The 54399-nt window shown below is 72.5% G+C and carries 55 protein-coding genes and 3 pseudogenes (1 of these 58 cut by a window edge); 29 read left to right on the top strand and 29 right to left on the bottom strand.

All coding sequences use genetic code 11. From position 1 onward, the window contains the following. From ACZ5DS_RS37020 to ACZ5DS_RS37010, 3 genes and pseudogenes are all read right to left on the bottom strand, one after another. Positions 1-951 (bottom strand): annotated as a pseudogene (locus ACZ5DS_RS37020) (IS200/IS605 family accessory protein TnpB-related protein); it reaches 679 nt to the left of the window's first position. Positions 952-1178: 227 nt separating this feature from the next. Then, positions 1179-2096, bottom strand: a complete 918-nt coding sequence (locus ACZ5DS_RS37015; protein WP_468247444.1) for a Crp/Fnr family transcriptional regulator — start codon at positions 2094-2096, stop codon at positions 1179-1181. Next, positions 2093-2578, bottom strand: a complete 486-nt coding sequence (locus ACZ5DS_RS37010) for a hypothetical protein (protein WP_468247441.1) — start codon at positions 2576-2578, stop codon at positions 2093-2095. Before ACZ5DS_RS37010 ends, ACZ5DS_RS37015 begins: the two co-directional genes overlap by 4 nt. 232 nt (positions 2579-2810) lie before the next feature. Between ACZ5DS_RS37010 and ACZ5DS_RS37005 the strand changes: the two genes are divergently transcribed. The 4 genes from ACZ5DS_RS37005 to ACZ5DS_RS36990 are packed head-to-tail and all read left to right on the top strand — an operon-like array spanning position 2811 to position 6138. Then, on the top strand, positions 2811-3299 hold the full coding sequence (locus ACZ5DS_RS37005; protein ID WP_468247438.1) for a hypothetical protein: 489 nt from the start codon (positions 2811-2813) through the stop codon (positions 3297-3299). Continuing rightward, the gene (locus ACZ5DS_RS37000; protein ID WP_468247436.1) at positions 3292-3642 is read left to right on the top strand and encodes a hypothetical protein; all 351 of its coding nucleotides are present in this window, start codon (positions 3292-3294) and stop codon (positions 3640-3642) included. The genes ACZ5DS_RS37005 and ACZ5DS_RS37000 overlap by 8 nt, the downstream gene beginning before the upstream one ends. Beyond that, on the top strand, positions 3632-4579 hold the full coding sequence (locus ACZ5DS_RS36995; RefSeq protein ID WP_468247434.1) for an FAD:protein FMN transferase: 948 nt from the start codon (positions 3632-3634) through the stop codon (positions 4577-4579). Before ACZ5DS_RS37000 ends, ACZ5DS_RS36995 begins: the two co-directional genes overlap by 11 nt. Beyond that, positions 4534-6138: a 2Fe-2S iron-sulfur cluster-binding protein gene (locus tag ACZ5DS_RS36990; protein ID WP_468247432.1), complete on the top strand. Its 1605-nt coding sequence runs from the start codon at positions 4534-4536 to the stop codon at positions 6136-6138. Before ACZ5DS_RS36995 ends, ACZ5DS_RS36990 begins: the two co-directional genes overlap by 46 nt. A gap of 56 nt (positions 6139-6194) precedes the next feature. Here the strand turns inward: ACZ5DS_RS36990 and ACZ5DS_RS36985 are convergent, their stop codons facing one another. From ACZ5DS_RS36985 to ACZ5DS_RS36965, 5 genes are all read right to left on the bottom strand, one after another. Beyond that, positions 6195-7394 (bottom strand): NAD(P)/FAD-dependent oxidoreductase, encoded by a 1200-nt coding sequence (locus tag ACZ5DS_RS36985; protein ID WP_468247430.1) that lies wholly within the window; start codon positions 7392-7394, stop codon positions 6195-6197. A 92-nt stretch (positions 7395-7486) separates the two neighbouring features. Next, positions 7487-8431, bottom strand: coding sequence for an RNA polymerase sigma factor SigJ (sigJ, locus tag ACZ5DS_RS36980; RefSeq protein WP_468247427.1), 945 nt, complete (start codon positions 8429-8431; stop codon positions 7487-7489). A 285-nt stretch (positions 8432-8716) separates the two neighbouring features. Further along, a complete protein-coding gene (locus ACZ5DS_RS36975) occupies positions 8717-8968 on the bottom strand; it encodes a hypothetical protein (RefSeq protein ID WP_468247425.1) in 252 nt (83 codons plus the stop codon). 113 nt (positions 8969-9081) lie between these two features. Beyond that, a complete protein-coding gene (locus tag ACZ5DS_RS36970) occupies positions 9082-10794 on the bottom strand; it encodes a CHAT domain-containing protein (RefSeq protein ID WP_468247422.1) in 1713 nt (570 codons plus the stop codon). Next, positions 10773-13502: a hypothetical protein gene (locus tag ACZ5DS_RS36965; RefSeq protein ID WP_468247419.1), complete on the bottom strand. Its 2730-nt coding sequence runs from the start codon at positions 13500-13502 to the stop codon at positions 10773-10775. The genes ACZ5DS_RS36970 and ACZ5DS_RS36965 overlap by 22 nt, the downstream gene beginning before the upstream one ends. A 67-nt stretch (positions 13503-13569) precedes the next feature. Between ACZ5DS_RS36965 and ACZ5DS_RS36960 the strand changes: the two genes are divergently transcribed. Continuing rightward, positions 13570-13956, top strand: coding sequence for a hypothetical protein (locus ACZ5DS_RS36960; protein WP_468247417.1), 387 nt, complete (start codon positions 13570-13572; stop codon positions 13954-13956). 5 nt (positions 13957-13961) lie between these two features. Then, the gene (locus ACZ5DS_RS36955; protein ID WP_468247414.1) at positions 13962-14768 is read left to right on the top strand and encodes a hypothetical protein; all 807 of its coding nucleotides are present in this window, start codon (positions 13962-13964) and stop codon (positions 14766-14768) included. Positions 14769-14813: 45 nt separating this feature from the next. On the opposite strand, the gene ACZ5DS_RS36950 is transcribed toward ACZ5DS_RS36955, so the two are convergent. Then, positions 14814-15464, bottom strand: coding sequence for an FMN-dependent NADH-azoreductase (locus ACZ5DS_RS36950; RefSeq protein WP_468247412.1), 651 nt, complete (start codon positions 15462-15464; stop codon positions 14814-14816). Between the two features lie 118 nt (positions 15465-15582). Between ACZ5DS_RS36950 and ACZ5DS_RS36945 the strand changes: the two genes are divergently transcribed. The 3 genes from ACZ5DS_RS36945 (at position 15583) to ACZ5DS_RS36935 (ending at position 18011) form a co-directional block, all read left to right on the top strand. Beyond that, the gene (locus tag ACZ5DS_RS36945) at positions 15583-15951 is read left to right on the top strand and encodes a winged helix-turn-helix transcriptional regulator (RefSeq protein ID WP_468247410.1); all 369 of its coding nucleotides are present in this window, start codon (positions 15583-15585) and stop codon (positions 15949-15951) included. Between the two features lie 157 nt (positions 15952-16108). After that, positions 16109-16882, top strand: a complete 774-nt coding sequence (locus ACZ5DS_RS36940; RefSeq protein ID WP_468247407.1) for a VOC family protein — start codon at positions 16109-16111, stop codon at positions 16880-16882. 139 nt (positions 16883-17021) lie between these two features. Beyond that, the gene (locus ACZ5DS_RS36935) at positions 17022-18011 is read left to right on the top strand and encodes an NAD-dependent epimerase/dehydratase family protein (RefSeq protein WP_468247405.1); all 990 of its coding nucleotides are present in this window, start codon (positions 17022-17024) and stop codon (positions 18009-18011) included. A gap of 309 nt (positions 18012-18320) precedes the next feature. Here the strand turns inward: ACZ5DS_RS36935 and ACZ5DS_RS36930 are convergent, their stop codons facing one another. Then, positions 18321-18443: a hypothetical protein gene (locus ACZ5DS_RS36930; RefSeq protein WP_468247403.1), complete on the bottom strand. Its 123-nt coding sequence runs from the start codon at positions 18441-18443 to the stop codon at positions 18321-18323. Positions 18444-18861: 418 nt separating this feature from the next. On the opposite strand from ACZ5DS_RS36930, the gene ACZ5DS_RS36925 reads away from it, so the two are divergent. From ACZ5DS_RS36925 to ACZ5DS_RS36915, 3 genes are all read left to right on the top strand, one after another. Further along, positions 18862-20316, top strand: coding sequence for a hypothetical protein (locus ACZ5DS_RS36925; RefSeq protein ID WP_468247602.1), 1455 nt, complete (start codon positions 18862-18864; stop codon positions 20314-20316). Between the two features lie 9 nt (positions 20317-20325). Beyond that, a complete protein-coding gene (locus tag ACZ5DS_RS36920; protein WP_468247401.1) occupies positions 20326-20811 on the top strand; it encodes a hypothetical protein in 486 nt (161 codons plus the stop codon). A gap of 118 nt (positions 20812-20929) precedes the next feature. Continuing rightward, complete coding sequence (locus tag ACZ5DS_RS36915) at positions 20930-21229, top strand: hypothetical protein (protein ID WP_468247398.1); 300 nt, start codon at positions 20930-20932, stop codon at positions 21227-21229. Positions 21230-21233: 4 nt separating this feature from the next. Here ACZ5DS_RS36915 and ACZ5DS_RS36910 read toward each other — a convergent pair whose 3' ends face one another. Beyond that, on the bottom strand, positions 21234-22346 hold the full coding sequence (locus ACZ5DS_RS36910; protein ID WP_468247396.1) for a sensor histidine kinase: 1113 nt from the start codon (positions 22344-22346) through the stop codon (positions 21234-21236). A gap of 1 nt (position 22347) precedes the next feature. Next, entirely contained in the window at positions 22348-23085 is a 738-nt protein-coding gene (locus tag ACZ5DS_RS36905) for a response regulator transcription factor (RefSeq protein WP_468247394.1), read from the bottom strand. A gap of 105 nt (positions 23086-23190) precedes the next feature. Here ACZ5DS_RS36905 and ACZ5DS_RS36900 point away from each other — a divergent pair, with 105 nt between their 5' ends. From ACZ5DS_RS36900 to ACZ5DS_RS36890, 3 genes are all read left to right on the top strand, one after another. Further along, on the top strand, positions 23191-23949 hold the full coding sequence (locus ACZ5DS_RS36900) for a glycosyltransferase family 2 protein (RefSeq protein WP_468247391.1): 759 nt from the start codon (positions 23191-23193) through the stop codon (positions 23947-23949). Between the two features lie 79 nt (positions 23950-24028). Beyond that, a complete protein-coding gene (locus tag ACZ5DS_RS36895) occupies positions 24029-24640 on the top strand; it encodes a TIGR04282 family arsenosugar biosynthesis glycosyltransferase (protein WP_468247390.1) in 612 nt (203 codons plus the stop codon). Between the two features lie 8 nt (positions 24641-24648). After that, positions 24649-25386 carry a methyltransferase domain-containing protein gene (locus ACZ5DS_RS36890; RefSeq protein ID WP_468247388.1) on the top strand — a complete coding sequence of 246 codons (738 nt, stop codon included), beginning with the start codon at positions 24649-24651 and terminating at the stop codon, positions 25384-25386. On the opposite strand, the gene ACZ5DS_RS36885 is transcribed toward ACZ5DS_RS36890, so the two are convergent. Together ACZ5DS_RS36885 and ACZ5DS_RS36880 are read right to left on the bottom strand one after the other, a co-directional pair. Further along, positions 25275-25733 carry a hypothetical protein gene (locus ACZ5DS_RS36885; RefSeq protein WP_468247385.1) on the bottom strand — a complete coding sequence of 153 codons (459 nt, stop codon included), beginning with the start codon at positions 25731-25733 and terminating at the stop codon, positions 25275-25277. The two genes, ACZ5DS_RS36890 and ACZ5DS_RS36885, sit on opposite strands and share 112 nt — an antisense overlap. Then, the gene (locus ACZ5DS_RS36880) at positions 25733-26968 is read right to left on the bottom strand and encodes a molybdopterin-dependent oxidoreductase (protein ID WP_468247383.1); all 1236 of its coding nucleotides are present in this window, start codon (positions 26966-26968) and stop codon (positions 25733-25735) included. Before ACZ5DS_RS36880 ends, ACZ5DS_RS36885 begins: the two co-directional genes overlap by 1 nt. A 113-nt stretch (positions 26969-27081) precedes the next feature. On the opposite strand from ACZ5DS_RS36880, the gene ACZ5DS_RS36875 reads away from it, so the two are divergent. The 3 genes from ACZ5DS_RS36875 to ACZ5DS_RS36865 all read left to right on the top strand — a co-directional run bounded on the left by ACZ5DS_RS36875 (position 27082) and on the right by ACZ5DS_RS36865 (position 29396). Further along, positions 27082-28407, top strand: coding sequence for a hypothetical protein (locus ACZ5DS_RS36875; RefSeq protein ID WP_468247381.1), 1326 nt, complete (start codon positions 27082-27084; stop codon positions 28405-28407). Positions 28408-28530: 123 nt separating this feature from the next. Then, on the top strand, positions 28531-28995 hold the full coding sequence (locus tag ACZ5DS_RS36870; RefSeq protein ID WP_468247378.1) for a hypothetical protein: 465 nt from the start codon (positions 28531-28533) through the stop codon (positions 28993-28995). Continuing rightward, on the top strand, positions 28992-29396 hold the full coding sequence (locus ACZ5DS_RS36865; protein WP_468247377.1) for a transcriptional regulator: 405 nt from the start codon (positions 28992-28994) through the stop codon (positions 29394-29396). Before ACZ5DS_RS36870 ends, ACZ5DS_RS36865 begins: the two co-directional genes overlap by 4 nt. On the opposite strand, the gene ACZ5DS_RS36860 is transcribed toward ACZ5DS_RS36865, so the two are convergent. The 6 genes from ACZ5DS_RS36860 to ACZ5DS_RS36835 form a co-directional block, all read right to left on the bottom strand. Continuing rightward, complete coding sequence (locus tag ACZ5DS_RS36860; protein ID WP_468247375.1) at positions 29393-30349, bottom strand: MIP/aquaporin family protein; 957 nt, start codon at positions 30347-30349, stop codon at positions 29393-29395. The genes ACZ5DS_RS36865 and ACZ5DS_RS36860 overlap by 4 nt on opposite strands. 94 nt (positions 30350-30443) lie before the next feature. Then, a complete protein-coding gene (locus ACZ5DS_RS36855; RefSeq protein ID WP_468247373.1) occupies positions 30444-31109 on the bottom strand; it encodes an SDR family NAD(P)-dependent oxidoreductase in 666 nt (221 codons plus the stop codon). A gap of 66 nt (positions 31110-31175) precedes the next feature. Then, positions 31176-31895, bottom strand: coding sequence for a DUF4328 domain-containing protein (locus ACZ5DS_RS36850; protein WP_468247370.1), 720 nt, complete (start codon positions 31893-31895; stop codon positions 31176-31178). A gap of 84 nt (positions 31896-31979) precedes the next feature. Further along, the gene (locus ACZ5DS_RS36845; RefSeq protein ID WP_468247368.1) at positions 31980-32450 is read right to left on the bottom strand and encodes a hypothetical protein; all 471 of its coding nucleotides are present in this window, start codon (positions 32448-32450) and stop codon (positions 31980-31982) included. A 213-nt stretch (positions 32451-32663) separates the two neighbouring features. Next, positions 32664-33560, bottom strand: coding sequence for an RNA polymerase sigma-70 factor (locus ACZ5DS_RS36840; RefSeq protein ID WP_468247366.1), 897 nt, complete (start codon positions 33558-33560; stop codon positions 32664-32666). Between the two features lie 44 nt (positions 33561-33604). Next, positions 33605-34291: a DUF6445 family protein gene (locus tag ACZ5DS_RS36835; protein WP_468247363.1), complete on the bottom strand. Its 687-nt coding sequence runs from the start codon at positions 34289-34291 to the stop codon at positions 33605-33607. Between the two features lie 233 nt (positions 34292-34524). Here ACZ5DS_RS36835 and ACZ5DS_RS36830 point away from each other — a divergent pair, with 233 nt between their 5' ends. Next, the gene (locus ACZ5DS_RS36830; RefSeq protein ID WP_468247600.1) at positions 34525-35277 is read left to right on the top strand and encodes a DUF4142 domain-containing protein; all 753 of its coding nucleotides are present in this window, start codon (positions 34525-34527) and stop codon (positions 35275-35277) included. Here ACZ5DS_RS36830 and ACZ5DS_RS36825 read toward each other — a convergent pair. After that, on the bottom strand, positions 35274-36920 hold the full coding sequence (locus tag ACZ5DS_RS36825) for a glycoside hydrolase family 13 protein (RefSeq protein WP_468247361.1): 1647 nt from the start codon (positions 36918-36920) through the stop codon (positions 35274-35276). The genes ACZ5DS_RS36830 and ACZ5DS_RS36825 overlap by 4 nt on opposite strands. Positions 36921-37062: 142 nt before the next feature. On the opposite strand from ACZ5DS_RS36825, the gene ACZ5DS_RS36820 reads away from it, so the two are divergent. Then, positions 37063-37290, top strand: a complete 228-nt coding sequence (locus ACZ5DS_RS36820) for a hypothetical protein (RefSeq protein ID WP_468247359.1) — start codon at positions 37063-37065, stop codon at positions 37288-37290. Between the two features lie 7 nt (positions 37291-37297). Here the strand turns inward: ACZ5DS_RS36820 and ACZ5DS_RS36815 are convergent, their stop codons facing one another. Continuing rightward, positions 37298-38266 (bottom strand): nucleoside hydrolase, encoded by a 969-nt coding sequence (locus tag ACZ5DS_RS36815; RefSeq protein WP_468247356.1) that lies wholly within the window; start codon positions 38264-38266, stop codon positions 37298-37300. Positions 38267-38381: 115 nt separating this feature from the next. Next, positions 38382-39608: a threonine--tRNA ligase gene (thrS, locus tag ACZ5DS_RS36810; RefSeq protein ID WP_468247598.1), complete on the bottom strand. Its 1227-nt coding sequence runs from the start codon at positions 39606-39608 to the stop codon at positions 38382-38384. A gap of 381 nt (positions 39609-39989) precedes the next feature. Between thrS and ACZ5DS_RS36805 the strand changes: the two genes are divergently transcribed. Next, entirely contained in the window at positions 39990-40772 is a 783-nt protein-coding gene (locus tag ACZ5DS_RS36805) for a hypothetical protein (RefSeq protein ID WP_468247354.1), read from the top strand. A gap of 17 nt (positions 40773-40789) precedes the next feature. On the opposite strand, the pseudogene ACZ5DS_RS36800 reads toward ACZ5DS_RS36805, so the two are convergent. Both ACZ5DS_RS36800 and ACZ5DS_RS36795 read right to left on the bottom strand, forming a co-directional pair. Beyond that, positions 40790-41026, bottom strand: a pseudogene (locus ACZ5DS_RS36800) (transcriptional regulator); the annotation flags it as partial. A gap of 136 nt (positions 41027-41162) precedes the next feature. Next, positions 41163-41819, bottom strand: coding sequence for a Uma2 family endonuclease (locus tag ACZ5DS_RS36795; RefSeq protein WP_468247352.1), 657 nt, complete (start codon positions 41817-41819; stop codon positions 41163-41165). Between the two features lie 270 nt (positions 41820-42089). Here ACZ5DS_RS36795 and ACZ5DS_RS36790 point away from each other — a divergent pair, with 270 nt between their 5' ends. From ACZ5DS_RS36790 to ACZ5DS_RS36775, 4 genes are all read left to right on the top strand, one after another. After that, the gene (locus tag ACZ5DS_RS36790) at positions 42090-42503 is read left to right on the top strand and encodes a peptidoglycan-binding domain-containing protein (protein ID WP_468247349.1); all 414 of its coding nucleotides are present in this window, start codon (positions 42090-42092) and stop codon (positions 42501-42503) included. 17 nt (positions 42504-42520) lie between these two features. Beyond that, positions 42521-42949 carry a peptidoglycan-binding domain-containing protein gene (locus ACZ5DS_RS36785; protein WP_468247347.1) on the top strand — a complete coding sequence of 143 codons (429 nt, stop codon included), beginning with the start codon at positions 42521-42523 and terminating at the stop codon, positions 42947-42949. Between the two features lie 33 nt (positions 42950-42982). Continuing rightward, a complete protein-coding gene (locus tag ACZ5DS_RS36780) occupies positions 42983-43408 on the top strand; it encodes a peptidoglycan-binding domain-containing protein (RefSeq protein WP_468247345.1) in 426 nt (141 codons plus the stop codon). Between the two features lie 126 nt (positions 43409-43534). Continuing rightward, on the top strand, positions 43535-44431 hold the full coding sequence (locus tag ACZ5DS_RS36775; protein WP_468247343.1) for a helix-turn-helix domain-containing protein: 897 nt from the start codon (positions 43535-43537) through the stop codon (positions 44429-44431). Here ACZ5DS_RS36775 and ACZ5DS_RS36770 read toward each other — a convergent pair. After that, positions 44405-44503: pseudogene (locus tag ACZ5DS_RS36770) on the bottom strand (DUF397 domain-containing protein); the annotation flags it as partial. The gene ACZ5DS_RS36775 and the pseudogene ACZ5DS_RS36770 overlap by 27 nt on opposite strands. Before the next feature lie 15 nt (positions 44504-44518). After that, complete coding sequence (locus tag ACZ5DS_RS36765) at positions 44519-45865, bottom strand: helix-turn-helix domain-containing protein (protein WP_468247596.1); 1347 nt, start codon at positions 45863-45865, stop codon at positions 44519-44521. A gap of 496 nt (positions 45866-46361) precedes the next feature. Between ACZ5DS_RS36765 and ACZ5DS_RS36760 the strand changes: the two genes are divergently transcribed. The 3 genes from ACZ5DS_RS36760 (at position 46362) to ACZ5DS_RS36750 (ending at position 51366) form a co-directional block, all read left to right on the top strand. After that, positions 46362-47957, top strand: coding sequence for an LCP family protein (locus ACZ5DS_RS36760; RefSeq protein ID WP_468247341.1), 1596 nt, complete (start codon positions 46362-46364; stop codon positions 47955-47957). A gap of 87 nt (positions 47958-48044) precedes the next feature. Further along, on the top strand, positions 48045-49286 hold the full coding sequence (locus ACZ5DS_RS36755) for an amidohydrolase (RefSeq protein WP_468247340.1): 1242 nt from the start codon (positions 48045-48047) through the stop codon (positions 49284-49286). A 133-nt stretch (positions 49287-49419) separates the two neighbouring features. Continuing rightward, positions 49420-51366 (top strand): Ig-like domain repeat protein, encoded by a 1947-nt coding sequence (locus ACZ5DS_RS36750; RefSeq protein ID WP_468247337.1) that lies wholly within the window; start codon positions 49420-49422, stop codon positions 51364-51366. A gap of 3 nt (positions 51367-51369) precedes the next feature. On the opposite strand, the gene ACZ5DS_RS36745 is transcribed toward ACZ5DS_RS36750, so the two are convergent. Both ACZ5DS_RS36745 and ACZ5DS_RS36740 read right to left on the bottom strand, forming a co-directional pair. Beyond that, positions 51370-52425 carry a hypothetical protein gene (locus tag ACZ5DS_RS36745; RefSeq protein WP_468247335.1) on the bottom strand — a complete coding sequence of 352 codons (1056 nt, stop codon included), beginning with the start codon at positions 52423-52425 and terminating at the stop codon, positions 51370-51372. 74 nt (positions 52426-52499) lie between these two features. Continuing rightward, positions 52500-53672: a PP2C family protein-serine/threonine phosphatase gene (locus ACZ5DS_RS36740; protein WP_468247334.1), complete on the bottom strand. Its 1173-nt coding sequence runs from the start codon at positions 53670-53672 to the stop codon at positions 52500-52502. Between the two features lie 126 nt (positions 53673-53798). Here ACZ5DS_RS36740 and ACZ5DS_RS36735 point away from each other — a divergent pair, with 126 nt between their 5' ends. Next, entirely contained in the window at positions 53799-54257 is a 459-nt protein-coding gene (locus ACZ5DS_RS36735; protein ID WP_468247331.1) for a hypothetical protein, read from the top strand. Positions 54258-54399 lie beyond the last annotated feature (142 nt).

The raw sequence follows: 54399 nt of genomic DNA, 5'->3' as shown, positions 1-54399 counted from the left end.
CAGGTGGTCGGCGTTCGTGTCCACACCGATCAGCCCACCGGCCCGGGCCGCCTCCAGCGGCACGGCCGCGACCTGCGGGATCTGCCAGGAGGCGATCAGATACCAGCGGTCACGGCCGACATCGTGGTGGATGCGGTAGGCCACGGCACGGTTCGCCGTGATGCGGTCGGCCCACTGCTCGCCCCGGTGCCGGAAGCCGACCCGGCAGGCGAGCACGTACCGGCCGTGGGGCGCGTTCGCCAGACCGGCCAGCGGTGCCGGGAGTTTGATGCTCACCTCACCGTCAGGGGTGACGCGGATCGTCTCGCTCCCGCACCGCTTCCCCGACTCGCCATCGGCCTGGAGGAACCAGCGCTCGGCCTCCCACCGGCTGCGCCACCCGGCCTCGGACAACTGGGCGGCCTCGAGGTGGTGCCGGGTGCGCAGCAGCTTCTTTCCGCCGCGCACCACCCGCACGCGTCCGGCGTCCCGGTCGGCCCGCTCACGCCCCAGCCGGTCTTCCAGCAGGTGCAGACGCCGGGACTTGGCGAACCACTCCTGCTCGGAGCGGTAACCGCCCGGCTTGCCCTGGGAGCCCTTGGCCCCGACCGGCAGCGACAACCGGTGCGTGATGGTGTCGACACCTGCTTCGAGGTTCTGGATGCAGGCGAGCTGTCCACGCCTCGCCAGCGCCCACTGGTCGCGCGTGGCTTTGGTGATGCTGCCCGCCCACCGGGAGGAGGACTCCTCGGTAAGGGCACGCTTGGGCTGGGCCCACTGGTCGCTGTCATGGTCGAGCCCGGCCGCGCAGCGGGCCTTCAGGTCACGGGAGGCCAGGGAACCGAGCAGGTCACAGACCAGGCGCAGGATCTTCCCGTCCTGCGCGGTCAGCCCCTTCAGACTGCACCGGATGGCCACCCCGGACGGGCCGGGCACCACGAACGAAGCCGCCACCTGGCGCAACCCGCCCATCCCCCCACCCCCTGCCCAAGCACCCGTCACCACACCCAACGAACACCGCCCGCGAGGGTCACGCATTCGACGCAAGAACTCTCGTTCCCTACCCAGGCGCGCACACGTCGTGGTCGAGATACTCACTCATGCACGCCAGAACGCGTCCAAGTGCTGTCAATCACCAGCAGTTCCCAACCCCCGGTAGCACCCTCGGCGTCGGCTGGGGGCGCTCGCTTTGCCAGGGCCTACCCGGCCTCGTCCTTCAGCCGTTCCGGGCTCAGCACGGTGATGCGGCCCCGGGCCAGGCGCAGCAGGCCACGGTCGGCGAACTCGTGCAGGATCCTGGTCGTTGTCTCGCGGGAGGTGCCGGCCAGGGCGGCGAGCTGTTCATGGGTGAGGGTGATCTGCGGGTGGCCGGCACCCGGGCGGAGCCTGGACGCCGGGGTGTCGGTGCGGGTGGCGAGCGTGGTCAGGGTCGTGGCGATGCGCTGGGGCACGGACTTGAAGACGCTGTCGGACAGGCGTTGTTCGAGGTCGGCCAGGCGGCGGCCGAGGATCTCGGTGATGCGGGCGGCGATCCGGGCGTCCGACAACAGGAACCTCTGGACGTCGGCGCGGCTCATCACGCACACGGTGACGTCGTCGAGGGCCTCGGCGAAGTTGTCGTACATGCGCTGGCCGAGCAGGGCCATCTCGCCGAAGATCGTGCCGGGGCTGATGATCGCGGTGGTCAGGGCGCGGCCGTCGGCGGAGACGCGGAAGATGCGGACCCGGCCCTTCTTGAGGATGAACAGCACCTCGCTGGGCTGCTGCGGGGAGTGCAGGATCTCCCCGGCGGCGTAGGTCTTCATGGGGGCCGCGGCGGCGATGGCGTCCATCTCCTGCTCCGACAGGTCGCGGAAGATGTCGACCTCGGAGACGCACCAGGTGCGGTCCGGGGCGGCGTCGGTGTCGTCGTCGCGGTCGATCATGCGGTGCGTCTCCTCGCGTCGCCCCGGAGCCCAGGGCGGTGGCGCCGCGCCCCAGACGGGGGTGGCCAGCGCGGCAGCGTCCTCGGCCAGACAGTACGGCAGCGGGCCACCGCCGGGGGTGCCGCCGCGCTGGGCGGCATCCCGGGACGTGCCGCCGGGGGTGTCCGGCGCCGCGGGCGAGGGCGGTGTCATCGGGCGGCCGTGTCGGTACGCCTGCCCGCCGCTTGGGCGATGCCGGCATAGGTCAGGCCCATGAGCAGGCCGAACACCAGGTGGCCGCCGAGGCTGGAGCTGCTCACGGCGTTCCAGTCGAAGACCGGCATCCCCATGTTCGCCGGCATGATCCACAGGGCGCCGACGGTCCACCACACGGCGCCGTAGGCCAGTCCGAGGAGGACGGCGGGCGCGAGCTTCTGGGCGAACTCGCCCAGCACGACACCGAAACCGATACCCGCGAACAGGCTGATGGCCAGATGGATGAGCCAGCCGACGAAGGCGTTGGTGGAGCCGAGCAGCCCGGCCACCATGGTGATCATCGCCGTGTCCGTCATCGGCCGCGCCACCGACATCCAGATACCGAACCCGACACCACCGACCAGCCCGGCTGCAGCACCGTAGAGCGCGTGGACCGGGATGACGGCGGTGGTCGGAGACACGCGCAAGGTGGTTGTCATCGTGAGGTCCTCTCCTGCTGTGTGCTTCTTCTCGGCTCCGACGCTAGGAGGGCTGCACGGTGCAGGTATGTGAGGGCGCTTACGTACGGGGCGGTAGGTGCCCCAGTCCCGCCGCCTCACGCAGCACGCACTGCCTGTGAATCTTCCGTGAGACGCACTTGTCGGCCTTCTGGCGAACTGGCTATGCTCCCCGACGCTCGTGAGGTTTGCCTTACCTAAGTGGAGGATCGCTGTGGATCATCGCCGCTCGCTCGCCCTGGCCGGGGCCGTGGTGGCTGTCGGCGCGTCCGGCGTGATCGCCGGCGCCGCCCTGTTCGGGCAGAGCGGAGCGAACGCCCCCCAGGCGCAGCCCGCCGCCGCCTCGTCCTCCGCGGCGCCCAGCCCGGCGCCGACGGTCGAGGAGACCCGGTACGTCGACGTCCCCGCCAAGAAGGCACCGGCCCCGCAGGCACCCGCTGCCGCACAGGCCCCGGCTCCCGCGATACCCGCGGCCGCCCGCCCGGCACCGAGGAAGGCAGGCGAGTCGTCCACCCGGACCGAGGCGAGCGGTGCCGCGACGAAGGAACCGACCACTCCGGCCACCCGCTCCAGCTCCAGCTCCAGCTCCGTCGAGCCCACTCCCTCGGCCACCACCACCTCCCAGGCCAGCGGCCCCGGCAAGGGTGAGAAGGACGACGAGGAAGAGCACAAGGGCGAGCACGAGGGCGGCAGCGATGACTGACCGCAGTGGCGGACCGTCGGCCGCGCGCATCGCCGTCACCGGCGGCAGCGTCGCCGCGACCCTGCTGATGATGGCCGCCTTCGCGCACGAGCAGCACGCCGCCGATGCCGAGCGTGCCAAGCAGGCACAGCAGGTCGCCCAGCAGACACAGCAACAGCAGGCGCAGACCCCGGTCGCGCCTCGCGTCGTGAAGGTCGTCACCGTCGTACGACGGCACAGCGGCGGTCAGGCTGCCACGGCGCCCCAGGCGCCCGGCGCCGCCGCCCACCCCGCCCCCGCCGCCCCGGCACCCGCAGCCCCCGCTCCCGCTCCCGCGCCGGCCACCGACTCCCGTGCCAGCTGAGGAGATCCGCTTCCCGGCCATGGGCAGCGACGCCCATGTCATGGTCGTGGAAGGGGAGCCGGAGCTGCTGGAGTGGGCCCGGCATCGGATCGCCGAGTTGGAGCGGCTCTGGTCGCGGTTCCGGCCCGACAGCGATCTGTGTCGGATCAACTCCGGTGCCGGACAGGCGGTTTCCGTCGCCCCGGAGACGGTGGAGATCGTGCGTCGGGCGGTCGAGGCGTGGGAGCTGACCGGCGGGTTGTTCGACCCGACCGTGCTGACCGCGCTGGAAACGGCCGGATACGACCGTACGTTCACGCGGGTGCCCGACGCCTCCGACGGCACAGCCGGCACCGCGCCCGTGCCGGGCTGCCCCGGCATCGGGATCGACGGCGAGACGATCCTCGTACCCGAGGGCACGCGGCTGGACCTGGGGGGCATCGGCAAGGGGTACGCCGCGGACCTCGTCGCCTACGAGCTGCGTACGGCCGGGGCCGCCGGCGCCCTGGTCAACCTGGGCGGTGACGTCAGGGTCAGTGGTACGCCGCCCACCGACGCCGGATGGATCGTCTCCGTGGCCGATCCGTGGGAGGGCGGCGACGATCTCGTCTCGCTCGCCGTGGCCGAAGGTGCGGTCGCCACCTCCAGCCGGCTGCGCCGCCGCTGGCGGCGTGGTGGGCGGGAGGCCCACCATCTGATCGACCCCCGCACCGGCGCGCCCGCGGCCGACGGCATCGCCGCCGTGACCGTCGTCGCCCAGCAGGCCCACTGGGCGGAGATCCTGGCCAAGGCCGCGCTCATCGCGGGCCCCGGCGCCGGTCCCGAGCTGCTCGCCGGCCAGGGCGCGGCGGGTCTGATCGCCCTGCACGACACGACGCTGCTGCGCTGCGGCGGCCTGGAGAGGTACGAGACATGGACCCCAAGCTCTGGTGGGACCTCGCCCGCGCCGGCGGGCTGACCGCCTGGTGGCTGGTCTCGCTGGCCGTGCTGTGGGGGCTGCTGCTGTCCACGCGCGTGCTCGGCGGCCGTACCGCCCCCTCCTGGCTCCTCGACCTGCACCGGCTGCTCGGCGGACTCGCGGTCGTCTTCACGGGTCTGCACATCGCGGGCCTGGTGCTGGACGAGTGGGTGCACTTCCGGTGGGCGGACGTGCTCGTGCCGATGGCCGCCTCGTACCGGCCCGGCGCCGTGGCGTGGGGCGTCGTGGCCCTCTACTTCCTCCTCGCGATCCAGATCACCTCACTGCTCAGGTCCCGTGTCCCCGAGGCGCTGTGGCGGTGGGTGCACCGCACGGCCTTCGCCGTGTTCGTGCTGGGTACCGTGCACACCTTCACCGCGGGCACGGATGCCGGCGGGCCGCTGGTGCGCTGGAGCGCCGCGGTCGTCGCGGCCGCGTTCGTGTTCCTGGTGACGTACCGGATCGCGGCCGGCCGCAGGATCACCAAGCGCACGCCCCCGGTGACGACGCCCCGCCCCGGCCGCGGCTTCCACCGGCTCACCGTCCGCGAGGTCCGGCGCGAGACCGCGGACGCCGTCTCCGTCGCCTTCGACGTCCCCGCCGAGCTCATCCCCGCCTACCGCTTCACGCCCGGCCAGCACCTCACCCTCAAGGTCGCGGATCAGCGTCGTACGTACTCCCTGTGCAGCGGGGTCGGCGACGGCGAACTGCGCATCGCCGTCAAGCGCGTACCCGGCGGCCGGGTCTCCACCTGGGTCACCACCGAGCTGCGCGCGGGCGACACCGTCGAGGTCTCCGCCCCGGCCGGACGCTTCACCACCGAGACCAACCCCCTCAACTCCCGCCACCTCGTGGGCGTCGCGGCCGGCAGCGGCATCACCCCCGTCGCGGCGATCGTCAAGAGTGTCCTGCTCCTGGAACCGCACAGCCGCTGCACGCTGGTGTACGGCAACAAGGACCCCGGGTCCGTGATGCTCGCCCGCGATCTGGCCGAACTGGCCGAGAAGTACGGCGACCGGCTGCGCCTCATCCACGTCTACAGCCGGCACGACGAGGGCCACCCGGAACGATACGGCCGTCTCACCAAGGACCGCTTCCACACCCTGGTCACCGAGCACGCCCCCGATGTCGCGGAGGCCGACGAGGCGTTCCTGTGCGGGCCGGTGGAGATGACCGACGCGGTCCGCGAGGCCCTGACCGGCCTCGGCATACCCGCCGACCGCATCCACTCCGAACGCTTCACGGGCTCGGCCACACCGGTGTCGGAACCTGCGGACACCGCCGAACACGACGTCACCGTCGTCGACCAGGGCGCCAGGACCACCGTCACGGTCCGCCCCACCGAAACCGTCCTCGACGCGGGCCTGCGCGCCGGCCTGGACCTCCCCTACAGCTGCCAGGAAGGCATCTGCGGGACCTGCCGTGCCAAGTCGACCGGCGGCCGCGTCCGCCTCGACGAGTGCGACCTCGGCCAGACCGACATCGACGCCGGCTACGTCCTGACCTGCCGCACCCGCCCCCTCGACGACACCGCCGTCATCGACTTCGACCAGAACTGAGAGCGGCGGGCCGTCCAGGCCAACCTGGGCGCCGGGGCGGATGCCCGCTGTGCGCATCAGGCCGGTGCCTTGACCGCCGTGGCCGCCTGGGCCGGCTCCCGTACGACGTGGCGGCGCCGGGTCGGCATCCCGAACGTCGGGTTGGCGACGCCCCAGGCCGCGCCCTTGCAGATCAGTTCCTTGTAGACGGCGGCGAGCCGTCCTGTCAGGGCCGCCCGGACGGCGCGGTCGTCGGCGGTGACGTACTGGATCAGGCCTTCCGTGCGGCCCAGCGAGATGCACTGGTTGAAGTAGCGGATCGGCACCTTCGGGAGCTTGCCGCCGGTCAGGCGGGCCGCGATGGCGTCGGCGGCCTGCCATGCGGTGAAGCTGCCCGAGGCGCACGACATCCGCAGCGGCTTGTCGCCGGGTCCCATCGCCATGGCCGCGTCGCCGATGGCGTACACGTCCGGGTGCGAGACCGAGCGCATGGTCCCGTCGACCACGATCTGGCCCGTGCCGGTGACCTCCAGGGTGGTGGCGCGCGCGATCGGGTGGACGGCGAAGCCGGTGGTCCACACGGTGACGGCGGCCGGGACGGACGCGCCGTCGGCGGTGGTGACGCGGTCGGCCTCGACGCCGGTGACGGCGGCGTGCTCGTGCACGGTGATGCCGAGCCTGTCGAAGACCTTGCGCACGTGCCCGCGGCCCTTCTCGGAGAGCCAGTCGCCGAGGCCGCCGCGGGCGGCGAGGGTGACGTCGAGGTCCGGGCGGGCCTCGGCGATCTCGGTCGCGGCCTCCAGGCCGGTGAGGCCGCCGCCGACCACGACCACGGGCTGTCCGGCGTCCAGGCGGGCCAGCCGCTCGCGCAGCCGGAGCGCTCCGGGGCGACTGGCGATCTGGTCGGCGTGCTCGGCGGTGCCGGGGACGCCCTGGTCGTTCCAGCCGCTGCCGAGGGCGTACACGAGGGTGTCGTACTCCAGGTCCTCGGCGTCGCCGTTCGCGTCGCTGACGGCGACCGTCCTGCGGTCGACGTCGACGCCGGTGATCTGCGCGAGCTTCAGTTCGACGCCGGTGCCCGCGAACATCTCGGTGAAGGGCCGGGGCCTCAGGTCCTGGCCGGCCGCAAGCTGGTGCAACCGGACGCGCTCGACGAAGTCCGGCTCGGCGTTGACGAGGGTGATGGTGACGTCTTCGCGGTGCAGCCGCCTGGCCAGGCGCCCGGCGGCGACGGCTCCCGTGTATCCGGCTCCGAGGACGATGATGCGGTGCTGCATGTGCGCGCTCCTGTCGTGGGCGGGTTCGCCACCTGAACCGGACAGCCCGCCGATTCCTGACAGGAGCGCGATGTGAAGCACCTCACATCGGGTCAGAAGGCTGTGAGCAGGGGTTCGCCGTGGTCGGCGGCCGCCCACCGGCGGGTCGCGCGTTCGAGCTTGTCGGGGTTGACCTGGTTGCGGAACGCGGCGATGCCCTCGGCGGTGATCTCCAGGCACATGACGCCGATGACCCGGCCGTCGAGGACCGCCACGAGGGCGGGACCGCCGTTGGCGGTCGCGGCGTAGACCTCGGGCGAGCCACCGACCAGCGCCTGCTTGGCCTTGCCGGGTTTGAACAGGCCCCGCATGAACGTCGCGACCGCGAGGGCGCCTTCGAACGCCTTGGCGCGGGCCGGGACCTTCCCACCGCCGTCGCCGACCGCGATGGCGTCCTGGGTGAGCAGCCGTACGAGCGGCTCGGTCCGGCCGCTGGTGGCGGCCGCGAGGAACTCGTCGACGATCCGCCGGGCGGCGGCCTGGTCGATCTCGCTGCGGGCCTTGCCGTCCGCGACGTGCCTCCTGGCACGGTGGAGGATCTGCTGGCTGGCGGCCTCGGTGATCTCGAGGATCCCGGCGATCTCCCGGTGCGGGTAGTCGAAGGCCTCCCGCAGCACGTACACCGCCCGCTCGTTGGGTGAGAGGCGCTCCAGCAGGGCGAGGACGGCGTACGAGACCGATTCGCGCTGTTCGGCGGTGTCGGCCGGCCCGAGCATCGGGTCCCCGGCGAGCAGCGGCTCGGGGAGCCATTGGCCCACATAGGTCTCGCGCCGCGCGCGGGCCGAGGTGAGCTGGTTGAGGCACAGGTTGGTGAGAACCTTCGTCAGCCAGGCCTCGGGGACCTGGACATGGCCGACGTCGGCGGCCTGCCAGCGCAGGAACGTCTCCTGTACGGCGTCCTCGGCCTCGCTCGCGGAGCCGAGGAGACGGTAGGCGATGGCCTCCAGACGGGGCCTGGAGGCCTCGAACCGGTCCACGTCGCTCATCGTCAGGGCCATGGGCCGGATCCTAGCCCGCACGGCGCGCGCCGCCGACTGACGAGCCGTTCGCTCGCACGCCCTTGCGGGAGAATGCGCTGGCGGCGTAACAGGCAGCGGAGCAACCGCAGAAGACCGGCGCCGACGCCGAGATACCTGAACACAGGGCAAAGGACCCGGACCGTGACCGGTCCGGGTCCTTTGGCATCCACCTCTGACATGAACACAAGAGGCCAGTGACGGCCAGGGGGCGGCGGGCTCATGACCCAGGCGCCGAGACCCAATTCGGTGAGCTACGGAACGCGGCTAATAACCGTGTCCGCAGTCGGAGCCGACATGGGTGAACTGCGCGCCTGGACTGCCTTCGCCGTTCGCCAGGTTGCCGGCCAGACCGTTGAGGATGCCCACCTCACCGAGGATGTCGAGATCCAGGTCATGGGACTTGCAGCCGCCGCCCCCCATGCTCACCGCGCCCTGAGCGGTGGCGGGGCCGGTGGATATGAAGCTCACGCTGACGATGATCGCGGCCGCGACAGCGGCCTGGGGAAGCTTCCGCATTTCTCCTCCTTGGGTCAGGTCGAGCGCACCATCAGAAGATCCACTCAGCGCTCAATTCGGAGGCTAATCCGACATTTCCCGCAGCGCTCATCAACACCGCCATCCGGGGGCACCTACGTCCCCGCGTGCACATACGCCGCCCAGACGTGCGGCCGGTCCGGGATGCGGCGCCGTAGTTGACGGACCGTGTCGTGCAGGGCGTGTGCGGCGCTGGTGGTGTCGCCGGCCGTCGTGCAGCGGTAGAAGTCGCGCGTCATGTGGTCGGCATGGGTGCTGTCGATCGTCCACAGGGTGCCGACCGCGGTGGGGAAGCCCGCCAGCAGGAAGGAGCTCGTGATGTGGATGGCCTCGTCCGTGAGGCGTTCGGCGGTGCGGGCGGTGCCGCAGGCTGCCAGGAAGGCGAGTTGCGCCGCGCGCGGGCGGGCTCGGCAGATCTGCAGGACCGAGACCTGCTCGCCGCTGGGCAGGTGCAGGAGGGCGCCGGAGGGTTCCGTCGGGTCGGTGGCGGCGTGGCAGCCGAAGTGGGCCCACGAGGCGTCGTGCAGCGCGGTGAGCACGGCCTCGCGGGTGGCCGTCGGGCCGAGCAACAGCTCGTGTGCGCCGAGGAGTTCGGCGGCGTAGTCGGCGGCCGCCGCGACGCCGGGGAGGTCGTCCTCGGGCGCGGCGACCAGCAGGGCGCTGCCATGGTCGGCCGTGTCGCGCTGCCGGGCGCGGGCGCGGGCGTACGCCAGGGTCTGCAGGCCGGGTACGTACGACGACACCACCGCGTCGAGTGCGGCGCCGCAGCCGCCGAGTGTGCAGTCGGGCGCCGTGCACTGGGCCGCGTGCAGTGGCAGGGCGCTGAAGGGTCCGGTCGGCACCCACCAGATGCGCGGCCAGTCGGCACGGTCGGCGACGGGGGCCGCCGAGCCGACCAGCTCCAGCACCGGGCGCACGATCTTGTGCCAGGTCCACGCCAGCGTCTCGCGGACCGTGCCGCCGGCGGCCACGAGTTGGAGGGGGGACGGTCGTGCCATGCCTTGCGCGTTGATGGCGTCCACCGCTTCGCGCAGCCGCCGTGCCGTGTCGGTGATCTCGTCGGCCTCCGCGTCGAGGGGGAGGGCGGTGATCGACCGGTGGGTGACGACGAGGGCGTGGCAGAAGCGCCTGCCGTGGTTGAGGACGACCACGGGGCCGTCGGCCGCGAGCGCCTTCAGCTCCTCGGCGGTGAGCGGTCGTAGGAAGCCTTCGAAGCCGGGCAGGGTACGGATGCGCCGTACGAGGTCGTCGAGTTCGTTGGAGGCGCGCAGGCTCGCCAGCCGGGCCCACTCGGCGGCACCGGCGGCGGACGTCTCGGGTTCCGCGTCGAGCTGCCCGGTCAGCCGCTCGAACTCGTCGGCCAGCTCGGGGTGTGCGGAGCGCAGGTCGCCGATGTCGGCGCGGGCCTCGATCCGCCGGGCCAGCAGCAGTCCGCGGCCGCGCTCCAGCAGTTCTACCGTGCGGTCGACGTCGGGGCCCGCCACCGTGCGGTCCAGGGGGGCGAGTTCGGGCGGGGTCCGGCCCGCCTCGACCTCGCGCATGGCCTGCTTCAGGGCCTCCAGGTGGGCGGGGAGCCGGGCGGCGAGGTCGCGGCTGACGACGTGGGCGAGGATCAGCTCGGTGACCGACCGGATGTCGCCCTCGAAGGTCGACAGGCCGTGCTCGGCGGACGCCTGGTCGCTGCCCCGGTCGGTGACGCCGGCCATGGCGTCGACGGCCGCTTCGAGATGCGCCAGGGCCAGGTCGACCCGGGGCTGTGCCCGGCCCAGCGCACCGGCCGCGGCGCCTATCTCGCCGTGGGCGCGCATCCACACCGGGATCGCGGGGTCGCGCCACGCAGCGGGGTCCGCGGTGCCGTCGAGGCGGGCCCGGACGGGCGCCAGGAGGGAGGCGAGGAAGTCGCCCTGGGTGCCGGGGGACGCGGGGCACGCTGGTCGGCGGCCGCGCCCGTGTCGGCGGCCGCGCTCGTATCGGTGTCGGTCACACCCGTATCGGTGGTCACCTCCGGCAGGCGGCCCCGGGCGACGAGGTCGAGGAACATCCGCATCATGGCGCCCACGTCCACCGGGGACCCCTCCGGTATCTCCTCCGAGAGGACGCGGCTCAGTTCGTCCGCCTCGGCCAACAGGGCCTCGGCGCGCTCCGGTTCGGTGGCGCGGAGCGCGACGGCACGCTGGGCGAGGGCCCGCGCGAGCGTCGTCGCGATCATCGGGCGCATCGGGTGTCCGGCGGGGCACTCGGCGAAGGTCGCCCGGCACTGGTCGACCACGGCGTCGTCGAGGTCCGGGCGCGGGCCGCCGCCCGGTCCCACGGTCTCCACGAGGTCGACGTACGCGTCGCCCATCAGGTCGTACCAGGGCCGGCCGGCCGCCTCGGGTGCGGCGCGGATGACGTCCTGCATGCGGCGGGCGGTCTGCCGGGCCCGTTCCAGCTGGGCCGGTTCATGGCCGAACAGGTAGTTCTGCAGGGCGTTGTGCAGCTCGGTGCGGGCCGACAGCAGCTCCCTGTCGGTCTCGGACAGCACCGCACCGCCGGGCGCGGGGCCGTCCTCGGCCTCCGGCATGGCGGGTGCACCCGGCATCGAGGCGAGCAGGGCCGCCGCCTCGCGCGCGCCCTCCGCGTCGAAGCTGCCGATCGACAGGGTCGTCAGCGCCTCCGCGAGCAGCTGGTTGAACTCGCCCGGCAGGTCGGAGGCGTTGGAGCGGGCGTAGCGCAGCAGCCTGACGACCTCTGCGAGCGCGGCGGGGTCGGCGCGGTCGGAGGGCCGGGCGGACAGGGCGCCGCCGAGCACCGCGGAGAGGTACGGGCGCAGGGTGTCGTCGTCCTCGCCCATGCCCTCGAGGAGCTCGCGGATGATCTCGATGTCGGCGTCGAGGGTCTCGGGGCCGTCCAGGCGGACGTCGTCCATGCGGGCCAGCTGCTCCACCAGCGCGCGCATCTCCCCGTCCGGAACGCCCCCCGTGGTGGCGGACAGGACGGCGACGGGCAGCGCGGCCGCGAACATCCCTCGTCTCAGCAGGTCCGACACCGGGAAGCCGGGCGGGGCCGCGGCCGCCGCCTCCTCGGCCAGCTCCCGGGACTCCGCCGCGAGCAGCCCGGCCCGGGCCGGCGCGCTGCCGCGCAGGGCCTCTGCCCGCAGTCCGGTGAGCGCGGCCAGTACGGCGACGTAGGCGTGGCGGTGCGGGCGGTCGGCGGGGAGGGCGGCCAGGGCGGTGCGGTAGCGGGCGATGCGCTCGTCGGAGGCGTCGTCGGGCACGAATCCGGCGGCCAGGTCGACGCTCTCGAGGTCGATGTCGACCGGCCCGCCGTCGCGTGCGGCGCGCTCTCTGACCCGCGCGGCGAAGCGCCCGAGGAGCGGCGCGACCCGCTCCAGGTCGCCCGGGTCGTCGCTCCGGCTCAGCTCCTGCAACTCCCGGTAGGCCGAGAGCATGTCGCGCTGCTCGTCGCTCAACGCCCCGACGGAATCCAGCAGTTCCATGGCCTCCAGGCCGGCCGCCTCGTCCTCGCACTCCCCCGCGAAGGCCGCGAGTGCCTCACCGAGCGCGGTGGTGACCCTGGGGTGCGCGGGATGCCCGGCCGGGGTGGCGGCGAGGGCCGCGCGCAGCCGTCGTACGGCGCAGGCGATGCGGCTCGCGTCGTGCTCGGCGATGCCCGCGTCCGCGAGGGCCGCGCCGACGACCAGGTCCCGTTCGCCGGGCCAGGTGACGGGCTGGGTGTCCAGCAGGCGCAGGAAGCGCAGCCCCTCGGCGGCCTCCGGGGTGAGCGCGCCGTCGGGGGCGGCCGCGACCAGCCGTTCGAGCGGGGCGAGGCGGGGCGTGCCGAGCAGCCGTGCGGCGTCCACCAGCGTGCGCAGGGCGGGCGTGGCGGCCGCCCGGGCCACGGCGGGTTCGAAGAAGCCGGGGCCGACGGCGGCGAGCCGCGCGCACACCGCGCGCCCGTACCGGGCGGCGGCGGCCAGCGCGTCCGGGTCGGCCGCGAGCTGGAAGCGCGTCACGTTCAGTTCCAGGGCGTGGACGGTCAACTCCACGAATCCCGCGTGGTCTTCGGCCGGCAGGTGCTCGAACGACGCGTCCGACCAGGCGAGCGCACGCTCCAGCGCGGCGGTCCTCTCCTGCTGCGGCCCGTTGACCACGGCGTCGGCGTACGCCGCGCTCATCAGGTACGCGAACCGCGCCTCGTGGGACGGATCGGCGGGGTCGAAGCCTTCCTTCAGGGCCTCGGGGAGCCCGGCGGCGTCCGGGAGGCGCGGGCACAGGAAGCCGAAGGTGCCGAACACGACGGTCAGATTCTGCTGCGCGTCGGGGTCCTCGGCGCCCTGGTGGCGGAACCAGAAGGTCCAGAAGACGGCGGCGAGCGCCTCGAGGTCGATCGACTCCTCGGGCGAGGGCGAGGGTGCGGCCTGCCGCAGCAGGGCCAGCGCGTCGGCCACCGCGTCCTGCTCGCGCAGGGGCGCCGGATCACGGGCGTTCTGAGCCGTGACGAGGCGTGCGACCACTCGTTCCCGAAGCTCGGACATCGCTGTTTACATTAGTCTGACTGGCTGTCAGGGGGCAGTGGTTCTCGGGACTTTCAGGGAGGCCGCCGTGGGGGACGGGGCGAAAGCGCGCAGGGTGTACGAGGACGCCGTGGAATACCTGTGCCGCAACATCGAGGAGCTGCGCCCGCTGATCGGCCCCGCCGTCTGGGAGACGGCCTTCCCGGTCGTACGGGACGCGGACCCGGCCGGCACCGAGTGGCGGGACGCCGTACGCGCCCTGCACGACGCGGTCGAGGCGGCCGGGATCCCGAACGGGCTCGGGCTGCCCGCCACCATGGGCGTGGGCGACTGGCCGGGCGCCCCCACACCGCAGTCGGTCGGCTGGGTCTGCCCCACGCGTCGCTGTGCCCGGGTCGAGCTGCGGGACGGAGCCCCGGCCACGGCACCGACGTGCGAGCTGAGCGGGGGACCCATGCGCCTGGTGGACGGCTGACGGCGATGGGGCTGCTCATCGAGCTGCAGAAGCGCATACCCGACGGCTGGTTCCTGCGGCGACTGCTGCCCGCCGCGCTGTTCGTCGTGGTCGCGGTCGTCGGCGGCGGGGAGCTGGGCCACACCCACTGGAACGACGTCGCCCTCGCCCACGAACGGATCGCGGCGGCGCTGCGGACGGGCGGCGGCCTGTCCGCGGACGCCGTCGCCTCGCTCGTGCTCGTCGCGGTGCCGGTGGTGGGGGCCGCCTTCGCCGTGCCCTATGCCGCCGCCGCGATCGGGTCGCTGGCGTCCGGGGCCTGGCCGTGGTGGCTGATGCCGGTGGGCCGGCGCGTGACGGCGTGGCGGCTGCGGCGCTGGGTGGAGCCGGACTCCCTGGCCAGGGAGTCCGTGCGGGCGCGCGACGCGGGCCACGCGCTGCGCGCCGACCGGCTGGACGCGCGGGCGGCCCGCGCCCGAGCTGCCGGGCGGCCGGGGTCACCGACCTGGACGGGCGACCGGTTCCGCCGCACCGAGGCGACCGTCCGAAGGGAGACGGGCGCCGACGTCGCCGACGGCTGGACCTCACTGCTGCTGGGTGCGGCCGATCCGCCCCGCACCGCGCTGGCCGAGGCCCGCGACGCCTACGACGCGGCCTGCGAGGCCCTCGCCTGGAGCACGGCGTTCACGCTGCTCGGCGCCTGGTGGTGGCCCGCCGCCCCGGTCGGCGCCCTCCTCGGCCTGGCCTCCTGGCGCTCACTGCGCCACGCGGTACAGGCCCTGTGCCGCACGACGGAGGCGGCGTTCACCCTGCGCGGGACGGACCGGCAGTGATGTCGCTCGCCACCCCGGCAGGCAACGTTCGCCCCGTCGCGACTCTTACGCGGCGAAGCGGTTCGCGAGGCTCTTCGCCTTGGTGGTCGCGTCCTGGAGGGCACGGTCGCGGGAGGCCTCGAAGAGGGGCACCAGCTCCGCCATGGCCGGGTTGTGCGGGGCCATGGTCAGCTCCGGCACGATGAAGTCGAGGTCGAGGCCGAGGGCGTCGCCGAGGACCGCCGTCAGGTAGTTCTGGACGTACTCGTAGTTCTCGCGCGGGGTGCCCGGCGCGTAGGAGCCGCCGCGGCTGGCCACGACGGTGACCGGGGTGCCCTTGGCTGAGGGGGACTCGCCCGCCGTGCGGCCGAACAGGATCACGTTGTCCAGCCACGCCTTGAGGGTCGAGGGGACCGTGTAGTTGTACATCGGCGCGCCGATGAGCACCGCGTCCGCCTGCTCCAGCTCCTCGATCAGCCGCACGCGGTCGGCGAAGGCGGCCTCCTGCTCGGGCGTGTGGGCGGCCGGGTCGGCGAAGCCGGCGGTGTGGGCGGCGGCGGTCAGGTGCGGGACGGGATCCACGGCGAGGTCCCGGTAGATCACCGTGCCGCCGGGGTGCTGCTCCTGCCAGGTCGTGCGGAAGGCGTCGGTCACGGCGCGGGACGCGGACGCCTCACCCGGGAAGAGGGACGAGTCGATGTGCAGGAGGGTGGCCATACGTGTCTCCAGGGGAAAGAGCCCACGGCAGAGTGGGCTGAGGTTTCGTACCTAGCTATGTCTAACACAGGTACTTACTTTTTTTCATCCCCCTACGACGGGGTAGTACCCTGGTCCCATGGCGGCGGCGGAGCGGACGCATGACGCGACGGAGTGCAAGCGCGTGGACGACGGCATCACGCGCGTCTTCCAAGTGCTCGGAAAGCGCTGGAACGGCCCGATCCTGGCCGTGCTGCAGGGTCAGCCGACGTACTTCGCCGACCTGCGCCGGGCCATCCCCGGCATCAGCGAGCGGATGCTCTCCGACCGGCTCGCCGAACTCGGTGCCGCCGGGCTCGTGCTGCGCGAGGTCGACGAGGGGCCGCCGCTGCGGGTCTCCTACCGGCTGACCGAACAGGGCGCCGCGCTGGAGCCCGCGCTCAGGGAACTGGGCGAGTGGGCGAAGAAGCACCTGCCGGACGCGCCGCCCTGCACGGAGACCGTGTAGCGACGGCCCTCGACGACCCCACCCCTCGGGTCAGGTCTGACCGGGTTCCGCAGCCCGGGTGAAACGTCCGGGACATCCGGTCCGCCGCGCCGGGCGCCCTCCGCGGGGGCGGCATAGTGACGGGGTCTTCCGTACCGGATGCCCCAGGAGGAACCGCATGCTCGGCACCGACTTCCGCGCCGGATCGCCCGTCTGGCTCGACCTCGGCAGCCCCGACACGGACGCGGCCGCCGCCTTCTACGGTGCCGTCTTCGGCTGGCAGTACCAGTCGCTCGGACCGGAAGCGGGCGGGTACGGGCTCTTCCAGAAGGACGGCAAGACCGTCGCCGCCCTCGGACGGCTGACCGAGGAGGGGGCGGCATCGGCCTGGACGACGTACTTCCGCACCGACGACATCGAGGCCACCGCCCGTGACGTCGTCGCCGGCGGCGGCCGGGTGCGCGTCGAGCCGATGAACGTGGGCGAGGGGCGACTGGCCCAGTTCACCGACGCCCAGGGCGCCGAGTTCGCCGTCTGGGAGGCCGGGGCGGGCCTGGAGAAGGCGTCCGAGGACAACACGCTGGTGTGGGTGGAACTGCACACCGCCGACCCGGAGGCCGCGATCCGCTTCTACCAGGGGCTGTTCGGCTGGCGCTCCCAGGACATGGAGGCGCCCGGCATGACGTACCGGGTCCTCAGCATCGCGGCGGGCGACCAGGAGGAGGGCTCCTTCGGCGGCGTGGCACCGCTCCAGTCGGACCAGGAGACGGCGCGCTGGGTCCCGTACTTCGCCGTGGCCGACGCGGACGCCGTCGTCACCTCGGTGCAGGACAACGGCGGCACGGTCCTCATGCCGGCCGCGGACGTCCCGGACGTGGGCCGCATCGCCTGGCTGACGGACCCCGCCCAGGCCGTCTTCGCGGTCCTCAAGCCGAACCCGCGCCAGGGCTGAACGCCGCGAGACCGACGACACAGCAGTACGGCGTCGCGCTGGACGGAACGGGGCTTCCCGTTCGAGGACACCTTACGGAGCCGTGACGTACCGCCCGTCGCACCCCTCCGCCGGAGGCTCGCGTTCCTAGCGTGGCCATATGCGTGTACTGGTCACCGGCGGTGCCGGGTTCATCGGGTCCCATGTCGTCGACGCGCTGCGGGCCCGCGGCCACGAGCCGGTCGTGTACGACGTCCGGGACGATCCCGGAGCCGACGTACGCGACCCGGCGGCCGTCGCCCGCGCCCTGTCCGGCATGGACGCCGTCTGCCACCAGGCGGCCATGGTGGGCCTCGGCAACGGGGTCGCGGACGCGGCCGAGTACGTCTCCCACAACGACCTGGGCACCGCCGTCCTGCTCGCCGCGATGGCCGAGGCGGGCGTACGGCGGCTGGTGCTGGCGGGGTCGATGGTGGTGTACGGGGAGGGCCGCTACGAGTGCCCCGCGCACGGCGTCGTACGCCCCGGCCCGCGCGCCGAGACGGACCTGCGCGCGGGCCGCTTCGATCCCGTCTGCCCTGTATGCGGAGCACAGTTGGCCCCGGGCCTGGTCGCCGAGGACGCCCCGGCCGACCCGCGCAACGTGTACGCCACCACCAAGCTCGCCCAGGAGCACCTGTCCGCGGCCTGGGCCCGCTGCACGGACGGCACGGCGATCTCCCTGCGCTACCACAACGTGTACGGCCCCCGGATGCCCCGCAACACCCCGTACGCCGGAGTCGCCTCCTTCTTCCGCTCGGCCCTCGAACGCGGCGAGCCCCCGCGCGTCTTCGAGGACGGCCGCCAGCGCCGGGACTTCGTCCACGTCCGGGACGTGGCCGCCGCCAACGTCACCGCGCTGGAGGCCGAGCCGCGCCCGGGAACCCTCACGGCGTACAACACCGGCAGCGGCGAGCCGCACACCGTCGGCGACCTGGCCCGCGCCCTGTCCGCGGCCCACGGCGGCCCCGAGCCGGTGGTCACCGGCGAGTACCGCCTCGGCGACGTCCGGCACATCACGGCGGACTCGTCCCGGCTGCGGACGGAACTGGGCTGGAAGCCGGAGGTCGGCTTCACTGCGGGGATGCGGGAGTTCGCGCGGGCGCGGTGAGGCGTCACGGCACGGCCCTCGGGGCGGGCCCGGCGTGGCCAGCCCCGTAGGTGGTTGAAGTCGTAATCGGCGGCCCCGGCCATCTCCCATGGGAGGTGAGGAGACGACCGGGGGCCGGTTCAGGGCCCCTCAGTGAGGCTTGCGCTGCTGACTCCGAGGCCTTGCTGGCGGAGGTCCGCCCGGCGGATCAGGCCCTGGCGTGGGCGGCGTAGCGTCTACCCTCATAGGTGTGTTCCCCCCTCTCATGGCGGTCGGGAGCCAGACGCCTCGGCCACGTGACCTATTGCCAGGGTGGGCGTGGTCGGTGCGTTATTCCGCGTAGTGCGGGTAGTAGGTGAACTTCGGGGCGATCTGCTCGGCGGTGACGTCCGGCACCGCGAGATTGCCGGTGACCAACACGTCCTGGTTGCACCAGGAGCCGCCAAGCTCCACGAGCCAACCACCAGGCTCCATTTCCCAATCTGCGTCGGAGAGCCTCACGACAACGCCGCTGCCGCAGATGAACGCACGGGACGCCTGCGAGATGATCCACTCTGCCTTTCTGGTCGCGCGGTGACGATGCCCTCCCCCGTGACCGTGTACACCCTGATTGTCATCGCCGGGCCCCGTGTGCGCTTGGCAGTCGGGGCGGTACCGTTCGTCATGTCGACGCTCCTCAACAGCAATTGAGCGTTGGCCGTCCCCGGGGCCGTGCGTGCGGTCGCCGGGGTTAGCGCTGTTGATGCCTCGAGCGTTGTCCACCGCGGGCAATTGCGCGATGACCGTCGGGTGTTACCGAGGCGGTAATACACTCGTTGCTGCTTCGGAACTGCTCGGCATTGCGCATACGATCACTCCGGAAGTTGGCCCCATGAACGCCACCACCCCCGGCCCGCTCGCCCCTGACGTCCTCGACAGAGACGACCTCAAGCGAGCCCTGGCAGAGCACGACTTCGCAGCGGCCTTCGCGCTCATCAAGAAGTGGGGCGGCCTGTCGCAGAACCGCATCGCCTCAGCCTGCCAGCTCGCGCCCGGCAAGGTCTCGTTGATCATCGGCGGTCAACAGCAGGTCACCAGCTTCGAGGTGATCTGCCGCATCGCAGACGGGCTGCGAATTCCCGGTCGGATGGTGGGACTTGCCGACCGGCCCTGGGAGGCGAAGCCCGACATCCCAGACCAGCCGACACCGACCCCGGCCACACGGTTACCCGTTGACGACGCGTCCTGGCTCCCCACAGCGACCGTGCACCTGGCCGGGGACCTGACCAGGAGTGACCTTGTGATGGACCGCCGTGCAGCAACACGCGCCATCGCCGGCGCGGCCCTGTCCGGCGCCGCGCTCCTCGACTCCCTTGAGGGCTGGCTCCATCCCACGTCAGCCCTGAAGTCCGGCGTAGGCCACCGGGGCCGCATCGGAATGGACGAGGTACGGCAGCTGGAAGGAACGGCGCGCGCGTTCCGATCCTGGGACCACCGGTACGGCGGGGGCCTCCGGCGCAAAGCCGTCGTCGGCCAACTCAACGAGGTCGCCGGCCACCTTGAAGAGCACCAGGCGCCAGACGTCGAGCAGGGCTTGTTCCAGGTGATGGCCTACCTCGGAGGGACCGCCGCGACAATCGCCTGGGACTCCGGACTCCAACGGCAGGCGCAGTCCTACTACCTGCTCGCCCTGCGCACGGCCCACGCCGCCGGCGACGCCGCCTTCGGCGCGAACGTACTCGCGGGCATGGCCCGGCAGATGCTGTACCAAGACCGCCCACAGGACGCACTGGAACTGGTACACCTGGCACAGAAAGGTGCGCGCCAAGCTGCCGGACCACGTCTGCGGGCGATGCTGCACACGCGGGAGGCTTGGGCGTACGCGGCCATGGGGCGCGCAGCTGCCTTCCAGCGGGCCACCGGCGAGGCGGCCGAGGCCCTCGCCGACGCAGGGGCGGACGATGAGCCGTACTGGATCTCGTACTTCGACCATGCGGAGCTGGCCGGTGTCACCGGTGGCCGCCTGCTGGACATGGCCCGCAAGGAGCCGCAGCAGCATGCCGAGCGAGCTGCGGACTCGATCCGTCAGGCTCTGGCCCGGCGTGGCCCGGAGGCCGGGCGAAGCCACGCTCTCGACAGGATCGGCCTGGCCGAGTGCCACTTCCTCATGGGCGATGTGACCGGGGCCGTGGACCACACGCGGCGCGCAGTCGAAGCAGCGGCCGGTACCAAGTCCAGCCGCGTTCGGGCGCAGCTCGGTCAGCTGTATCCGTACACCGTCGGCCGGGGCGCCTCACGGCCGACGGCCGAGGCCCGGACAATGATCCGCGAAATGCTGTCGACCTGAAGGAGCAATGTGACCACGATCGCCGTGACCGGGCACATGGACCTGACCGAGGACAGCGTGCCCCTGGTCCTCGACGCCCTGCGGGAGACGCTGAAGCCATATGCCGCAGACCTGACCGGTGTCTCCTGTATCGCCAAGGGATCGGACTCGCTTTTCGCGGAGGTCGTGCTGGAACTCGGCGGCCGCCTGACCGTGGTTATCCCCTCCCAGGATTACCGACAGAACAAGGTCAAGCCCGACCATGCCGACACGTTCGACCGCCTCTTCGAGGCCGCCGACGAGGTCCTCGTCCTGGAGCACGAGACAGCGAACCGGTCGGCCTACGAGGACGCCAATCGCACGCTGCTCCAGCGGGCTGACCGGCTTGTCGCCGTCTGGGACGGCACACCGCCGTCCGGCAAGGGCGGCGGTACGGCGGACACCGTGCTGGAGGCCCGCGACGCCGGGCTGCCCGTGGACGTCATCTGGCCGGAGGGGGCGGCCCGCCGCGGCTGATCACGCGGGGGCCGATATCTGGATGCGGCAGCTCACCCAGGCGCACTGAGCGTGTCCGCGCCCGTGCGGCGTCGTTGATCTTGACGTTGTTTCGGACAAATCAGTCGAAAGGACCGCCATGTCGCTACGATCCCTCAAACCAACCCGCGCCCACCTCGCAGCGCTGCTCACCGCACCGCTGCTCGGCCTGGGCCTCCTCGCCCCGTCGGCTTCCGCGGACACGCCGCCGCCCGGCCAGAAGATCGACAACGGCAGCGTCCTCAGCAGGATCTGCCAGCACGCGAGCGAAGACGACGAGGACGGCCCGGCCCTGTCCTGCGAGAGGGACATCGCACCGATCGTCTCGCGTTTCCTCGGCCCTGAGATCAGCTGCGTGGAGCAGTCCTCGTCCGCCATCTCCTGCCGCCGGGCCGGGTAGCCGTTCACGCCTCCGCCGCCGGCAGGGTCACCTCGAAGCGGCAGCCGCCCGGGATGTTGCGGACGGTCGTCCGGCCGTGGTGGGCCTCGACGATGCCGCGGACGATCGCCAGGCCGAGCCCAGCCCCCGCCGGCGGCGTGCGCGCGTCCGTGCCGCGCCAGCCGGTGTCGAAGACGCGGGGCAGGTCCTCCTCGGGGATGCCGCCGCAGCCGTCCGTCACCGACAGCACCACGCCCTCGGGGGCCCGCTCCGCGGCGACGGCGACCGTGCCGTCGGCGGGGGTCCGGCGGATGGCGTTCACCAGCAGGTTGGCGAGGACCCGGCTCATCTCCTTGCCGTCGACCTCCACGGGCAGCGGCTCCACCCCGTCGCCCACGAGCCGTACGCCGTGCTCGCGGGCGAGCGGGCCGACCCCCGCGAGGGCGTCGCCGACCAGGTCGTAGAGGGAGATGCGGGCGGGGCTCAGCGGCAGCGTCCCGGCGTGGATGCGGGAGAGTTCGAAGAGGTCGCCGACCATGTCGTTGAGGCGTTCCACCTCGGTGCGCATCTGCTTGAGGTAGCGGTCGGGGTCGGCGGCCACCCCGTCCTCCAGCGCCTCCGACATGGCGCGCAGCCCGGCGAGCGGGGTGCGCAGGTCGTGCGAGATCCAGGCGACGAGTTCCCGGCGGGAGGTCTCCAGGGCGCGCTCCCGTTCCCGGGAGGCGGCGAGTTTGGCGCTGGTGGCGGCCAACTCGCGGCTGAGGGCGTCCAGTTCGGCGGTGGCGGGGGCGGCGGGCGCGGCGAAGGCGCCGCCGTCGCCGAAGTGCCGTGCCGCGTCGGCGAGTTCGCGGCTGCGCGCGACCACCCAGCGGCCCAGCAGCAGCGCGGTCGCCAGGGAGACGACGGCCGCCATGGCGACCACGGTGGTGACCACCCTGAGGTCGTGGGAGGACAGGAACATCGCCTGGGCCACGGCCATGGTCCCGGCGAGCATCGCCACCACGCCGACGGCGGCCACCACGGCCAGCGAGGTGGTCAGGGAGCGCCGGCGGATCAGGCGCAGCACCGCGGCTCCGGCGAGGCCGGTGGCGGCGGCGCCGAGGAAGGCGTAGAGGACGATGAGGAGGGTGTCGCGCACGTCAGTCCGCCTCCGTCCCGGTGGTGTCGAAGCGGTAGCCGACGCCCCACACGGTCTGGATGAGACGGGGGCGTGCCGGGTCGTCCTCGACCTTGCCGCGCAGCCGGCGGACGTGGACGGTGACGGTCGACAGGTCGCCGAAGTCCCAGCCCCACACCTCCCGCATCAGCTCCTCCCGGCCGAACGCCCGCCCCGGATGCCGCAGGAAGAAGGCGAGCAGGTCGAACTCCCGGATGGTGAGGGCCAGTTCGGTTCCATTCTTGGTGGCGCGGCGGGCGGCCGGGTCGACGGTCAGACCGGCCGCGCCGAGCGGGCCGCGCGGCACGGCGGGCCGGGCCCGGCGCAGCACCGACTCCACCCGCAGCACCAGCTCGCGCGGGCTGAACGGCTTGGTGACGTAGTCGTCGGCGCCGACCTCCAGGCCGAGGATGCGGTCGTCCTCGTCGCCGCGCGCGGTGAGCATGACGACCGGGACGGGTCCGTGCTCGCGCAGCCGCCGGCACACCTCCAGACCGTCCATCCCGGGCAGCATCAGGTCCAGCACCACCAGGTCCGGCCGGCGCGCGGCGGCGCGGGCGAGGGCGGCCGGGCCGTCGGCGGCCCGGTCCACGGCGTATCCGGCCCGGTCCAGGTATCCGGCGACGACCTCGGCGACGGTCGGGTCGTCGTCCACGACGAGGATCCGGCCCAGGGAACCGGGGCGCGGCGCGGTGTCCGGTGATGCGTACGGCTGCTGCATGTCTCCCACCCTGTCACCGCGCCGCCCCCGAGGCCCGGCCACGGCCCCGACGTCCCCGTTTCGTAAGGAGCCGAAGCCCGCTTTGTCATGGTTCGTGTTCGTAGGGTGAAGCCCGTGAGCACCTCCCCTCCCCCTCCCGACGTGGACGTCGTGCCCGACGTGGACGTCGTGCTGCCCTGCCTGAACGAGGCCGAGGCACTGCCCTGGGTCCTCGCGCGCATCCCGGCCGGCTGGCGCGCCGTCGTCGTGGACAACGGCTCCACCGACGGCTCCGCCGATGTCGCCCGCGCCCTCGGTGCGCACGTCGTGCGCGAGGACCGGCGCGGCTTCGGCGCCGCCTGCCACGCCGGGCTGCTGGCCGCCACCGCCGACGTGGTGTGCTTCTGCGACTGCGACGCCTCCCTCGATCCCGCGCAGCTGGTGCCGTTCGTCCAGGAGGTCCGGGCCGGCGAGGCCGACCTGGTGCTCGGCCGCCGCCGCCCGCAGACCCGGGGCGCCTGGCCGGCCCACGCCCGCGCCGGCAACCTCGCGCTGACCCGCCTCCTGCGCCGCCGCACCGGGCTGTGCCTGCACGACCTCGGCCCCCTGCGCGCCGCCCGCCGGGAGCCCCTCCTCGGCCTCGGCCTGACCGACCGCCGCAGCGGCTATCCGCTCCAGATGGTCGTCCGCGCCGCCGACGCGGGCTGGCGCATCACCGAACACGACGTGCCGTACCTCCCTCGCACGGGCGCGTCCAAGGTCACCGGCACCTGGCGGGGCACGTGGCAGGCGGTGCGGGACATGTCCCACGTCCTGAACGAGCCACCGCAACTGCGGGCCGGTGGGGGCGGGTCGCGCCCACGCGGCGGAGCCGCACATCGATAGAGCCCCGCGCCCCCCAGGGGGTTGCAGAACCGTCCGTGCACAGGCGCCGTACTCCGCTCACCAGCCAGGAAAGGCCCCCATGACCACCCTCCTCGTCATCGCCAAGGAGCCACGGCCCGGCCGGGTCAAGACACGCCTCACCCCACCCTTCTCCCCCGAGCAGGCCGCCGGCCTCGCCGAGGCCGCGCTCGCCGACACCCTGCGCGCGGTGGCCGAAACCCCGGCCACCCGGAGAGTGCTCGTGCTCGACGGCCGGCCAGGCCCCTGGCTGCCCCCCGGCTTCGACGTCGTACCCCAGTGCGCGGGCAGCCTCGACGCCCGCCTCGCCGACGCCTTCGCCCACTGCTCGGGCCCGGCCCTGCTCATCGGCATGGACACCCCGCAGGTCACCCCGGCCCTGCTCACCGTGGACTTCGCGGACTGCGACGCGTACTTCGGCCCGGCCGAGGACGGCGGCTTCTGGGCGCTGGGCCTGGCCCGCCCCGCGCCCGCGCTGCTGCACGGTGTGCCCATGTCCACCCCGGAGACCGGTGCCGTCCAGCGAGAGCGGCTGGTCAACGCCGGACTGCGGGTGCGCGACCTGCCCCGGCTGCGGGACGTCGACACCGCCGCCGACGCGCACGCCGTCGCCGCCCTCGCCCCGCACGGCGCCTTCGCCGCCCGGCTGGCCGACTGCACGGCCGGCCGATGAGCCACACCATGAGCCACCCGATGAGCGCCCAGGCCGCCGCCCCGCCCGCCTGGGCCGCCTCCGACCCGTACGCCACCGCCCTGCGCACCGGCCGCGGCCCGCTCTACCTGCGCCGCGCCGACGGCCTGCTGCTGCCGCTGGAGGTGGAGCGCTGGTGCGCCGGCGCGGACGCCGTGGACCGGGCGGTGCTGGACCGCTGCGAGGGCGCCGTCCTGGACGTCGGCTGCGGACCGGGCCGGCTGGTCGCGGAGCTCGCCGCCCGGGGCCGTACCGTCCTCGGCGTCGACGTCAGCGAGGCCGCCGTCACCCGCACCATCACCGTCGGCGGCCAGGCGCTGCGCCGCTCGGCCTTCGACCCGCTGCCCGGCGAGGGCCGCTGGGGCACCGTCCTGCTCATGGACGGCAACATCGGCATCGGCGGCGACCCGCGTGCCCTGCTGCACCGGATGGCCCAACTCCTCGCCCCCGGCGGCCTGTTGATAACCGAGACCGCCCCGCTGGACATCGAGGAGCGGGCCGAAGTGCAGGTCGTCACCCACGGCCGGGAAGCCGTCGGCGACCCCTTCCCCTGGGCGCGGATCGGCACCCCCGCCCTGCTCCGGCTCGCGGACCGGACCGGGTGGCGGACGGCCGCTCAGTGGACGGCCGGCGACCGCCGTTTCGCCGCCCTGCGCACCCGTACCCCGAGCAGCACCGCCGAGCCGCCGAACAGCACGGCGGTGATCAGCAGCCAGCGCCCGAGGTAGCCGTCCGCGGACAGGCCGGTGGCCAGGCGGTAGCGCCGGTCCACGAGATTGAAGATCAGCGGGAACCAGACGAGCAGCAGCAGCCCCGACAGCACGGCCGGCACCCGCACGTACGGCAGCCACGTCCGCCGCCCGGCCGCGTCGAGCCCGTGCACGACCACCCGGTCCAGCGCCGCGTACAGCGGCACCAGCACGAGGTCGTGCAGCAGGGCGGCTCCCACGACCCACAGGGCCACCCCGAACCAGTCACCGGCGAGCAGCCGTACCCCGGCGTACCCGGCGAGCGCGAACGAGCAGGCGAGCAGCAGCAGTTGGAACGGACTGCCGACCGGAAGACGGGGCCGCATCACAGATCTCCGAAGGTGAGCCGGGCCACCCACTTGGTGTTGAGCACGCCGGGTGCGGCGGGCACGATGATCCGCGCCGGGTGGCCGTGGTCGGGGGACAGGTCCTCGCCGTTGACGTACAGGGCGAGCAGGGAGCGCGGGTCGGCCACCTGGTTGGCGCGCAGGGCCGCGCGGCGGAACGCGCCGTGCCGTTGCAGGGACTCCACGAACACGTCCGGCGGGTCGCCGTCGTACCCGACGAGCGCCGCGAGGTCGCGCAGCCGCACCCCCCGCCACCACTGGTCGGCGGTGGACCAGCCCTCCACACAGGCGATCGGCAGCGACGAGCTGTGCAGGGGCAGCTCCAGCAGCTGGGCGCGGCTGAGCCGGACCGTCCCGGTGCGTCCGGTGACGACGAGCCGCCACGCCTCCTCCCCCGTCTCCGCCGTGTCGATCCCGGCGTACGCGGCCGTCTTGTTGATCTGGAAGCCGTTCGGGCCGCCGGCCGGGTCCGCCCCGCCGTGCGGCGCGAGCAGGGCGGTACGGCGGAAGGGCCCGCCCAGGCTCTGCCCCACCGTGGTCAGGAACAGCAGCAGCGAGCCGCCGCCGACCAGCCACAGCGCCCCGCGCCGGGAGACCGTGGGCGGGGCCGGGTCCGGGGAGACCAGGTCGTCGTCCTCCTCGCGCAGCCGTCGCCGCACCGCCCGCACCGCCTTCGGTGTCTTCAGCACGGCGTGCGCCACGAACGCGGAGAAGAAGACCCAGGCGCCGTAGAAGTGCAGCGGGTAGAAGGAGCCGGGGAAGACGTAGTCCAGCTGGACGTTGAGCACCCCGGTCGTGAACTCGAACAGCCCGCCGCCGACCAGCAGCAGCAGCGAGATCCGCTCCAGCGCGTGGGCCAGGGAGCGGGCCGGCGGCAGCGTGAACAGCTTCGGCACCACCGACCACAGCTTGGCCAGCAGCACCGGGATCAGGGTGATGCCGAGAGTGACGTGGACGCCCTGGGTGAACCGGTACAGCCACACCGGTCCGGTCGGCCACGGGAACAGGTAGAAGCCGAGGATGCCCTTGTCCGGGGTCGTGTCGTTCACCCGGGACAGGCCCGGGTTGTAGGCCGCGTACGACACCAGGCCGGTCACGAAGAGCACGGTGATGCCGACGAGCAGCACGAGGCCGAGCACCGAGGTGAACCAGGTGCCGCGCAGCGGGCTGCGCCAGAAACCGGGGGAGGTGGGAAGCCGGGGATGGTCGCGCATGGCTCGACCGTAGGCCCGGACACGCCCGGAAACGGGTGTGCGACCCATGACGAAACGCTGACGTCGCGCCCGTACAACGGCTTGCGCAGGGCCTTGCGGCCTAACGTGCCGACGTGACCCGCTCCCTCCGCCGCGATCTGTACGCCGCCGGGGCCGCCGCCCTGCTCGTGACGGCGGCCGTACTGGTCGGCCGCCACATCCAGTTCACCTACCGCACCCTCTTCGTGCACTGGCCGCCGGTGTTCGCCGACTGGGACCCGCACGTGGGCCCCGGCACCCCGGCCGCCGTCCTGCTCGCGGCGGCCGGCGTGGCGTACGGTCCGTCCGTGGCCGCCCGGCTGCCCTGGCGCGCCCTGCTGCCCGTGTCCTGGGCGGCGGCGACGGCCTGGATCGTCTCCCTCGCCCTGGTCGACGGCTGGCAGCAGGGCATCGCGACCCGCCTCACCAGGCGCGAGGAGTATCTGCGGGTCATCGGCCGCTTCCACGACATCCCGGCGACCCTGCGCGACTTCACCCACCACATCGTCAGCGGCACCCCGTCCCCCTGGCCGGCCCATGTCGCCGGCCACCCCCCGGGCGCCACGCTCACCTTCGTCCTCCTCGACCGGATCGGGCTGCGCGGCGGCGGCTGGGCCGGGATGTGGTGCATCGTCGCCGGCGCGACGGCCTGCGCGGCCGTCCTGGTCGCGCTCCGCGCCCTCGCGGACGAGGCCCTGGCCCGCCGCGCGGCCCCCTTCCTGGTCCTCGCCCCGGCGGCCGTCTGGCTCGGCGCCTCCGCGGACGCCTACTTCGCGGCGGTCGCCGCCTGGTCCGTGGCCCTGCTCGCGCTCGCGGTCACGGGACGTTCCCTCCCCTGGGCGGCCGCGTCCGGCCTCCTCTTCGGCCTGACCTGCTACCTGTCGTACGGCCTCACGCTCATCGCCCTCCTCGCGGCGGCGGTCCTGCTCCTGGGCCGGGACGGGGTACGCGCGCGCCCGGCGCTCCTGCTCCCCCTCCTCGCCGGACTGGCCGTCGTACCACTGGCGTTCACGCTCGCCGGCTTCAACTGGTGGACGGCGTACCACCTGTTGGTGACCCGCTACTACCAGGGCGTCGGCGGCATCCGCCCCTACGGCTACTGGGTGTGGGCCAACCTGGCCTGCACGGTCCTGATCACGGGCCTGGCGACGGCGGCGGGCCTGCGCCGCACCGCCACGACCCTCGCCCACCGCGCCGACGCCGCCGGGGTGCGCCTGGCGGTCCTCGTCTCCGCCGCCCTCCTGGCCCTGCTGATCGCCGACCTGTCCGGGATGAGCAAGGCCGAGACGGAGCGCATCTGGCTCCCGTTCGCGATGTGGCTGCTCCCGGCGTGCGCGTATCTCCCCCACCCACGGGCCTGGCTCACCGCCCAGGCGCTGCTGGCCCTGCTCCTGAACCATCTGCTGCTGACGGGCTGGTGAGACCCGAGGAGGACGTGCAACGTGCACGGGGAAAGTACTTGCATTTGGGAAAGTATTGTCCATGCTGAGAGTGATCAGTGGGCGGTCCGACCAGCCGCCCTCCCACCATCCGGAGGTACACGCATGACGACCACGGGGGACCCCGTCGACGCACGGCAGGCCGAGCAGGCGCTCGACACCGCCCACGCGGCCCAGGCGGCGGCACGGGCGGCGAGCGACCGGCGGACCAGGCCCCGGGGCTGGGCCGTCGGCCAGGCCCTGACCTTCGCCGCCGGCTTCACGGCGCTGGGCCTGGGCAACCGGCAGCCACGGTGGGAGACGCCACTGACGATCGGCGCGCTGCTGTGTCTGGGCGCCTTCTTCGCCCTGGTGTGGATCGGCGCGCACCGGGGCGGGGTGGCGCCCTGGTTCGACCGGCGCGGTAAGGGTGCCCGGACGACGTGGCGGACCTGGCTGTTCCCCTGCGCCGCCATCGCCGTGGGCCTGCTGGCCGCGATCCCCTACGGCCTGTCGGGCTGGCTGGTGGCCTTCGGGATCGCGGGCGGCCTGGAGCATCTGCTGCGTGCCACCGGGGTGACGTCGGCATGACCGGTGCACCCCGACCCCCCGCCCTGGACCGCGAACTCCACCACCCCACGAGGCTGGCCCTGGCCGCGTACCTCTCCGCCTGCGGGGAGGCGGAGTTCGCCGTCCTGCGGGACTACTGCCAGGTGTCCGACTCGACGCTGAGCAAGACCCTCTCCGCCCTGGAGAAGACGGGCTACGTCAGCATCCGCAAGGGCTACTTCGGCAAGCGCCCGCGCACCTGGGCCGCCCTCACGCTCACCGGCCGACGAGCGCTGGCGGCCCATCTGGCGGCACTGGAGGACATCGCGTCGACGGCCCGCAGAGCGGGGGCGGAGGCAGGAACAGGGGCAGGAACAGGGGCAGGAACAGGGGCAGGAACAGGGGCAGGAGCAGAGACCGAAGCAGAGACCGAGGCGGACTAGTACTCCTCGTCCTCGTCGACCGTCTTCACGGGCCGGGTCCGGCCCGGCTCGGGCAGCTCGGCCATCTCGGCACGTACGACCAGGACGTCGCCGATGAACAGGTCGTAGATCAGGACTCCGATGACCCCGCCGATCAGGGGCCCGACGATCGGGATCCACCAGAAGGCGCTGAACGCGCCGGACACGCTCCCCGGGAACGCCAGGCTGTCCCAGCCCGCCGCATAGGTGAACAGGCGCGGCCCGAAGTCACGTGCGGGATTGATGGCGTACCCCGCGTTGGCACCGTAGGACATGCCGATGGCGGCGACGATGAAGCCGATGATCAGCGGGCCGAGGTTGGCCTTCACGGCCTGGTTGCGCAGGTCGATGACGGCGACGACCAGCATGACCAGGAAGGCCGTACCGACGATCTGGTCGATCAGCGGCCCCCAGATGCCGCCGTGGAAGTACGCCGCCGGGAAGGTCGCGAAGATGGAGAACGTGGCGTTGGTGTGCCCGTTGACCTTCGGCCCCGTAGCGGCGTGGTCGTAGGCGCTGATCGCGTCGTGGTAGACGAGGTAGACCAGCGCCGCCCCGGTGAGCGCACCGACCACCTGCGAGAACCAGTACGGCAGCACCTTGGCCCAGGAGAACCCCCGTCGCACGGCCATCGCCAGCGTCACCGCCGGGTTGATGTGGGCACCGCTGACACCACCGGCGACGTAGACACCGAAGACGACGGCGAACGCCCAGCCGAAGGTGATCAGCAGCCAGTCGCCGGCCGCGAGGAAGATCGTCGTGGGGGTGGCGGCACGGCCCGAGCCGGGCAGCGCGGCGACCGCCATCGCGACCACACCGCAGCCGAAGGAGATGAGGACGAAGGTCCCCAGGAACTCCGCCAGACACTCGCCCAGCAGGCCGCCCCGGCTCCTGAGCCGGGAGGGTTTGATGAGCGGAGGGATTTCGACAGCCATTGAGGCCCCCTTGAAGAGAGCAATGCGGCCAACATCACCATATTGGCCCACAAATGCTCTTCACGCAGGGCGACCCGATCTCCAGGGGGCCGGGTCAGCTGTCCAGGTCGTCGGCGTAGTGCCGGAACCCGCGCCGCTCCCGGTGCATGGTCCACAGCATGTCCGCGAGCACGGCGGGATCCTTCCGCACATGCCCGGGCATGATGGCCCCCGGAATCACCAGCTGCCCGACATGGATCCCCTCGCGCGCAAGTCGATCATGCAGCAGGTGCCCGTACGCACTCTCCGCCGCGAAGGCGATCGACGTCCCGGCCCGCTCCGGATGCGGCACGGCGGCGGTCCCGCCGTTGACGAAGAGGATGGTCCCCCGCCCGAGCGCCCGCATGCCCGGCAGCACCTGCTGCACGGCAGCCACCGGCCCGTACACCGAGAACTCGATCGGCCCGAGCAGATCCCGGTGCCGGGTCTCCAGCACGGGCCGCATGAAGTCCCGGTGCGGAACGGGGCTGTACTGCAACACCTCGACGGTCCCGAACACGCCTGCGGCGTCCTTCAGAGCCCGCACCAGCTCCTCCGGCCGACGCACATCAGCAGCGAACCCGCGCGCGACGACACCGTCGTCGGCGAGTTCGCCCACGAGAACCTGCAGCCGCTCCCGGTCCCGCGCGACGAGCGCGACGTCGAACCCCTCCCGCCCGAACCGACGAGCGACAGCGGCCCCCAGCCCGGGCCCGGCGCCGACGATGGCCATGGTGCTCATGGGGAAATCCTTGCCCGTACGACGGCACAGCACCACCCGCAGCCGGACAGCGCCGGCAGCCCGGTCTCAGCCCTCGGTACCGACGGCCACGGACTCCACGACCGCGCCCCGGTGCCCCTGCCGGATCCGCTCCACCTGTACGGCGGTGACGGCCCGCACGACGAACGCCCCGGCCACGGCGGCCCCCACGACAGCGGCGTCGGACACGAGCAGCGGCCACACCTCGCTGTACGCGCGGGCGATGATCTCGTCGGTGGAGTCGCGGTAGACGATCCCCGCCCCGCCGAGCATCCCGACCAGCCAGAGCCCCCACCACACGTTCACGGAGACGGGCAGCTTCCGCCCCGGGGCGGTGGTCCGATAGGCGTCGGCGACGATGCCCCGCGGGAACCACAGGTTGACGACGGGCACGATCCAGCCGAGGTAGACCCAGATCCCGGCGTACTTCGGCGCCTGCCCCGTGAGCGCCCGCGCGTTGTCCCGCACCCGCCACAGCCAGGAAAGGAAGAGCAGCGCGCACAGGAAGGCGACGCCACCCCCCAGGGAGGTGACGAGGTGATACGAGTCCTCCAGCCCGTTGAGCGGCCGGTGCACCCCGTCCCCCTGATCCGGCGGCCCCGAGGCAGGCTCCCCCGCCACGGCCAACCGCACTTCCCACACACCCCGCACGACCCACGCGAGCCCCGCGAGCAGCAACGCCCCGGCGGTCAACTGCCCTGACAGGGAGATGGGCCGCAGACTGAGCGGGCGGAAGCCGACCGCGGGCTCGACTATCTGTTCGTTCACCGCCTCATCCTGACCCACCCCGCCCCGCGACCGCCAGGGACACGCCAGCCGGATCCACGGGGCGGGACTTCGGTGCCCCTGAGTTCACCGCAAGGCTCCTCGCTCGTCCACCCGGTGTGTCGGCACCCCCAGGAACACGTCGGGCTCTGCGGAGCCGTAAAGGATGTTGAACGTCTCCAGAAGATAGGTCCAGGCCCCACCCCAACCGCCGGCGAACCGGTAGTTGATCTGCCATTGCAGCCACTGGCCAGGAGCCAGGCGAACAGCGGGCGGGCGCCGATTGCGTCGGGGCATGGCAAACGAGGTCACCGCTGGTGGATCCACGCGCAGCAGCCCATCGACCTCGCGCAGGATCATCCCGGGCGCCGACAGGTCCCGCACCCGCACACGAGGCTCGAAGGAATCGGACTCCCGCATGCCGACCTCGTGAAGGGCGCAGCTCAAGCCCATAGGCAGCAGGAAGGCCGTTGGGGCGGCGTTCCTGCGGGCAGCTTCAGGGCCGCCGCGCGACTTCTTCGTCCACGACGTCCGCACCCGCTGAACGACAGCATCCATGGATGCAATCATCAGGCGTGCGGCCGCACCTCCACCACAGAGTTATCGGGGCCAGACCGGGGCCCAGTGGGACGGTGGGGCGTCGAGGATGGGGATGAAGGCCAGGTTGGGCCACGGGTAGAAGTCCGCTATGTCGCTCGACACCGAGGCTACGGCCTGGCCGGTGGCTAAAGCTCACCAAGGCCGAGGACTTCGAGGGCCGGTCGGCGGACGCTAAGGGCGAAGCCCTTTCAACTTCTCAGGATTCACCTGCAGGCGCAGGTTCTTGATGCCGTCCTGCGCCAGGTCGTAGGTCAGGGCGGCGAACGGGGTCCCGGCGAAGGTCCACAGGACGGCCGACTCGCCGTTGATCACGGCCTGGTGGAAGGTGACGCCGGCCGTCTGCGGCTTGTTCAGTACGCCGATGATCCACCGGGCCACATGGTCGGCGCCGTGCAGCGGTCGGCGGGCCGCGGTGACCTTGCCGCCGCCGTCCGACCAGCAGGTGACGTCGGGGGCGAGGAGTTCCATCACCGCGTTCAGGTCGCCGCCCGCGCACGCCTCGATGAACCGGGCGGTGATCCGCGCCCGCCGCTCGGGGTCCGTGTCGTAGCGGGGGCGGCGGGACTGGACGTGGCCCCGGGCGCGGTGGGCGATCTGACGGACGGCGGGTTCCGGACGGTCCAGGATCTCGGCGATCTCGGCGTGGGAGTAGCCGAAGACCTCACGCAGGACGAACACCGCCCGCTCCACCGGGGCCAGCGTCTCCAGGACCACCAGCATCGCCGTTGACACACTGTCCGCCCGCTCCGTCTCCTCGGCGGCGTCGGGTGAGGTGAGCAGGGGCTCGGGGAGCCAGGGACCGACGTACTGCTCCCGTTTCGCGCGGGCCGACGTCAGACGGGTCAGGGAGAGGTTGGTGACCGTGCGGACCAGGTAGGCGCGGGGGTTGCGGACCTCCGAGCGGTCCGCCGCGTTCCAGTTGAGCCAGGTGTCCTGGAGGACGTCCTCCGCGTCCGACACGCTGCCGAGCATCCGGTACGCCGTCGCGAACAGCACCCGCCGGTGGGCGAAGTAGGGGTCCTCGTCCGGGTCCGGGGCCCCGTCGTTCTTCCTCTCCGTGCTCTCCATGGGATCAACCTGCCAGAACCGGCCCACCCGGTGGAACGGCACACTCAGGCCATCCAGAAGAAGACCGCCGTCATCCGCTTCTCCTCCAGCGTCCGGCCGGAGTAGCCGGTCGCGCTGTGCACGAGGTTGGCGTTGTAGAGGAGGAGGCGGTTGTAGCGGTGCGGGACGCGGACGTCCTCCTCGAAGGCGTCGGGGGCGACGAAGCGGGTGCCGAGGGCCTCGACGAGGTTGTTGTGCGGGGCCTGGACGACATTGCCGCCGAGCCGGCCCCCGGGCAGGGACTGCCGGAAGAAGCTGGTGCCGCAGTCCTTGGGCACGTGCGGGTTCAGGTACAGCACCGCCGCGTACCGGCACAGCGCGCGGGAGTCGGTGTGCGGGCGGGGCTCGCTCTCGCCCTCGCCGACCACCTGCACGCAGTTGTGGTTGAGGGTGCCGCCGCCGGGCGCCTGCTGCACCCACAGCTCCTTGGCGCCGGTCGCCTTCTTCACCAGCCGCTCGATACGGCCGAGTTCACCCGGTTCCAGGCCGGGCATCGCACGCAGTCCGGGCCAGGTCTCGGAGGTGTACGGGTACCCCTTGACCCAGTCGCACTTGGCCAGACAGCGCTCCCGTACGGCGTCGACGTCCGGCAGGACGTCGTCCAGCACCCAGTAGTCGCGGCCCTTGGTGGGCTTGCGGTAGGGCAGGACGGGAAGGGAGACGGGGACTCTGGGGGGCGGCTGTGGGGGCATGCGGCGAATCTAGGACTGCGTTTCCTCTGGCTTCTCCCCAGGAACGGTCAACTATTCCCGAGGTAGGTCAACTTTTGACCAACTGACAGCCGTAGTGATTCTTTACTCGACGACACCGATACGAATCGCCTCCGCATCCGTACTGCTGTGCGTCCGAACCGCCCCGAGGCGGGATCCATGACCGGGCAGGAGGCACGGTGCGCTTTTCGCGGAACGCGACGGGAACTCTCTTCGTGGGCGGTGCAATGGCCCTGACCCTCGCCGCACTCGCCTACCCGAGCATGCTCGGCCTGAGCAAGGTCTCCAGCGCACCGGAGCGGATCATCGCCAACACCCAGTGGGGTCCGCTCACCGAGGCCGACCGGGACTTCGTGGTGAAGGTGCGGGCGGCCGGCCTGTGGGAGTACCCGGTGGGGCAGATCGGGCTGCAGAAGGGCACCTCGAAGGGCGTCGTCGAGGCCAGCAAACACCTGGTCGACGGGCACGCGGCACTGGACACCACCTGCCGCAAGATCGCGCCCATGCTGAACATCACGCTGCCCAACGTGGCGAGTCCCCAGCAGGTGGGCTTCGTCAACCAGTTGAAGTCGGACAGCGGCAGGAAGTTCGACAGCGACTTCGCCAACATCCTGCGCATGACCCACGGCTCGATCTTCAACACGGTGGCGAAGATCCGCTCCACGACCAAGAACTCGCTGGTGCGCGCCCTGGCCGACCAGGCCAACGACACCGTGCTCGACCACATCACCGTGATGGAGAAGACCGGCCTGGTCGACTTCGACCAGACCGTCTTCCAGCAGACCACCCCGCCGAAGCTGCCCGACTCCGACCTGACCCCGCCGCCTCCGCCCCCGGGCCAGCCGGAGGTGGTGCTCACTCCGCCGCCGAACGCCACGTCCACACCGGTGGACATCGACACCCTCACCGGCAGCACCGGCGGCGGCACCGGGAACACCGCCCCCAGCCCGAGCCCGACCGTGGGTTAGGCCAGCCACACGGTGGTGTCCGGCGGGAGCACGCCCGGCTCCGGGAGCGGGGTGCTGGCGAGCAGCACCTCGCCCGGGGGCAGCGCAACGGGCTCCGCGTCAAGGTTGGTGACACAGCGCCAGCCCTCGGTGCGGGCGAAGTCCAGCACCCCCGCCGGTGCGCCCGGCGTCCAGCTCAGCGTCTCGCCCTCGAGCAGCTTGCGGCGCAGCCTGAGGGCGGTGCGGTACAGCTCCAGGGTGGAGCCCTCGGTGCCGGCCTGGGCCTCCACGGCGTACGAGGCGAAGGACGCCGGCTGCGGCAGCCAGGCCGCCCCGGCCCCGAAGCCGTACGACGCTCCGGTCGTCGTCCACGGCAGCGGCACCCGGCACCCGTCGCGGCCCTTGCGGACCTGGCCGGTCTGCTCCCAGATCGGGTCCTGCAGCGCCTCGGCGGGCAGGTCGGCGACCTCGGGCAGACCGAGTTCCTCGCCCTGGTAGACGTACGACGATCCGGGCAGCGCCAGCATCAGCAGGGTCGCGGCCCGGGCCCGGCGCAGGCCCGCCTCCCGGTCGATCGCCGGTGCCGTGCCGCCGGACAGCAGCCAGGCGTTGTCGTCGGTGCCGGGCGGGAGCACGAGGCGCGAGGCGTGGCGGACGACGTCGTGGTTGGAGAGCACCCAGGTGGCGGAGGCACCGGCGGCCCGGGCCGTGTCGAGCGAGCCGGTGATGACCCGCCGGAGTTCGTCCGCGTCCCACCTCGCCTGCAGGTACTCGAAGTTGAAGGCCTGGCCGAGTTCGTCCGGACGGGCGTACAGGGCGCGGCGGGCGTCCGGGACCCAGGCCTCGGCGACAGCGGTTCGGGGCGGGGTGTAGGCGTCGAAGATCTTGCGCCAGTCGCGGTAGATCTCGTGGACCTCGTCGCGGTCCCAGTAGGGGTGCGTGCCGGGCTCCACGTACTGCAGGGCCACCTCTCCCGTCGGGTCCAGGTCGCCGATGTCCCGCAGCGGTTCGGTGAGGTCCTTCGCCAGGCCGTGGGCCACATCGATGCGGAAGCCGTCGACGCCCCGGTCGGACCAGAAGCGCAGGGTGGTGCGGAAGTCGGCACGGACCTCCTCGTTGTCCCAGTTCAGGTCGGGCTGTTGAGGGGCGAAGAGGTGCAGGTACCACTCCCCGTCCGGCACGTGCCGCCATGCGCTGCCGCCGAAGACCGACTGCCAGTCGGTGGGCGGGAGTTCGCCGCTCGCGCCGCGGCCGGGGCGGAAGACGTAGCGCTCGCGTGCGGCCGACCCGGGGCCCGCCCGCAGGGCCTCCTGGAACCAGGGGTGCCGGTGCGAGGTGTGGTTCGGGACGATGTCGACGACGACCTTCAGCCCGAGCCGGTGGGCCTCGGCGACCATCGCGTCGAAGTCGTCCAGGGTGCCCAGACGCGGGTCGACGTCCCGGTGGTCGGCGACGTCGTAGCCACCGTCGGCGAGTTCGGAGGGGTAGAAGGGGCTGAGCCAGAGGGCGTCAACTCCGAGTGTGGCGAGGTGGTTCAGGCGATCGGTGACACCCCTCACATCACCCAGACCGTCTCCGTCGGCGTCGGAGAAGCTGCGGGGGTACACCTGGTAGATGACGGCCTGGCGCCACCAGTCGGGATTCCTGGAGGAGAGGTCAGCCATACGGACTCCGTTCGGACTTGACGACGGCGGTCGACAGTAAGGAATCTGTCCACAGTGCCCTGAAAGGGAAACTTCGGACGTCACGGAGAGGGTCGCTTCCTACGTGCAGGCAGCGCAGAAACGGACACGAGCGAATCCCCTCGTGCCCTTTGACGACAACGAGCCGGTCTTCAGGCGGAGCAGGCGGGGGACCGATCGCTACGAGTACGACGCGGAGAACCCCGTCGGCTGGCTCCTGATGGTGCTGAGCCTGGTCCTCGCCGGCGTGATGCTCCTCCTCATGCACGACCACGCGGGACCCTTAAGCCGGCGGTCGGCCCCGACTCCCGCGTCGTCGAGCCCGTCGCCCGGCCCCTCGGACCTGCCCTAGGGTGTCCCTAGGCCCGTGCCACGGTCTCCAGGTACAGCTTCACGTAGCGGTCCACGTCCACGTCCAGCGCCACGTCCACCAGCGCCTGTTCGCGCGCGCCCCCGTGGATCTCGGACTCGCCGGGGCGGGGGCGGCGGTCGACGATCGTCTGGCCGCGGGTCGGGCCCGGGGCCAGGGAGACCTCGACCGGGAGGTTGCGGGTGGTGATGCCGGCCGGGTCCGCGACCGCGCACACGGCACCGGCGTCCCCGAGGCCGCCGGCCGGGTCGTCGCCGTCGGGCTCGGGCGCGGACGGGCGGTGGGCGAGCAGCTCGCCGGCCAGCCGGGTGCCGGGTTCCCTGCTCGCCCGCAGCCGTCGTACGTCCGCGGCCGGGACGGCGACCCGGGTGAACACGTCGAGCCCGTACATGGTGATCGGCACTCCGGCGCCGAGCAGGATGGCCGCCGCCTCCGGGTCGTGCCAGACGTTGAACTCCGCGACCGGCGTGGCGTTCCCGGTGGCGACCGCGCCGCCCATGAACACGATCCGCTCGATGTTCCGGGTCACCTCCGGGTGGGTGCGCAGCAGCAGCGCGATGTTGGTGAGCGGTGCGGTCGGGATCAGGGTGACCGGGCGCTGGGAGCCCAGGATCTCGCGGTAGAGCAGGGTCACGGCGTCCACGGCGGCGCGGCCGCGTCGGGGCGCGGGCAGGCCGAGGTCGCCCATGCCGTCCACGCCGTGCACGTGCCTGGCCGAGCGGGCCGGCTCGATCAGCGGGCGCGCGGCGCCCCGCGCCACCGGGATGTCCTCCGGGGCGCCCGCCTGCTCCAGCACGGTCAGGGTGTTGTGGACCACCCCGTCGACATCGGTGTTCCCGGCCACACAGGTCACCGCCCGCAGGTCCAGGCCCGGGTGGCGTACGGCGAACAGCAGGGCCAGGGCGTCGTCGACGCCGGTGTCGCAGTCGATGATCACGGGGATGGGCTGACCGGTCACGTCGGACTCCTTCCGTCGTACCGACCCTAGGGCCTGTCCGGCGGATCAGGCCGGAGGAAAGTAACGGCGCCCGATCAGCGCGTCTCCGGCATGAGACGCCGGACAGGCCCTCGGATCAGGACCACAGCGCAGTGCCCTTTGCCGCCACCCGGTCGGCGATGCGGCGCAGCAGCTCCGGTACCGGGAGCGCGCCGGGGCGGCGGCCGTCCCGCAGGCGTACGGCCGCCAGGCCCGCCTCGGCCTCCCGTTCGCCGATCACCGCCTGGTACGGGACCAGACGGGCCGCGCGGACGCGGGCGCCGAGGGTGCCCTGCTCGGGCCCGGCGAGTTCGGCCCGCAGGCCCAGGGCCGAGGCCTCCCGGACCACCGCCGCCGCCCGCTCCACCTGCTCCTCGGCGACCGGCAGCACGACCAGCTGGACGGGGGCCAGCCAGGCCGGGAAGGCCCCGCCGTGCGCCTCGACGAGATGGGCCACGGCCCGCTCCACGCTGCCGATGATGCTGCGGTGCACCATCACCGGCCGGTGCTTGGCGCCGTCGGCGCCGATGTAGTGCAGGTCGAAGCGGGCGGGCTGGTGGAAGTCGATCTGCACGGTGGACAGGGTGGACTCGCGGCCGGCCGGGTCCGCGATCTGCACATCGATCTTGGGTCCGTAGAAGGCGGCCTCGCCCTCCGCCTCCTCGTAGGCCACGCCGGATTCGGCCAGCACCTCCTTCAACAGGGCGGTGGCCCGCTGCCACAGCTCCGGATCGGCGACGTACTTGCCGCCCTCGCCGGGCAGCGAGAGACGGTGGCGTACGGCCTCGATGCCGAGGTCGGCGTAGGCGCGGGCGATCAGCTCCAGGGCGGCGCGGGCCTCGTCCACCGCCTGCTCCAGGGTGCAGAAGATGTGGGCGTCGTTGAGCTGGATGGCGCGGACGCGGGTCAGGCCGCCGAGGACGCCGGAGAGTTCGGCGCGGTACATGGTGCCCAACTCGGCGATGCGCAGTGGAAGTTCGCGATAGCTGTGGGAGCGGGAGCGGAAGATCAGGGCGTGATGGGGGCACAGACTGGGCCGCAGGACGACCTCCTCCGCACCGAGCTTCATCGGCGGGTACATGTCCTCGCTGTAGTGGTCCCAGTGCCCGGAGATCTCGTACAGCTCGCGTTTGCCGAGCGCGGGCGAGTACACGTGCCGGTAGCCGGCCGCACGTTCCGCCTCCCGGATGTACTCCTCCAGGGTGTGCCGTACGACGGCCCCGTCCGGGAGCCAGTAGGGCAGGCCCGCGCCCATGAGTGGATCGGTGTCGAACAGGTCCAGCTCGCGGCCGAGGCGGCGGTGGTCGGCCGGCTTGTCGTTCATCGGGTCCTTCATCGGGGTCTCCTCGGTGAGGGAGGCGAACATCCCGGTGCACGACGAAGCCCCGGGGCGTTCGCCCCGGGGCTTCGGACTGCTCAGGTGTCAGCGCGCCGGGACGGTCTCCGGCGTCGTCGTGCTCTGCGGGAACTGCTGGGCGCGCTGCATGGGGCGACCGTACCAGCGGCACCCTCCGGGAGGCCACGGGTTTTTGCCGCCGCCTCGCCCGGACACTTTCCCGGCCCTCACCCGGACGCCTTCCCCACGCTCACCCGGACGGCCCGGAGCGCTGGTGGGCAGGTCCGGCCGGTGGTGCCGTGAGAGCAGGCACCCCCACCGGCCCACCCTCACCGGTCACCCGCACCGGCCCGCCCAGGAGGCACCCCGATGACCGCTGCGATACGCCCCCGCGTCCGCTCCCTCGCTGCTCTCGGCGTCGGCCTCCTCACCGTCACCGGCTGCGCGGCCCTCGGCCTGGAGCGTCCGCCGAACGCGCACCAGCCCCTGCCCACCATCGACTCGCCCTCCCCCACGGCGAAGGCGTCGGCCCGCAGCGACGGATCGACGCTCACCGACGACCAGGCCCGCGCCGCGCTCATCACGGAGTCCGACCTCGGCGCCCCCTGGTCCGCGACGCGCGGGGCGGCCACCTGGCGGGACGGCCTGCTGAAGGCGAGCACCACGGCCGGGGAGTGCCAGCGCCTGCTCGACGCCCTCTACGCCGACGAACTCCTCGGCGCCCCCGCCCGGGCCGCCGTCGGCCTCGACGACGGCGACACCGACGCCCAGCTCCGCTACCAGATCGGTGCCCGCCGCCCGGCGGACGTCGACTCCGCGCTGGCGTGGCTGCGGACGATGCCGGTCCAGTGCGCCGAGTTCACGGCCACCACCGAGAACGGCCTGGTCGAGGACGTCCAGATCACCGAGGCCCCGCTGCCGGAGGTCGGGGACCTGCGCCAGGGCCTGCGCCTCGCCTTCTCCACCACGACGTCCGACGGGGAGCAGGTCGTCCTGACGATGGACCTGGCCGCCGTCCGCGTCGGCGAGGACGCCTTCGCCCTCACCAACGCCGGCCTCGGCGACGTACCGAACGACGCGACACAGCTGGCCGTCCAACTCGGCGCACTGCGCCTGGCGGACGTACGGAAGCAGGGCCGGGCTCTGGTCTGAGGAGGCCTACGGCCGGGTCACAGCAGCACTGGGGGCAGGACTGCCCGTGATCCAGCAGTCTGCGATACGCAGCCTCGTTCCAGGGCCGCCTCCACCTGGCCGGTGCGGCGCAGCAGGTCGCCGAGGAGGCGGCAAAGGTCGGCCAGGTCACCGGCCGCGTCGGCCCGTTCCCGAAGGCTGAGCGCGCGGACGTAGTGCTCCTCGGCGGCCTCGGTGTCGCGGACGTCCTCGGCGATGATGCCGAGGAGCCGGTGGTGCGGCGGCTCTGACCATGGCAGCGAACGCGGGCCCGGCCCGGGCAGTGGAACCCCGGCCGACGGGACAGACACAGCAGGCGGCGCCCGCACACCGCGGTCAGGGCGGGGCGTTCCCTGCCTGACCGGACGCTGCTCAGAACTCCGCGGTGTCCAGCTCGAAGCCGAGAGGGGCGGGGAGGGGGACGGTGAGGCCGAGCTTGTGCTTCGGCCCCTTGGCGTAGTCGTCACCCGAGGGCTCGGAGTAGACGGTGACCTCGCCCGCCTCGCGGTCGATGAGGAGGTAGACGGGGATGCCGGCGCGGGCGTAGCCGTGGATCTTCTTGTCCCGGTCGCGGTCTGCGGTGCTGGTGGAGGTGACTTCGGCTACGAGGATGACACCCGTGGGCAGGTGCCACTCCTCCTTGTCGTCGAAACTGCCCTTCGGCGCGATCACCAGGTCGGGGACGACGTGACCGGTGTCGGATGCGCCGGGGACGTTCAGGCCGATGCCGGTGTAGTTGCGCAGGGAATCATCAGACGCCCGCCGGCCGACCTGGTGATTGACCTCCGACACGATCTCCTGGTGCTCCCCGTTGGCCGGTGGCGTCACGTAGATCTCCCCTTCGATCAGCTCCACGCGCCAGCCCGGGGGGGCCGCCGCACTAAGGCGCTCGAAGGCTGTCTCTACGCTCGAATCCGAGTAGTCGGGCACACCGCTGTCCGCGTCGCTGTCGCCGTCAGGGTCGTCGTACGGGCCATGAATGGCCTCGCCCTGGTACCCCGGCATGATGATCGGCTCCGCCGTCGCCATGACAGACCTCCTTCGCTCAGCGCGACCCTCCCAGCGTAGACGGGAAGCCCGCGCACAGAATCCGGAGCCGTTCATCCGAACGAGTGTGCTGCCACGTTCCACAGCTCTCATGTAGAACTAATGTTTGATTATGAGGCGTCCCAGGGATTCCGCGGGACGTCCCAGGGCCGCACAACAAGCGGGAACGCCCCACGGACGCCCTAGCGTCGTCGGCACGTCACCCCACACAGGTGCAGTGACGCACCGAACCCCGTGAACTGGAGCAGGCATTTGAGTCTCAGGGCCAAGCTCGCCAAGACAGGCACAGCGCTCGTCCTCGCCGGCGCCGCCGTCCTCGGCACCACGTCCACCGCATCCGCCAACCCCAACGCGCCCTACCTCGGCTACGGGCACGTCACCTCCGGCGCAGGCGTGTGGTGCGTCCAGCACGACATCAACTGGTACATCGCCCACGGCGGGTACCCCTCCGATCCCCCCTACGGCCAGATCGCCGAAGACGGCGTCTGGGGGCAGCAGACCGACGCCACCGTCCGCTGGTACCAGCGCCGCTACAACCTGGAAGACGACGGGGTCGTCGGCCCCGGGACCGGTCACTACCTGCTCAACTACACCGACGACTACTACAACGGCACCTACTACGGCGGCCACGGCTACTGCTGGAACTACATCCCCGGCGACTACTGAGCAGGAAGACCCGGCACGTGAGAATCAAACCCACCGCCGCCAAGGGCGCCGCCGTGCTGGCCCTGGTACTCGCCGCCGTGCTCGGCAGCACCTCCACCGCATCCGCCAACCCCAACGCGCCCTACCTCGGCTACGGGCACGTCACCTCCGGCGCGGGCGTGTGGTGCGTCCAGCACGACATCAACTACCTCGTCAACTCGCTCTACGCCCAGGGCACCATCACCACGCCGCCGCCCTACCGCACCCTCGACGAGGACAGCGCCTGGGGGCCGAGGACCGATGCCAACGTCCGCTGGTTCCAGAAGATGGTCGGCGTCGACCAGGACGGCGTCGTCGGCCCCGCCACCGGCTCCCGCCTGCTCACGTACGGCGACCAGTACTACAACGGCTCGTCGCTGTCCGGGCACGGCTACTGCTGGACCTACATCCCCGGCGACTACTACTAAACCCACCCGTCCACCGAACAGGAAGAACGGCTCATGAGCCTCAAGTCCAAGCTCGCCAAGGGTGCCATAGCCCTGGCCGTCACCGGCACGGCGCTCCTCGGCACCAGCACCGCCGCCGAGGCCAAGCCCGGCGCCCCGTACATCGGCTACAACCACGTCACCTCCGGCACACCGGTGTGGTGCGTGCAGCGCAGCCTCAACTACATCATCGACGGGCACAACTGGCCCTCCATGTACGGCAACCCGCCTTACGGCAAGCTGGACGAGGACGGCGCCTGGGGCAACAAGACCTATCAGACCGTCAAGTGGTTCCAGGCGTGGGCGGTCGGAGGCAACCCGGACGGCGTCGTCGGTCCGCAGACCGGCCAGCAGATCCTCGACAGGGGCGACCCGTACTACAACGGGTCTTCCTGGAACGGCTGGGGCTACTGCTACGACTACGTCCCCAGCGTCGTCTGAGGCTGCCCCCACGCACATCGTGGCCCCCGTCCCGCACCGGACAGGGGTCACGATCCAGTCATACACATGAGCGATAATCCTCCCGTTCTACGCACAGTTTGTGAGCCTTGCGCAACGGGGGACCAGGTGACCGAGGGTCAGGGGGTCGGCGACGAGCCGTCCGGCAGAGACATGCTCGCGGCCGAAATGCGGCGGCTGAAGGACGAGTCGCAGCTCAGCTACGGGCGACTCGCCGACAAGACGCACTACAGCCGGTCGTCATGGGAACGCTTCCTCAACGGCAAGCAACTGCCCACCGCCGTGGCCGTCGAGGAGTTCGCCGCCGCGGTGGCGGCGGACGCCGAGCCGCTGCTCGCTCTGCTGGAGACCGTGAAGTCGACGGATGCCGGGCACGGGGACAGCGCGCAGGGCACCGCGGAAAGCAGGCAGAACGACCCGGAGGCCATGGAGCCCGGCGAGCCTGCGCAGGGCGGGGCGGGCCGGGGCTGGAAGACGTACGCCGGTGGGGTCGGGCTCGTCGGTGCCGGGGCGCTCGCGGGCAGCCTGCTCACGGTGCTCGTGATCGGCACCACGGGGGTCGGTGAGCCGTCCGCCCCGTCGTCCGCGGCCGGCACCACGCCGGTGTCCCGGTTCAGCACGCAGGCCGAGTCGCCGTCCCCGGACCCGGATCCCGGCTGCTCCGAGGACACCTGCCTACGGCGCGACCCCCAGTCGATGGACTGCCAGTGGGACGCGACGACGGCCCGCCAGACATGGCTGCGCGGCATGCACATCGAGCTGCGCTACAGCCCGGCCTGCGGGGCGGTCTGGGGACGCATCGAGAACGGAACCGTGGGCGACTCGGTCACCATCAGGGACAAGTACGGCGACCAACTGTCGGCCACGATCCGCGTCGACCGCGACACGTACACCCGCATGCTCGCCGTCAGCCCCGACGCACCGCCCGGCACGGTGACCGTCTGCGGCGCGATCTCGAAGCAGCACGAGATCGAGTGCTCACCCGTGGGCTCGGTCCAGCCCTGACACTGCCGACACCGACAGGTCGGCGACTTCGGCACATGCGCCTCCGCTGCTGCCGCTGTACGAGGGCCTACGCCATACCGCCGGCCCTCAACCGAGAGGCGGCTGGGCCGGTGCCGGTCCCAGGGTGGTCGTGCCCGGGGCCGTGCGGTGGCCCAGGCCCGTGCGGTAGGCGTCCAGGGCCGCTTCCACACGGCCGGTGCGGCGCAGCAGGTCGCCGAGGAGGCGGCACAGGTCGGCCAGGTCACCGGCCGCGCCGGCCCGTTCCAGGAGGCTGAGCGCGCGGACGTAGTGCTCCTCGGCGGCCTCGGTGTCACGGGCGTCCTCGGCGATGATGCCGAGCAGGCGGTGGGCCGCGGCGGCGTGCACCGCGCCGCGCTCGGAGGAGAGGTCGCCGAGGACGCCGTTGAGCAGGTCGGCGGCCTCCGCTGACTTGCCGCGCCGGTGCAGGACGTCGGCGAGTTCCACGGCGGCCTGGCTGCGGTAGAGGGCGGCCCGGGTCTGGCCGAGCATGGTGAGGGCCTGGCGCAGTTCGGCTTCGGCGCGGTCCAGGTCGCCGTTCTGCGCGCAGACGTAGCCGCGCATCCAGTGGCAGTTGGCGAGTTCGGTGCGCAGCTGGAGCTGGCGGTACAGCTCGGCCGCCTTGGCGAGGGAGGCGTCCGCCTCGGCGACCCGGCCCTCGGCGAGCAGGGTGCGGGCGACCGAGCGGTGCATACGGGCGATGAGTGCCGGGTCGGCGGCCTGGGGGGCCAGGGCGAGGGCGAACTCGGCTGCCTGGGCGGCGCGGGCGTGGGCGCCCATGTCCATGTAGGGGCCGATCGCGCTGGCGTACAGGAGCAGCAGGGCGTCGGGGTCGTGCAGGCCGCTGCGGTTGAGTTCGTCGAGGGCGGTTTCGAGGAGGTAGACGGCGTAGCGGAGTTCGCCGGCGAGGTAGTGGGAGACCGCCCGGCCGCGGACGGCCGGGACGCGGGCGGGCAGGGATTCGCCGGCGAGGCACTGCTCGGCTCGTTCGAAGCGGCCCCGGGCCTGCGCCAGCTCGCCCGTCTCCAGGGCGCATTCGCCGAGGCCGAGCAGGGCCGTGGCCTGCTCGCAGGCGAGCGCGTGGGTCTCGGCCTCCGCGAGCAGCGCGGCGTACTGGACCGCGGCCTCCTCGGCCTTGCCGTCGGCGAGGGTGCGCTGGGCCTCGGTGAGCCGCAGCCTGAGGTCGGTGGCGAGGCGGGCGGGGCGGCCGACGGCCAGCTCCTCGAAGGCGACGCCGAGACGCTCCGCGATGTGCCTCAGTGCCTCGTCGGAGGCGCGCACCCGGCCCGCCTCCAGGGTGGAGATGTAGGCGGGGGTGTAGGCGGGCTCCGCCAGCTGGCGCTGGGTCAGTCCGCGCGCGGCGCGCAGTTGCTGCACCCGTCGGCCGATGACCTCCGGATCGTCCCGTTCCCGCATCTCCTGCCCCCAACTCCCCTGGTACCCCTTGCCGTTCGCCTCGCGCAACCCCTAGGTTAAACGGCGAATTAAGCATGCTTAACAGGCCGCTGTTGTTGCGAGGTCGCCGTGCACGGACGTACATCCGCACCTTACGGACGCCCCACCGCACTTCCCCTCTCCCGGCTCCGCCCGAGCGGGGGAACCCCCGCCGCGAGGGGCCTGGCCGCGGCCGTGCTGGCCGTCGCGGCCCTGGTCACGGCGGCGAACGCGGGCCCGGCCCGGGTGGCGGACGCCCCGCCCGGGCCGGCGGCCGTGCAGCAGTCCCAGCCCTGAGGCACGTCGACTCAACCGCCAAGGACACATGGGGAGTTCGTCAACCCCCAAGAAGGTTGTACGCGAGTGGCATATCTCACCATTCGCCCCTGCATGACCGGCCGCGCCGCTAATGTGTGCGCTCCGGTGCAGCCGCCGACGAGGCCATGGGCGCCCCGTCAGGGCGGGAAAGGCAGGGGGAATGACGCTGGAAGCGCAGGCTCGGCCGACGGACCGGGGGCGGCACGGCGGGGGCGGCCGCAGGCGTGGTGGCAGCCGAGCGGGTGGGCCTCCGAAGGGCCCGGACACCGAAGCGCCGCGCCCCAAGCGCCGGATACTGCGCTGGACGGCGCTCACACTGGCGGTCGTCATACTCGGCACCGCGGGCGCGGGATACCTCTACTACGAGCACCTCAACGCCAACATCAAGCAGGCCAGGCTGAACCTCGGCGACTCCGCCGTACCGGAGGCGACCCCGAACGCCGACGGCCAGACACCGCTGAACATCCTGCTGATCGGCTCGGACAGCCGGAACACCGCGGAAGACCTGAAGCTCGGCGGGTCCAAGGGCGACGTGGGCCGCCCGCCGCTCGCGGACGTGCAGATGCTGCTGCACGTCTCGGCCGACCGCAGCAACATGTCCGTGGTCAGCCTCCCGCGGGACACGATGATCCCGATCCCCAAGTGCACCGCCCCGGACGAGAACAAGGTGTACGGCGCTCTCCCGCTGGCCATGGCGAACGAGTCGCTGGGCCGTGGCGGCCCGGGCTGCACCGTCGCCACCTGGGAGAAGCTCACCGACATCCACATCGACCACTTCATGATGGTCGACTTCTCCGGCGTGGTCGACATGGCGGACGCCATCGGCGGCGTCCCGGTCTGCGTCCGGCAGAACGTCTGGTCGCGCCACGGGTCGGGCCTGAAGCTGCGCAAGGGCACCACCTCGGTCAAGGGCGAGCAGGCCCTGCAGTGGCTGCGCACCCGCTACGGCTTCGAGGACGGCACCGACCTCGGCCGCACCCACGCCCAGCACATGTACATGAACTCGATGGTCCGTCAGCTGCGCAAGAACGCGCGGCTGGGCAACCCCACCGAGGTACGCAAGCTCGCGGAGGCCGCGACGAAGGCGCTCACGGTCGACGACGGCCTCGGCACGGTCAAGAAGCTGTACGACCTGTCCGGGGAGCTGCAGAAGGTCCCGACCGGGCGCATCACGATGACGACGCTGCCCACCGTGCAGTGGGCGCAGAACCACAACCGGCTGGTGCCCGCCGCCGAGGACGCCGACCAGCTCCTGACGATGGTCCGCGACGACACCCCGCTGGACGGCCGCGCCGCCCGGCACCAGACCGAGCACCGGACCGAGCAGACGTCGAAGGACCCCGCGGCCCCCGACGCCTCCCTCGCCGTGCAGGTCCGCAACGGCACCGGCACCGACGGTCAGGCCCCGACGCCCCAACGGGCCCGCGCCGTCGCCCAGCTCCTCCAGGGCAAGGGGTTCACACAGGCCGCGGCGGACACCACGGCGGCGGCCGCGGCGAAGACCCGGCTCCTGTATCCCAGCGCCGACCTGGAGGGCGACGCCCAGGCGGTGGCCAAGGCGCTCGGCGTCCCGCTCGGCCAGGTGCGCAGGTCGACGGCGGTCTCGGGGGTCACCCTGGTCGTCGGCGCCGACTGGCGCACCGGCGACACCTACCCGAAGCCCAAGACCCCGACCGAGGCACCCGCGTCGGCGGCCGTACTGAGCGGCGACAAGAACGACGCGTGCATGGCCGTGCAGAAGGGCTTCACCTGGTAGGCCACGGCCGTACTCCCCCGTGTCCCGCCGAAGGCCCAGGTCCTGTCTCCCTCGAAGACCGGGGAGACAGGGCCTAGGCTTGCGCCCGTGACCTCTGCCGCAGCGCGCACCGCCCTGGACCTCACCGCCGGGCTCCCGGCGGCGGACCTGGAGGACTTCTACCGCGACCTGCACCGCCACCCCGAGCTGTCCCTGCACGAGCACCGCACCGCGGGCAGACTTGCCGGCCGGCTCAAGGAGGCCGGGTTCGAGACCGCCGAGGGGATCGGCGGCACCGGGGTCGCGGGGGTGCTGCGGCGCGGCGACGGGCCGACGGTGCTGCTGCGCGCCGACATGGACGCGCTGCCGGTGCAGGAGGAGACCGGGCTGCCGTACGCCTCCCGGACGGACGGGGTGATGCACGCCTGCGGGCACGACCTGCACGTCACCTGGCTCGCGGGTGCGGCCGAGGCGCTGGCCGCCGGACGGGAGACCTGGCACGGCACCCTGCTGGTCGTGGGCCAGCCCGCCGAGGAGAGCGGGCAGGGCGCGTCCCGGATGGTCGCGGACGGTCTGTACGAGCGCTTCGGGCGCCCGGACGTGCTGCTCGGGCAGCACGCGGTCCCGGGCATCGCGGGCCTGTACGCGCACGCGCCGGGCCTGATCATGTCGGCGTCGACGGACGTGGACATCGTGGTGCACGGCCGGGGCGGCCACGGTTCGCGCCCGGAGTCGACCGTGGACCCCGTGGTGACCGCCGCCTACCTGGTCACCCGGCTCCAGACGGTGGTCTCCCGGGAGCTGGCCGCGCGCGAGGCCGCGGTGCTGACCGTGGGCCGTATCGAGGCGGGCGCCCGGCACAACATCATCCCGTCCGAGGCGCGCATCGCGCTGAACCTGCGCACCCAGTCCGCCCAGGTGCGCGAGCGGATGCTGAGCGCGATCCGCCGCATCGCCGAGGGGGAGTGCCTGGCCGCCGGCTGCCCGCGCGAGCCCCGGATCACCGTCGGCGACAGCTTCCCGGCGACGGTCAACGACGCCGGCACCGACGCCGCGGTGGCCGCCGTGCACCGCGAGGTCTTCGGCGCGGACGCGGTGTTCGACCCGGGCCCGGCGATGGGCAGCGAGGACTTCCCTCAGCTGGCGCTCGGCTCGATCCCGTACTCCTACTGGTTCGTGACGACCACTCCGGCCGAGGTGTGGGAGAAGGCGCCCGGCGCGGGCTTCGAGGAGAAGTTCGCGGCCGTGCCGAGCAACCACAGCCCGCACTTCGCGCCCGACCTGTCCACCGTCGTCCCGGGTGTCCGGACGCTGGTGTCGGGGGCGCTCGCCTTTTTGTCAGTGGCATGACCTAGAGTTCGCGGCTTAGCCTTCACCGTATTCACCCGTCCGCCACACGCGGCCCACAGGGAACGCACACAACGGCCGTGCCGCGTGGCGCCCTTGTCTTCATTCGTTCCGGGGGGTTCGAATCAGCGTGCGTATGCGCACCCTTGCTACCGCCGCCACCCTGGCGGCTCTCTTCAGCTCGGCGGCCCTCACCGCCACTCCGGCGTTCGCCGACACCACCACCGCCCTGCCCGTCAAGTCGGTCGGTGACGTCGTGGTGGACGGCGAGCACCAGCGGGTCTTCGTCAGCGACCCGGACAACGGCAAGATCGTCGTCACCGACTACGCCGGCACGGTCATCACTCAGCTGACCTCGATGATCGGGGTCACGGACCTCGAACTGTCGGCAGATTCCGACACCGTCTACGCGGCCGTTCCCCACGGCGCCCAGATCGTCGCCATCGCCACGGCCTCCGCGACCGAGGTCAAGCGCTTCGAGACGGCGTTCAGCCCCAAGTACGTGGCCGAGGCGAACGGCAAGCTGTGGTTCGGCTACACGCCCGGCGCGAACCAGGGCCGCATCGGCTGGATCGACCTGTCCGCCCCGGGGCAGCCGGTGAACCTCGGCAGCCCCGACGACACCCTGACCGGCGCCCCGATGGTGGACGCCGCCGGGGGCACCCTGGTCGCGGCGGAGCCGGGCCGGACGCCGCAGCACCTGGCCGTGTACGACGTCTCCTCGGGCACACCGAAGCGCACCGCGCTGCGTGACGCGGACGGCGGCGGCATGAAGGAACTCGCCCTCACACCCGACGGCAAGGACGTCGTGCTGGCGAGCCCGGGCCCCACCCACCACACCGTCTACCGGACCTCCGACCTGGCACCGGACGGGGATTACCCCTCCGACGCCTACGCCAACGCGGTGGACATCGCCCCGGACGGCTCGGTCGCGGCGGGCATCGACGGCCCGTACGAGCCGGACATCTACGTCTTCAAACCGGGGGCGCACACCTCGGTACGGGAGTACGACTTCCGGACCACCGACCGGCTCGCCGACGCCGCCCTCGCCTGGGCGCCGGACGCCTCCCGCCTGTTCGCGGTGTCGTACAACAGCGACGGCGCCTACTCCCTGCGCGTCCTCAACGGCCCCACCAAGGCGGTCACCACCGTCACCGTGGACGCCCCCTCGTCCGCGGCCCGGGCCAAGAAGCTCACCGTCAAGGGCAAGGCCACCTCGAAGGTCGCCCTGCCGGCCGGGGTGAAACTGACCGTCACCCGCACCGACCTGGACTCCCCGCACGGCAAGTCCCTGCCCTCGGTGACGACGAAGGCCGACGGCACCTACTCCTTCACCGACACCCCGCCGGCCGGCGGCAAGGTGACGTACAAGGTGTCCTACGCGGGCGACGCCGACCACGCGGCGGGCTCCGGCACCGACACCGTGAACGTCTCCCGCGCCAGGCCGACGCTGTCGATCAACAACAACGGCAAGGTCTACCCCTACGGCAAGGACGTGAAGTTCACGGCCCACCTGGGGACGACGTACAAGAACCGCACGGTGGAGATCTGGGCCGACCCCTCCGGCTCCGACCAGCCGAACAGGCGGGTGAAGTCCGGCAGGGTCGACTCCCACGGCAACCTGCCGGTCACCCTCGACCTGAAGCGGGACACCACGGTCCGCGCGAAGTTCGCGGGCGACGCCCGCTGGCAGCCCCGCTCGGTGTCCAGCTGGGTCGGCGCCCAGGCGAGCATCTCCACGTCGGTCAGCGGCCACTACAAGGCGAAGAGCGGGTGGGGTCACACCTACTACTTCTTCCACAAGACCAAGAACCCGCTGATCACGACGGAGATGTCGTACTACCGGGGCCGGCAGCAGAAGTTCGAGTTCGAGGTGTACTACCAGGGCAGGTGGTACCCCGGCGACCCCTCGTACTTCCCGCTGGGCCGCGACGGCGTGTCCAGGGTGCAGATCACCGGCGACCACGGCCGGGACGTCGGCTGGCGGTTCCGGGTCCGCTCGTCGTACATCGACGGCTCCTCCGGTGACACGGTGAACTCCACGACGCACGGCGCCTGGAAGTACTTCACGTTCACCAGGTGAGACCTACTGGGCCTGGAGCTGCCGCAGGTGCCGCTGGACGTTCTCCAGCGCGCCCTGCCGGCGGCCCGGCACCCGTAGCCTCAACTCCGCGAGCGCGGGCCCGAGTTCACGGGCCCGCGCCGCGTCCGTGATGCGGCCCCACTGGTGGTGGGCCCGGTCCACGGCCGCCTCCACGGCGGGCGCGTCCGGCGCCTCGCCCGCGGCCAGCCGCACCCCGGCCACCCCCAGCCAGGCCCGGCAGCTGCGCGCCGCGTCCCCCGCGAACATCGCGAGATCGGCCCGCACTTCGGCCCAGTGCAGCGCCTCGTCGGAGGCGGGGCCGTAGGCCCGCACGGCGGCCTGCTCATGCCGGGCCGCGAGGGCATCGGCGTCGAGGTGGCGCCCGGCCTGGACGGCGGCGCTGATGGCGGCGTGCGGGTCACCACCTGGCCGGGTCCGGGCCGTCAGCACGATGTTCGTCGGTGCCTCGTCGGCGATCCGGGCCAACGCCTGGTGGTGCACCTGCTCGGGCGGCGGCCGGTGTCCGCTGCGCAACAGCGTCGCCACCGCCTTCATGTACGACGGCTCGGCCGGCCCCCGCCGGCCGGAGGGGGGTGCGATACGACCGTAGACCGCGCTGGTGCGGCCCGAGTCGAGCGGCCGCTGGGCGAGGTGCTGCCAGGTCTCGGGGTCCGTGTGCAGGTCGACGAACAGGGCCGTGCTCCCCGCGGAGCGCAGCCGCAGCTCGTCCCGGATCCAGTGCCAGGGCAGGGCCGTGTAGCGGACGGTGGCCGGGGTGGTGCGGGCCAGGGCCAGGTGGGGCAGGTGCTGGCGGCGGTCCAGGTGCAGTTGCCCGGTGATGTACACGGTGAGCGGTCCGGGCGCGGCCGCGGCGGCGCGCAGCCGGGTGAGGACGGCCTGCGGCTCCAGCGGGTCGGCGAGTTCGACCACGTTCGCGGTGTCGGTGCCGGACAGCACGGCAGGGGCGACCGCGGCCAGCACGGGCAGCACACCGGCCGCGTCCACCAGCCGCCCCCTGCCCACCGGCGAGGCCGCGAGCAGCAGCACGGTTCCGGGCATCGTCCCTCCCCCTGTGGAGCCTGTAGATCTCCCTGCTGTCAGCACCGTAACCGCTGCTGCTGCAAAGCCGTGCCTCAGGACTGCAAACGTCCCCGTACGGGCACTTCGCCCACCCGCCGCACGGCGAAGACCGTGGTGTCGTCGTCCAGGTGGCCACCGCTGTGCCGGAGCACGCTGTCGCGGACCAGGCTGACCAGGCGCCGGGGTTCCGCGCGGTGCCGGTCGGCGGCGACCGCGCAGGCCACCTCCTGGGCCAGCGGATAGAACTCCCCGAGCCCGTTCCGGGCCTCTGTCACCCCGTCGGTGACGAGCAGCAGGGTCTCCTCGGCCGCCAGCGGCACCCGGCGCACCGGCGGGAGGCCGCCACCGAGGTCGGCGAGGCCGAGCGGGAGGCCTTCGCCGCCGGGCAGGGCCCATACGCCGTGCGGGCCGACGGCGAGCGGGGGTTCGTGGCCGAAGTTGACGACCTCCACGGTGTCCTGGGCCTCTTCGGGGAAGCCGATGAGAACGGCGGTGGCGAAGCGTTCCCGGCCGTCGCGGCCGAGCACAGCGGTGTGGCTGCGGTGCCGGATCATCCGTGTCTCCAGCCGCTCGGCGACGGTGGCCAGATCCGCCTCGTGGTAGCCGGCCTCCCGGAAGGTGCCGAGCAGCGCGGCGGCGGTCTCCACCGCGCCCAGGCCCTTTCCCTGCACGTCGCCGACGAGGATGCGGGTGCCGTGCGGGCCGGGCTGGATGTCGTAGAAGTCGCCGCCGACCCGGGCTTCGGTGTCGGCGGCGAGGTAGACGGCAGCGTGCTCCAGGCCCGCCCAGACCCGGGGCAGTGGGCGCAGCACGGTGCGCCGCGTGGTCTCGGCGATGTCCTGCATGTGCAGCATCCGCCGTTCGCCGCGCAGCCGTACCCCGCAGGCCAGGGTGGCGAGGACGCCGCCGAGGGCGACGAGGATGAAGTCGGGCAGCCCGGCCTGGTACTGCCGGGGCCAGGCGCTGTCCACGGCGACGTACGTGACCACCGACAGCACGGCGTACGCGGCGGTCGTCCACAGCCCGCAGAGCGCGGCGGCCGTGCCGGGCACGAGGACGGCCCAGGAGACGACCCGGAACTGCTCGCTGGTCGCGAAGTCGAGCACCACGATCGCGATGAGCAGCAGCAACGGCGGTGCCCAGGCGACATTGTGCCCACGGATCCGCAGCCGGCCCCGCCGCAGGGCCTCGTCCTCGTGCGCGCCGACCAGGCCCAGGCCCTCCATGCCCCTCAGACAAGCACGGGAGCACACCGCCCGCATCCGGGCACTTGTCACTCTCCCGGCCGACTTGCCAGGGCGTGGCCCCAGGTGTGCTCTGGAAGGCGGAAGCAAGGAGAGAGGAGCGCTCTCATGGCTCATGCGGCACCCGCGGCCGGCGGAACGTCCCGGCCCGCCCGTCCGGCCCTGACCGGCGGCCCGCCCGACATCTTCGACGCGCGCACCCACCGCATCGGCAGGGTGGCCGTACCGGTCCTGCTGGGGCTGGTCTACGGCTACTGGGCCGCGGCCAACCGCCGCTCCGGCGGTCCCATCACCGGCTGGAACCTGCTGTTCGGGTTCGTCACGGCGCTCGTGTTCGCGGTGGTGCTCATCGGTCTGCTGACGGTGGCCCCGCGGCTGCGGCGGGAGGTGCACGCCATGGCCTGGACGACGTTCACGGGAGTTGCGTTCGGGTTCCTGTACAGCCAGAGCGGCGCCTCGATCCTGCGCTCCGTGGGCATGGCGCTGGCGGTCGCCGCGGTCACCTTCGCGGTGTTCTTCTACCGCTTCTACACGCACGAGGACGCGGAGGGGCATCGCGTCCGCTGAGCGTCCGCCGAGCACGGCACGTGCGTGGGGGGGGGGGGGGGGGGAGGGGGGGGGAAGGGAGAGCCCCCATTTTTCTCTTCCTATCTGGCCGGGGAACAGAGTGTGGGTTCGCCGTCTCCTCCGGGGGGGGAGGGGCCGGTTT

It is taken from the genome of Streptomyces sp. NPDC031100 (assembly GCF_055570785.1).
This window is presented reverse-complemented; position numbering and strand designations above follow the sequence as displayed.

Bases quoted from the DNA above. Each gene is read 5' to 3' on its own strand.
- ACZ5DS_RS37015 (WP_468247444.1), bottom strand. From the start codon at position 2,096: ATGACACCGCCCTCGCCCGCGGCGCCGGACACCCCCGGCGGCACGTCC.
- ACZ5DS_RS37010 (WP_468247441.1), bottom strand. From the start codon at position 2,578: ATGACAACCACCTTGCGCGTGTCTCCGACCACCGCCGTCATCCCGGTC.
- ACZ5DS_RS37000 (WP_468247436.1), top strand. From the start codon at position 3,292: ATGACTGACCGCAGTGGCGGACCGTCGGCCGCGCGCATCGCCGTCACC.
- ACZ5DS_RS36990 (WP_468247432.1), top strand. From the start codon at position 4,534: ATGGACCCCAAGCTCTGGTGGGACCTCGCCCGCGCCGGCGGGCTGACC.
- ACZ5DS_RS36985 (WP_468247430.1), bottom strand. From the start codon at position 7,394: ATGCAGCACCGCATCATCGTCCTCGGAGCCGGATACACGGGAGCCGTC.
- sigJ (WP_468247427.1), bottom strand. From the start codon at position 8,431: ATGGCCCTGACGATGAGCGACGTGGACCGGTTCGAGGCCTCCAGGCCC.
- ACZ5DS_RS36975 (WP_468247425.1), bottom strand. From the start codon at position 8,968: ATGCGGAAGCTTCCCCAGGCCGCTGTCGCGGCCGCGATCATCGTCAGC.
- ACZ5DS_RS36970 (WP_468247422.1), bottom strand. From the start codon at position 10,794: ATGCGCGCCCACGGCGAGATAGGCGCCGCGGCCGGTGCGCTGGGCCGG.
- ACZ5DS_RS36965 (WP_468247419.1), bottom strand. From the start codon at position 13,502: ATGTCCGAGCTTCGGGAACGAGTGGTCGCACGCCTCGTCACGGCTCAG.
- ACZ5DS_RS36955 (WP_468247414.1), top strand. From the start codon at position 13,962: ATGGGGCTGCTCATCGAGCTGCAGAAGCGCATACCCGACGGCTGGTTC.
- ACZ5DS_RS36950 (WP_468247412.1), bottom strand. From the start codon at position 15,464: ATGGCCACCCTCCTGCACATCGACTCGTCCCTCTTCCCGGGTGAGGCG.
- ACZ5DS_RS36945 (WP_468247410.1), top strand. From the start codon at position 15,583: ATGGCGGCGGCGGAGCGGACGCATGACGCGACGGAGTGCAAGCGCGTG.
- ACZ5DS_RS36940 (WP_468247407.1), top strand. From the start codon at position 16,109: ATGCTCGGCACCGACTTCCGCGCCGGATCGCCCGTCTGGCTCGACCTC.
- ACZ5DS_RS36935 (WP_468247405.1), top strand. From the start codon at position 17,022: ATGCGTGTACTGGTCACCGGCGGTGCCGGGTTCATCGGGTCCCATGTC.
- ACZ5DS_RS36925 (WP_468247602.1), top strand. From the start codon at position 18,862: ATGAACGCCACCACCCCCGGCCCGCTCGCCCCTGACGTCCTCGACAGA.
- ACZ5DS_RS36915 (WP_468247398.1), top strand. From the start codon at position 20,930: ATGTCGCTACGATCCCTCAAACCAACCCGCGCCCACCTCGCAGCGCTG.
- ACZ5DS_RS36905 (WP_468247394.1), bottom strand. From the start codon at position 23,085: ATGCAGCAGCCGTACGCATCACCGGACACCGCGCCGCGCCCCGGTTCC.
- ACZ5DS_RS36895 (WP_468247390.1), top strand. From the start codon at position 24,029: ATGACCACCCTCCTCGTCATCGCCAAGGAGCCACGGCCCGGCCGGGTC.
- ACZ5DS_RS36890 (WP_468247388.1), top strand. From the start codon at position 24,649: ATGAGCCACCCGATGAGCGCCCAGGCCGCCGCCCCGCCCGCCTGGGCC.
- ACZ5DS_RS36885 (WP_468247385.1), bottom strand. From the start codon at position 25,733: ATGCGGCCCCGTCTTCCGGTCGGCAGTCCGTTCCAACTGCTGCTGCTC.
- ACZ5DS_RS36880 (WP_468247383.1), bottom strand. From the start codon at position 26,968: ATGCGCGACCATCCCCGGCTTCCCACCTCCCCCGGTTTCTGGCGCAGC.
- ACZ5DS_RS36870 (WP_468247378.1), top strand. From the start codon at position 28,531: ATGACGACCACGGGGGACCCCGTCGACGCACGGCAGGCCGAGCAGGCG.
- ACZ5DS_RS36865 (WP_468247377.1), top strand. From the start codon at position 28,992: ATGACCGGTGCACCCCGACCCCCCGCCCTGGACCGCGAACTCCACCAC.
- ACZ5DS_RS36860 (WP_468247375.1), bottom strand. From the start codon at position 30,349: ATGGCTGTCGAAATCCCTCCGCTCATCAAACCCTCCCGGCTCAGGAGC.
- ACZ5DS_RS36855 (WP_468247373.1), bottom strand. From the start codon at position 31,109: ATGAGCACCATGGCCATCGTCGGCGCCGGGCCCGGGCTGGGGGCCGCT.
- ACZ5DS_RS36845 (WP_468247368.1), bottom strand. From the start codon at position 32,450: ATGGATGCTGTCGTTCAGCGGGTGCGGACGTCGTGGACGAAGAAGTCG.
- ACZ5DS_RS36840 (WP_468247366.1), bottom strand. From the start codon at position 33,560: ATGGAGAGCACGGAGAGGAAGAACGACGGGGCCCCGGACCCGGACGAG.
- ACZ5DS_RS36835 (WP_468247363.1), bottom strand. From the start codon at position 34,291: ATGCCCCCACAGCCGCCCCCCAGAGTCCCCGTCTCCCTTCCCGTCCTG.
- ACZ5DS_RS36825 (WP_468247361.1), bottom strand. From the start codon at position 36,920: ATGGCTGACCTCTCCTCCAGGAATCCCGACTGGTGGCGCCAGGCCGTC.
- thrS (WP_468247598.1), bottom strand. From the start codon at position 39,608: ATGAACGACAAGCCGGCCGACCACCGCCGCCTCGGCCGCGAGCTGGAC.
- ACZ5DS_RS36805 (WP_468247354.1), top strand. From the start codon at position 39,990: ATGACCGCTGCGATACGCCCCCGCGTCCGCTCCCTCGCTGCTCTCGGC.
- ACZ5DS_RS36795 (WP_468247352.1), bottom strand. From the start codon at position 41,819: ATGGCGACGGCGGAGCCGATCATCATGCCGGGGTACCAGGGCGAGGCC.
- ACZ5DS_RS36780 (WP_468247345.1), top strand. From the start codon at position 42,983: ATGAGCCTCAAGTCCAAGCTCGCCAAGGGTGCCATAGCCCTGGCCGTC.
- ACZ5DS_RS36765 (WP_468247596.1), bottom strand. From the start codon at position 45,865: ATGCGGGAACGGGACGATCCGGAGGTCATCGGCCGACGGGTGCAGCAA.
- ACZ5DS_RS36760 (WP_468247341.1), top strand. From the start codon at position 46,362: ATGACGCTGGAAGCGCAGGCTCGGCCGACGGACCGGGGGCGGCACGGC.
- ACZ5DS_RS36750 (WP_468247337.1), top strand. From the start codon at position 49,420: ATGCGCACCCTTGCTACCGCCGCCACCCTGGCGGCTCTCTTCAGCTCG.
- ACZ5DS_RS36745 (WP_468247335.1), bottom strand. From the start codon at position 52,425: ATGCCCGGAACCGTGCTGCTGCTCGCGGCCTCGCCGGTGGGCAGGGGG.
- ACZ5DS_RS36740 (WP_468247334.1), bottom strand. From the start codon at position 53,672: ATGGAGGGCCTGGGCCTGGTCGGCGCGCACGAGGACGAGGCCCTGCGG.
- ACZ5DS_RS36735 (WP_468247331.1), top strand. From the start codon at position 53,799: ATGGCTCATGCGGCACCCGCGGCCGGCGGAACGTCCCGGCCCGCCCGT.